Source organism: Mycobacterium sp. D16Q16 (genome assembly GCF_002013745.1).
Lineage (GTDB): Bacteria > Actinomycetota > Actinomycetes > Mycobacteriales > Mycobacteriaceae > Mycobacterium.
On the sequence record NZ_MAEY01000012.1, the window covers coordinates 114,227 to 171,897 of the forward strand.

Annotated in this window: 49 protein-coding genes and 1 pseudogene (2 of these 50 running past the window's edge); 28 read left to right on the forward strand and 22 right to left on the reverse strand. The window is 65.0% G+C overall.

Going from position 1 to position 57,671, the window contains the following annotated elements; all coding sequences use genetic code 11:
• A protein-coding gene (locus B4394_RS12875) for an isopenicillin N synthase family dioxygenase (RefSeq protein ID WP_078307421.1) crosses the window boundary here: on the reverse strand, nt 1-877 show its 5' portion. Its footprint begins 89 nt before the window's first position; 877 of the gene's 966 nt are visible here — the first part of the coding sequence; its start codon is at nt 875-877; its stop codon lies beyond the left edge, outside the window.
• Nucleotides 878-985: 108 nt separating this feature from the next.
• On the opposite strand from B4394_RS12875, the gene B4394_RS12880 reads away from it, so the two are divergent.
• Nucleotides 986-2,716 (forward strand): serine/threonine-protein kinase, encoded by a 1,731-nt coding sequence (locus tag B4394_RS12880; protein WP_078315240.1) that lies wholly within the window; start codon nt 986-988, stop codon nt 2,714-2,716.
• Here B4394_RS12880 and B4394_RS12885 read toward each other — a convergent pair.
• Nucleotides 2,713-3,282 (reverse strand): DinB family protein, encoded by a 570-nt coding sequence (locus B4394_RS12885; RefSeq protein WP_078315241.1) that lies wholly within the window; start codon nt 3,280-3,282, stop codon nt 2,713-2,715. The genes B4394_RS12880 and B4394_RS12885 overlap by 4 nt on opposite strands.
• Nucleotides 3,283-3,551: 269 nt before the next feature.
• On the opposite strand from B4394_RS12885, the gene B4394_RS12890 reads away from it, so the two are divergent.
• The 3 genes from B4394_RS12890 (at nt 3,552) to B4394_RS12900 (ending at nt 7,161) form a co-directional block, all read left to right on the forward strand.
• A complete protein-coding gene (locus B4394_RS12890) occupies nt 3,552-5,387 on the forward strand; it encodes an acyl-CoA dehydrogenase (RefSeq protein WP_078307179.1) in 1,836 nt (611 codons plus the stop codon).
• Between the two features lie 97 nt (nt 5,388-5,484).
• Nucleotides 5,485-6,438 (forward strand): alpha/beta fold hydrolase, encoded by a 954-nt coding sequence (locus tag B4394_RS12895; RefSeq protein ID WP_078307177.1) that lies wholly within the window; start codon nt 5,485-5,487, stop codon nt 6,436-6,438.
• 33 nt (nt 6,439-6,471) lie between these two features.
• Nucleotides 6,472-7,161, forward strand: coding sequence for a DUF1361 domain-containing protein (locus B4394_RS12900; protein ID WP_078315242.1), 690 nt, complete (start codon nt 6,472-6,474; stop codon nt 7,159-7,161).
• A gap of 18 nt (nt 7,162-7,179) precedes the next feature.
• Here B4394_RS12900 and B4394_RS12905 read toward each other — a convergent pair whose 3' ends face one another.
• Nucleotides 7,180-7,620, reverse strand: coding sequence for an ATP-binding protein (locus B4394_RS12905; RefSeq protein WP_078315243.1), 441 nt, complete (start codon nt 7,618-7,620; stop codon nt 7,180-7,182).
• A gap of 66 nt (nt 7,621-7,686) precedes the next feature.
• Here B4394_RS12905 and B4394_RS12910 point away from each other — a divergent pair, with 66 nt between their 5' ends.
• Entirely contained in the window at nt 7,687-9,180 is a 1,494-nt protein-coding gene (locus tag B4394_RS12910) for a molybdopterin-dependent oxidoreductase (RefSeq protein ID WP_078315244.1), read from the forward strand.
• Here B4394_RS12910 and B4394_RS12915 read toward each other — a convergent pair whose 3' ends face one another.
• Together B4394_RS12915 and B4394_RS12920 are read right to left on the reverse strand one after the other, a co-directional pair.
• A complete protein-coding gene (locus B4394_RS12915; protein ID WP_139360157.1) occupies nt 9,181-10,308 on the reverse strand; it encodes an NDMA-dependent alcohol dehydrogenase in 1,128 nt (375 codons plus the stop codon). It abuts the gene before it with no gap.
• Between the two features lie 2 nt (nt 10,309-10,310).
• Nucleotides 10,311-11,336 carry an oxygenase MpaB family protein gene (locus B4394_RS12920; protein WP_286142053.1) on the reverse strand — a complete coding sequence of 342 codons (1,026 nt, stop codon included), beginning with the start codon at nt 11,334-11,336 and terminating at the stop codon, nt 10,311-10,313.
• Between the two features lie 78 nt (nt 11,337-11,414).
• On the opposite strand from B4394_RS12920, the gene B4394_RS12925 reads away from it, so the two are divergent.
• The gene (locus B4394_RS12925) at nt 11,415-12,038 is read left to right on the forward strand and encodes a TetR/AcrR family transcriptional regulator (protein ID WP_078315247.1); all 624 of its coding nucleotides are present in this window, start codon (nt 11,415-11,417) and stop codon (nt 12,036-12,038) included.
• Nucleotides 12,039-12,265: 227 nt separating this feature from the next.
• Here B4394_RS12925 and B4394_RS12930 read toward each other — a convergent pair whose 3' ends face one another.
• Nucleotides 12,266-13,597 carry an acetyl-CoA C-acetyltransferase gene (locus B4394_RS12930; protein ID WP_078307163.1) on the reverse strand — a complete coding sequence of 444 codons (1,332 nt, stop codon included), beginning with the start codon at nt 13,595-13,597 and terminating at the stop codon, nt 12,266-12,268.
• A gap of 99 nt (nt 13,598-13,696) precedes the next feature.
• Here B4394_RS12930 and B4394_RS12935 point away from each other — a divergent pair, with 99 nt between their 5' ends.
• The 5 genes from B4394_RS12935 (at nt 13,697) to B4394_RS12955 (ending at nt 19,735) form a co-directional block, all read left to right on the forward strand.
• Nucleotides 13,697-15,055, forward strand: a complete 1,359-nt coding sequence (locus B4394_RS12935) for a 3-oxoacyl-ACP reductase (protein WP_078307160.1) — start codon at nt 13,697-13,699, stop codon at nt 15,053-15,055.
• A 2-nt stretch (nt 15,056-15,057) separates the two neighbouring features.
• On the forward strand, nt 15,058-15,912 hold the full coding sequence (locus B4394_RS12940) for a MaoC/PaaZ C-terminal domain-containing protein (protein WP_078307157.1): 855 nt from the start codon (nt 15,058-15,060) through the stop codon (nt 15,910-15,912).
• 248 nt (nt 15,913-16,160) lie between these two features.
• Nucleotides 16,161-16,727, forward strand: a complete 567-nt coding sequence (locus B4394_RS12945; RefSeq protein ID WP_078315248.1) for a TIGR03086 family metal-binding protein — start codon at nt 16,161-16,163, stop codon at nt 16,725-16,727.
• Nucleotides 16,728-16,825: 98 nt separating this feature from the next.
• Complete coding sequence (locus tag B4394_RS12950; RefSeq protein WP_078315275.1) at nt 16,826-17,944, forward strand: sulfate ABC transporter substrate-binding protein; 1,119 nt, start codon at nt 16,826-16,828, stop codon at nt 17,942-17,944.
• Entirely contained in the window at nt 17,945-19,735 is a 1,791-nt protein-coding gene (locus B4394_RS12955; protein ID WP_078307154.1) for a SulP family inorganic anion transporter, read from the forward strand.
• A 4-nt stretch (nt 19,736-19,739) separates the two neighbouring features.
• Here the strand turns inward: B4394_RS12955 and B4394_RS12960 are convergent, their stop codons facing one another.
• The gene (locus B4394_RS12960; RefSeq protein ID WP_030097306.1) at nt 19,740-20,357 is read right to left on the reverse strand and encodes a TetR/AcrR family transcriptional regulator; all 618 of its coding nucleotides are present in this window, start codon (nt 20,355-20,357) and stop codon (nt 19,740-19,742) included.
• Nucleotides 20,358-20,543: 186 nt separating this feature from the next.
• Between B4394_RS12960 and B4394_RS12965 the strand changes: the two genes are divergently transcribed.
• Entirely contained in the window at nt 20,544-21,431 is an 888-nt protein-coding gene (locus tag B4394_RS12965) for a TerC family protein (RefSeq protein WP_078315276.1), read from the forward strand.
• Here B4394_RS12965 and B4394_RS12970 read toward each other — a convergent pair.
• Both B4394_RS12970 and B4394_RS12975 read right to left on the reverse strand, forming a co-directional pair.
• A complete protein-coding gene (locus tag B4394_RS12970; protein WP_286142054.1) occupies nt 21,428-22,756 on the reverse strand; it encodes a cytochrome P450 in 1,329 nt (442 codons plus the stop codon). The genes B4394_RS12965 and B4394_RS12970 overlap by 4 nt on opposite strands.
• Nucleotides 22,753-23,643 carry a metal-dependent hydrolase gene (locus B4394_RS12975; protein ID WP_078307152.1) on the reverse strand — a complete coding sequence of 297 codons (891 nt, stop codon included), beginning with the start codon at nt 23,641-23,643 and terminating at the stop codon, nt 22,753-22,755. The genes B4394_RS12970 and B4394_RS12975 overlap by 4 nt, the downstream gene beginning before the upstream one ends.
• A gap of 89 nt (nt 23,644-23,732) precedes the next feature.
• Between B4394_RS12975 and B4394_RS12980 the strand changes: the two genes are divergently transcribed.
• Nucleotides 23,733-24,473 carry a MerR family transcriptional regulator gene (locus tag B4394_RS12980; RefSeq protein ID WP_078307150.1) on the forward strand — a complete coding sequence of 247 codons (741 nt, stop codon included), beginning with the start codon at nt 23,733-23,735 and terminating at the stop codon, nt 24,471-24,473.
• A gap of 2 nt (nt 24,474-24,475) precedes the next feature.
• Here B4394_RS12980 and B4394_RS12985 read toward each other — a convergent pair whose 3' ends face one another.
• The 3 genes from B4394_RS12985 to B4394_RS12995 form a co-directional block, all read right to left on the reverse strand.
• A complete protein-coding gene (locus B4394_RS12985) occupies nt 24,476-24,838 on the reverse strand; it encodes a YciI family protein (RefSeq protein ID WP_078307148.1) in 363 nt (120 codons plus the stop codon).
• 1 nt (nt 24,839) lies between these two features.
• Nucleotides 24,840-25,196, reverse strand: a complete 357-nt coding sequence (locus B4394_RS12990; RefSeq protein WP_078307146.1) for a YciI family protein — start codon at nt 25,194-25,196, stop codon at nt 24,840-24,842.
• 142 nt (nt 25,197-25,338) lie between these two features.
• Entirely contained in the window at nt 25,339-27,189 is a 1,851-nt protein-coding gene (locus B4394_RS12995; protein ID WP_078315249.1) for a fatty acyl-AMP ligase, read from the reverse strand.
• 349 nt (nt 27,190-27,538) lie between these two features.
• Here B4394_RS12995 and B4394_RS13000 point away from each other — a divergent pair, with 349 nt between their 5' ends.
• Together B4394_RS13000 and B4394_RS13005 are read left to right on the forward strand one after the other, a co-directional pair.
• Nucleotides 27,539-28,879, forward strand: coding sequence for a cytochrome P450 (locus B4394_RS13000; RefSeq protein ID WP_078307142.1), 1,341 nt, complete (start codon nt 27,539-27,541; stop codon nt 28,877-28,879).
• A 58-nt stretch (nt 28,880-28,937) separates the two neighbouring features.
• Entirely contained in the window at nt 28,938-30,227 is a 1,290-nt protein-coding gene (locus B4394_RS13005; RefSeq protein WP_078307140.1) for a cytochrome P450, read from the forward strand.
• Here the strand turns inward: B4394_RS13005 and B4394_RS13010 are convergent.
• Both B4394_RS13010 and B4394_RS13015 read right to left on the reverse strand, forming a co-directional pair.
• Entirely contained in the window at nt 30,224-31,348 is a 1,125-nt protein-coding gene (locus B4394_RS13010) for a glycoside hydrolase family 3 N-terminal domain-containing protein (protein WP_078307138.1), read from the reverse strand. The genes B4394_RS13005 and B4394_RS13010 overlap by 4 nt on opposite strands.
• 18 nt (nt 31,349-31,366) lie before the next feature.
• Complete coding sequence (locus tag B4394_RS13015; protein ID WP_078315250.1) at nt 31,367-32,593, reverse strand: RNA polymerase sigma factor; 1,227 nt, start codon at nt 32,591-32,593, stop codon at nt 31,367-31,369.
• Between the two features lie 88 nt (nt 32,594-32,681).
• On the opposite strand from B4394_RS13015, the gene B4394_RS13020 reads away from it, so the two are divergent.
• Nucleotides 32,682-33,014 (forward strand): TfoX/Sxy family protein, encoded by a 333-nt coding sequence (locus B4394_RS13020; protein ID WP_078307134.1) that lies wholly within the window; start codon nt 32,682-32,684, stop codon nt 33,012-33,014.
• A gap of 14 nt (nt 33,015-33,028) precedes the next feature.
• Here B4394_RS13020 and B4394_RS13025 read toward each other — a convergent pair whose 3' ends face one another.
• Both B4394_RS13025 and B4394_RS13030 read right to left on the reverse strand, forming a co-directional pair.
• Nucleotides 33,029-34,705 (reverse strand): sulfatase-like hydrolase/transferase, encoded by a 1,677-nt coding sequence (locus B4394_RS13025; RefSeq protein WP_078315251.1) that lies wholly within the window; start codon nt 34,703-34,705, stop codon nt 33,029-33,031.
• 68 nt (nt 34,706-34,773) lie between these two features.
• Complete coding sequence (locus B4394_RS13030) at nt 34,774-35,811, reverse strand: discoidin domain-containing protein (RefSeq protein ID WP_078315252.1); 1,038 nt, start codon at nt 35,809-35,811, stop codon at nt 34,774-34,776.
• 276 nt (nt 35,812-36,087) lie between these two features.
• Between B4394_RS13030 and B4394_RS13035 the strand changes: the two genes are divergently transcribed.
• Both B4394_RS13035 and B4394_RS13040 read left to right on the forward strand, forming a co-directional pair.
• Entirely contained in the window at nt 36,088-36,261 is a 174-nt protein-coding gene (locus B4394_RS13035; protein ID WP_078293036.1) for a DUF2613 domain-containing protein, read from the forward strand.
• Between the two features lie 43 nt (nt 36,262-36,304).
• Nucleotides 36,305-40,537 (forward strand): alpha-(1->3)-arabinofuranosyltransferase, encoded by a 4,233-nt coding sequence (locus tag B4394_RS13040; protein ID WP_078315253.1) that lies wholly within the window; start codon nt 36,305-36,307, stop codon nt 40,535-40,537.
• Here B4394_RS13040 and B4394_RS13045 read toward each other — a convergent pair.
• The gene (locus B4394_RS13045; protein ID WP_286142059.1) at nt 40,420-41,589 is read right to left on the reverse strand and encodes an acyltransferase family protein; all 1,170 of its coding nucleotides are present in this window, start codon (nt 41,587-41,589) and stop codon (nt 40,420-40,422) included. The genes B4394_RS13040 and B4394_RS13045 overlap by 118 nt on opposite strands.
• A gap of 191 nt (nt 41,590-41,780) precedes the next feature.
• On the opposite strand from B4394_RS13045, the gene pgfA reads away from it, so the two are divergent.
• The 3 genes and pseudogenes from pgfA to B4394_RS25200 form a co-directional block, all read left to right on the forward strand.
• Nucleotides 41,781-42,962 carry a cell envelope lipid trafficking protein PgfA gene (gene pgfA, locus B4394_RS13050; protein ID WP_078307125.1) on the forward strand — a complete coding sequence of 394 codons (1,182 nt, stop codon included), beginning with the start codon at nt 41,781-41,783 and terminating at the stop codon, nt 42,960-42,962.
• Nucleotides 42,963-42,972: 10 nt separating this feature from the next.
• Complete coding sequence (locus B4394_RS13055) at nt 42,973-44,655, forward strand: MmpA family trehalose lipid delivery protein (protein ID WP_139360158.1); 1,683 nt, start codon at nt 42,973-42,975, stop codon at nt 44,653-44,655.
• 194 nt (nt 44,656-44,849) lie between these two features.
• A pseudogene (locus tag B4394_RS25200) lies at nt 44,850-44,933 on the forward strand (TetR/AcrR family transcriptional regulator); the annotation flags it as partial.
• A 9-nt stretch (nt 44,934-44,942) separates the two neighbouring features.
• Here B4394_RS25200 and B4394_RS13065 read toward each other — a convergent pair.
• Complete coding sequence (locus B4394_RS13065) at nt 44,943-46,127, reverse strand: glycosyltransferase family 4 protein (RefSeq protein ID WP_078307122.1); 1,185 nt, start codon at nt 46,125-46,127, stop codon at nt 44,943-44,945.
• Between the two features lie 128 nt (nt 46,128-46,255).
• Here B4394_RS13065 and B4394_RS13070 point away from each other — a divergent pair, with 128 nt between their 5' ends.
• The 6 genes from B4394_RS13070 to mmsB all read left to right on the forward strand — a co-directional run bounded on the left by B4394_RS13070 (nt 46,256) and on the right by mmsB (nt 53,236).
• Nucleotides 46,256-47,035 (forward strand): class I SAM-dependent methyltransferase, encoded by a 780-nt coding sequence (locus tag B4394_RS13070; RefSeq protein WP_078315254.1) that lies wholly within the window; start codon nt 46,256-46,258, stop codon nt 47,033-47,035.
• 43 nt (nt 47,036-47,078) lie between these two features.
• Nucleotides 47,079-48,290, forward strand: a complete 1,212-nt coding sequence (locus tag B4394_RS13075; protein WP_078307118.1) for a phosphotransferase family protein — start codon at nt 47,079-47,081, stop codon at nt 48,288-48,290.
• Nucleotides 48,287-49,414 carry an Rv3169 family protein gene (locus B4394_RS13080; protein ID WP_078315255.1) on the forward strand — a complete coding sequence of 376 codons (1,128 nt, stop codon included), beginning with the start codon at nt 48,287-48,289 and terminating at the stop codon, nt 49,412-49,414. The genes B4394_RS13075 and B4394_RS13080 overlap by 4 nt, the downstream gene beginning before the upstream one ends.
• Nucleotides 49,411-50,886: an aldehyde dehydrogenase gene (locus B4394_RS13085; protein ID WP_078315256.1), complete on the forward strand. Its 1,476-nt coding sequence runs from the start codon at nt 49,411-49,413 to the stop codon at nt 50,884-50,886. Before B4394_RS13080 ends, B4394_RS13085 begins: the two co-directional genes overlap by 4 nt.
• Before the next feature lie 76 nt (nt 50,887-50,962).
• On the forward strand, nt 50,963-52,309 hold the full coding sequence (locus B4394_RS13090) for an MFS transporter (RefSeq protein WP_078307112.1): 1,347 nt from the start codon (nt 50,963-50,965) through the stop codon (nt 52,307-52,309).
• A gap of 15 nt (nt 52,310-52,324) precedes the next feature.
• Nucleotides 52,325-53,236, forward strand: coding sequence for a 3-hydroxyisobutyrate dehydrogenase (mmsB, locus tag B4394_RS13095; protein ID WP_078315257.1), 912 nt, complete (start codon nt 52,325-52,327; stop codon nt 53,234-53,236).
• On the opposite strand, the gene B4394_RS13100 is transcribed toward mmsB, so the two are convergent.
• Nucleotides 53,224-54,195, reverse strand: a complete 972-nt coding sequence (locus B4394_RS13100) for a cytochrome c oxidase assembly protein (RefSeq protein ID WP_078315258.1) — start codon at nt 54,193-54,195, stop codon at nt 53,224-53,226. The genes mmsB and B4394_RS13100 overlap by 13 nt on opposite strands.
• A gap of 164 nt (nt 54,196-54,359) precedes the next feature.
• Here B4394_RS13100 and B4394_RS13105 point away from each other — a divergent pair, with 164 nt between their 5' ends.
• On the forward strand, nt 54,360-54,584 hold the full coding sequence (locus B4394_RS13105; RefSeq protein ID WP_078307106.1) for a hypothetical protein: 225 nt from the start codon (nt 54,360-54,362) through the stop codon (nt 54,582-54,584).
• Between the two features lie 57 nt (nt 54,585-54,641).
• Here the strand turns inward: B4394_RS13105 and B4394_RS13110 are convergent, their stop codons facing one another.
• The 3 genes from B4394_RS13110 to B4394_RS13120 form a co-directional block, all read right to left on the reverse strand.
• Complete coding sequence (locus B4394_RS13110) at nt 54,642-55,475, reverse strand: LLM class F420-dependent oxidoreductase (RefSeq protein WP_078307104.1); 834 nt, start codon at nt 55,473-55,475, stop codon at nt 54,642-54,644.
• A gap of 47 nt (nt 55,476-55,522) precedes the next feature.
• Nucleotides 55,523-57,343: a phosphoenolpyruvate carboxykinase (GTP) gene (locus tag B4394_RS13115; RefSeq protein ID WP_078307409.1), complete on the reverse strand. Its 1,821-nt coding sequence runs from the start codon at nt 57,341-57,343 to the stop codon at nt 55,523-55,525.
• 208 nt (nt 57,344-57,551) lie between these two features.
• Nucleotides 57,552-57,671 carry the 3' end of a DUF6802 family protein gene (locus B4394_RS13120; protein ID WP_078307102.1) on the reverse strand. Its footprint extends 246 nt past the window's final position, so 120 of the gene's 366 nt are visible here — the last part of the coding sequence; its start codon lies off the right edge, out of view; the stop codon is at nt 57,552-57,554.

Below are 57,671 nucleotides of genomic sequence, written 5' to 3' on the forward strand. Positions count from 1 at the left end.
TCGGGTCGTCCGGGTCCGCCGTGACACCTCGCGCCCGATCCCGGAGTTCCGGCGGCAGCTCCAGCGTGGGGATGTGCGCGTCAAGCCTGGGGTTGAAGAAATAGGCGACAGAAACGCGGGGCTTGCCCGTCAGCGTCACCCGGTGACGGGTGGCACGTAGATATCCGCCACTGGCCCGTTCGAGCAGTTCGCCGATGTTCACGATGAATGCGCCCGCGCGCCCGGGCGCGTCCAGCCAGACCCCGTCCACTTCGACCTGCAGGCCGCCGGCATCCGGTTCGGCCAACAACAAGGTCAGCACGCCAGAGTCGCGATGCGCGCCCACACCCTGCGCGGTTGTCCCGCTGGCGGGATATCGGATGACCTTGATCAGGGTCGCGGGTTCGACACCGAATGCCTCGTCGAAAACTCCGCCCGCCGATCCAAGGGCAATAGCCCACTCCCGCAGCAGCTTTCGCCCCACTGCCGCCAGGGCGGCATCCCAGCTCGCGAGGCTTGCCCGCAACTCGGGAACCGCCTGCGGCCACTGATTGGGCCCCTGCAACCGCAGGTAATCAGGGCCTTCACCGCGCGCAGCCGCCCGACGTTCTGGCCCGACGTCGATCTGCTCACGCCAATCGGTTAACCCGCCGGTCAGCTCTCCACCCAGCCGGGTGAATCCACGGAAATGGGGGCTCCGCAGCATGGCGATGGCGTCCTTGTCCGGCGCCGGTAACGCGAAAAGCCTATGAGCGGCGGCCAGCACCTCATCGGCCAATCCGGGTGAAACTCCATGGCCGGTGAGATAGAAGAACCCCACCTCATGGGTGACTTCACGCAGCGTCGCGCGTAGCTGGTCCGGATCGCCAGCCAGGTCGACGACGGGAAGATCAGCCATGCCCCCATGGTCCTCGGCAAGCCGTGCACGGGCCACGGTCTTGACCGCCATGAGGAAATATCACAAGTACGATGGCCAAACCGTCGGGCGAGAGGGACGCACAGGGGAATGACGTCATCGGAGAGGCCCCCATCGGGTCCGGGTAGCCAGCAGCCCGGAGATCTTCCACCGGGGACGCTCATATCCGGATACGAGATAGAACGCGTCCTCGGCCGTGGCGGCATGGGGACCGTGTACCTGGCCGCGAATCCGAACCTGCAACGGCCCGAGGCTCTGAAGATTCTGAGCGCCCAAGCCTCACGCGATCCGGCCTTCCGGGCACGATTCATGCGCGAGGCCTCGCTTGCCGCTTCCCTGGACCATCCGAACATCGTCACGGTGCACAACCGCGGCGAGACGCCCAGCGGCGACCTGTGGATCGCCATGCAATACGTCCAGGGCAGCGATGCGCACTCGGAGTCCGTGAACGGTCGCATGTCGCTGACCCGCGCCGTTCACATCATCAGCGAGGTCGCCAAGGCGCTCGACTATCTGCATGCCCGGGGTCTGGTGCACCGCGATGTGAAACCGGCCAACATCCTGTTGTCCGAGGGAGACCGCCGAATCATGTTGGGCGACTTCGGCGTCACCCGCGCACTCGACGACGCCAATACCGTCACCTCGGCGGGGAATGTGACCGCGACGATCGGATATGCCGCACCGGAGGTCCTGTCCGGCGCGGCGATCGATGGCCGCGCCGACGTCTATGCGTTGGGCTGCACACTCTTTCGGATGCTGGCGGGCCAGCCACCGTTTGGCTCCGGCAGGTCGCTACCCGCGATCATCAACGCGCACCTTTCGGCACCTCCGCCCCGGATCTCCCAATTCGCCGCGGTGCCCGAGTCAATGGATGCATTGATCGCCAAGGCGATGGCTAAAAGCCCCATTGATCGTTATCAAAGCGCCGGGGAGTTCGCGCTGGCCGCGCAGCAGATCCTGGCAGACCCGCATCAGCACAGGCAGAGCGTGACCCAGCCGGTGCCAACCACGACACCCCGGCCAGGCGCGGCCCGAACGTTGGGTAAGCACAAACGCATTGCGGCGATTGCCGGCACCGTCGTCCTGCTCGTCGCATCGGCCGTGGTCGCCGTCGTCATCTGGCCCCGCCATGACAGCGAGAGAAAACCCAAGCCTGCGCCCGGGCCGAGCGCCGCCGCCGTCAAGCCGGGCGAATCGCTGGCCGGACAGCCCAACACCATCCTCGACACGTTGCTACCCGGCCAGTTCGACTATCCCGACGGGTGGGAGAAGAATCCGGCGCCCACCTTCAGGTCCGGGGAGTTCAACCCTGCGATGCCACCCGGCGCGGCCACCACCGTGGGCGGAACCCCCGCGGGCTGCAACACCATTGACCCCATCTGGGCGCTGCGCGCCAAGGACCGCGAGACGTCGACGTTGCATCTACGCGATCGCAAGAAGCCTGAGCGGGAGATCCTGATCCGGATCGTCCCGGCATCCGAAGCCCTCTCCACCGACGACACCTCCGACGCGCTGATCAAATGCGATGCCGTCGCGTACACCATCCCCGGTGCGAGCACCACGTGGCGATGCTCGTTCGAGTTCGACGAGCCGGCGCCGGTCCAGAATGGCCACAAGGAGCTCACCGCCACGGAATCGTGCTTCACGTTTCCGTCCGGAGCGAACAGCATGCGGCAGCATGTCTCGTTCAACGTCGTACGCGGCCTACTCGTGTACATCCTGGCCAGCGGTGCGTCCAACCGCAACGATGCGGCGGGTTCGCTCAGCGCGACCGCGTTGAATTTCGCGACTGCGATGAAGATCCTGCGCTACGGCCGCTAGTTCTTCGGCGACCAGGGCGTGAGCCAGTCGGTGGGCTCCCAACCCTCGACGGCCGCCAGCAGCTCATACATCGTTGCGCCATCAAGGGCCTCGCGAATGATGTCCGCATGACCCGCGTGCCGGGCCAGCTCCTCGATGATGTGCAACGCCACCCATCGCACATTCCACGCATCGATGTCCTTGGGGAACCACGGCGCCGCCGGGACCGGTACCGGAGTGTCCAGTCCCTTCTCTTTGATGGCCGCCAGTGTCGCCTCGCTTTGCGCGGAGAATGCGGCCACGGCTCCGGCGAGTGTTTCGTCCTCACACAAGGTGAATTCGTCCTCGGCCCGTTGCCTGTCGGGTCCGGGGTTGGGCGCGGCGACAATCTTGTCCGTCCAGCCCGCCAACATGTTGGTGACGTGCTTGATGAGCCCACCGATCGACAGGGTGCCCGCTGTCGGGGTCAAACGTGCCTGGTCGTCGGTCAGTCCAAAGGCCACGATCCGAAAGGCGTCTTGCTGCTGAGCGATGTACTCGATCAGGCCATCCAACTCGGTGGAAACGGGTGGGGGCATGGCAGGCATAACGAAGTTCCTCTCAGGGGCTGTGAGCTGGCATGCACAAGCCAACACCACGCCACCGACATCACTCCCCGGAGCTATGAAAAAATGCCCCCTGACCTGCAATGTCGAATTGTGATGACAACCACAAGGCCAGGACTTTTGTCACACGCTACTCAGCGGTATAGTTCAGTTGTTACCGGTGGGTAACTTAATCAGTAGTAAGAACCCAACCGAATATCAGAACAGCCCCACGAGACCACGGTCAGACCCAAGAGAAAGCAATGACGCACATGGGCCACTACAAGTCGAACGTCCGCGACCTGGAGTTCAACCTCTTCGAGCTCTTCAACATTCAGCAGGTATTCGGTGGTGAGGAATTCCCCGAGCTGGACGAAGAGACCGCTCGCACCTTCCTTTCCGAGATGCGCACCCTCGCCGAGGGTCCGCTCGCCGATTCCTTCGTCGAGGGCGACCGCAACCCGCCGGTTTTCGACCCGGAGACCCACTCGGTGGCCATCCCCCAGGCTTTCAAGAAGTCCGTCAAGGCAGTCACCGACGCCGGCTGGGATCGCCTCGGCCTGATCGAAGAACTCGGCGGCAGCCCGGTTCCGCGCTCGCTGATGTGGGCCATCCAGGAGATGATCCTGGGCGCCAACCCCGCGGTCTGGATGTACAGCGGCGGTGCCGGTTTCGCGCAGATCTTCTACAACGTGGCCACCGATGAGCAGAAGAAGTGGGCCGAGTTCGTCGCCGAGCGCGGCTGGGGCGCCACCATGGTGCTCACCGAGCCCGACGCCGGTTCGGACGTGGGCGCCGGACGCACCAAGGCCGTCAAGCAGGAGGACGGTTCCTGGCACATCGACGGTGTGAAGCGCTTCATCACCTCGGCCGATTCGGACGACATGTTCGAGAACATCATGCATCTGGTGCTGGCCCGCCCCGAAGGTGCCGGCCCCGGCACCAAGGGTCTGTCGCTGTTCTTCGTGCCCAAGTTCATCCCCAACTTCGAGACCGGCGAGCCGGGCGAGCGCAACGGCGTCTTCGTCACCAACGTCGAGCACAAGATGGGCCTGAAGGTTTCGGCCACCTGTGAGCTCAGCCTGGGACAGCACGGCGTCCCCGCCAAGGGCTGGCTCGTGGGCGAGGTGCACAACGGCATCGCGCAGATGTTCGACGTCATCGAGCAGGCCCGCATGATGGTGGGCACCAAGGCCATCGCCACCCTGTCGACCGGCTACCTCAACGCCCTCGAGTACGCCAAGACTCGCGTGCAGGGTGCGGACATGACGCAGCTGACCGACAAGACCGCCCCGCGCGTCACCATCACGCACCACCCGGACGTGCGCCGCTCGCTGATGACCCAGAAGGCATACGCCGAGGGCCTGCGCGCGCTGTACCTCTACGCCACCACCTTCCAGGACGCCGTGGCCGCCAAGGCCCTCAACGGTGTCGAGGCCGAGGAAGCGGTCCGGCTCAACGATCTGCTGCTGCCGATCATCAAGGGTGTCGGCTCCGAGCGCGCGTACGAGAAGCTCACCGAAAGCCTGCAGACCTTCGGCGGGTCCGGCTTCCTGCAGGACTACCCGATTGAGCAGTACATCCGCGACGCCAAGATCGACTCCCTCTACGAGGGCACTACCGCGATCCAGGCGCAGGACTTCTTCTTCCGCAAGATCGTCAAGGACCAGGGCAAGTCGCTGGCCTTCGTCTCCGGACAGATCGAGCAGTTCGTCAAGAGCGAGACCGGCAACGGCCGCCTCAAGGCCGAGCGTGCGCTGCTCGCAACGGCTCTGGAAGACGTGCAGGGCATGGCCGCGACCATGACCGCCAACCTGATGGCCGCCCAGCAGGAGATCACCCAGGTCTACAAGGTCGGCACGGCCTCCGTGCGCTTCCTGATGAGCGTGGGCGATCTACTGATCGGCTGGCTGCTGCAGCGTCAGGCCGCCGTAGCCATCGAGGCCCTCGACGCCGGCGCAACCGGTGCCGAGAAGTCCTTCTACGAGGGCAAGATCGCGGTCGCCTCGTTCTTCGCCAAGAACATGTTGCCGCAGCTCACCTCGACCCGGGCCATCCTGGACAACGTCGACAACGACATCATGGAGCTCGACGAAGCCGCCTTCTGATTCGTTAAACCACGAAGCCCCTGTCTCCCGCTAGGAGATGGGGGCTTCGTGCATTCCGGGGTACCGCCGTTATCAGACCCCGCATAGGGTTGCCCCTATGCCTCGTTACTACCGCGACCAGCAAGCGTGGAAAGACCTCCAGATGTTCCTTCCCGAGCGGCTGCGCCTCGATGAGTCGACGGTGCCGCAGGAGGAGTTCTGGGAGTGGCACGGTAACCAGGTGCACCTCGACCGGTACCCCAACCCGGCGGCACCGGTGAAGGTGGTTCTGCTGCACGGCGTCGGCACCAATGGCCGTCAGATGTCACTCATTCTCGGTGCGCCGTTGGCGCGCAGGGGCTTCGAGACCGTAGCGATCGATAACCTCGGCTACGGGCTTACCGATGTGGCGCCCGGAGCGGTGCCGGGATACGGCGACTGGGTGGACCTGGTGGTCGACTACCTGGAGTACGAGCGGCGCCGCGACGTACGTCCCATCGTGCTGTATGGACTCAGTGCCGGCGGCATGCTCGCCTACCACGTCGCGGCCAAGGCGCCGCGCGACACGGTACGCGGAATCATCGGCATGACGTTCCTGGATCAACGGGTGCGTGAGGTGGCCGACGGCACCGCACACGATCTGCTGACCGCACGCGTCGGGGTGCCGTTTCTGCGGCTCGCAGCCAAGACACCGGCCCGGCGAGTCCGGTATCCCATGTGGCTGGCGGCGAAGATGAGCACACTGGCGAACAGCCGGGCAGCGATGAAGGTCTTTATGAAGGACCGCACATCAGCGGCCAACTGGGTCAGCGTGAAATTCCTGGCCGACTACATGAGCTACGCGCCCGCCGTCGAACCCGCCGATTTCGATGTATGCCCCATCATCCTCACCCAGCCTGACGAGGACCGATGGACCCCGTATGAGTTCAGCCGGCCGGTCCTCGACCCCATCACCAAGGTGCCGGTCACGGTGGTACCGCTGGAGCGCACCGGGCACTATCCGCTGGAAGATCCGGGACTGAAGCAATTGGAAGACGCGGCGGTCGGATTCATTCGCGCCGTCGCAGGCTGACCGCTTCGGTCGGCCTTCGGGCAAACTTGACGCATGACCGAAGCCCGACGTGCCGTGCTGGTTCTCTCATTGGTCGCAACCAGCCTGCTGACCTTCCTGCTCGGAGTCACCGATCCCGCGGCACCGATGTTCTACCCCACCCGCTTCCTCATCTGGAATCTGTTTCTGGCCTGGCTGCCGGTCTTCGCGGCGCTGGCTTTTTCTGTTGTCCGGCACAAGATTTGGCTGATTCCGATCGGGCTGGTGTGGCTCGCCTTCTTGCCCAACGCCCCGTATCTCGTCACCGATCTGGTGCACCTGATCGACGGCATCGCGTTCTGGCGCCATGTTCTGCAGTACGGCGTCGCCGCCTGGACCGGAATCATCCTGGGCGTGGTGTCGCTGCGCTTGGTGCACCGGCGAATCCAGCGTGACTTCGGCACGGCCACCGGGTGGATCGTCGTGGTCGTTTCCGTTGGCCTGTGTGCCGTCGGCGTGGTGATCGGACGCTTCCAGCGCTGGAACTCCTGGGATCTGATTCACCGGCCGGGCGCCGTCGCCGCGAGCACCCTGGAGTGGGTGAGCTCGCCGTTCTCCTTTGTGGCCCATACCGGTGTGGCAGTAGCCGTCGCCGCATTCTTCGGGCTGGCGTACCTGACCGTGTGGTCGCTATCGGCTCCCGATGAAAAGCCGGCGCGCATAGGCGCAAAATGCCTGCAGGACAACACAATTCAGAGCACTTAGCGCCTGTTCGAGATATCGCTACCGTGCCAGAGCCCCGACGCGTTCGGCCAGCTCGGCCACCGGAAGCCGGCCATCCAACTCCACCGTGGCGCTCTGGCGCAGCAGCGGCTCCACTTCTTCGGTGTACCGCGCGATCTGGGCCCGCTCGGTTTCGGTCTGACCGTACGGGTTGTTGGTACGCGTGCTCACGCGGACGATTGCCACCTCCAGCGGCACGCTGAGCAGCACCACGTGGCCAAACTTGTCATAGAAGTCCACCTGGTTGTCCACCGTTCCGGACACGATGACGTCCGGGCACCGCTCCAGCAGTGCTGTCATGCGGGCGGCGTCCCAGCTGGCGTCCGCGAGCGTCCAGCCGTCGTCATCGGTGTCGACCGTGGAAAATCCGCGGCGCGCCAGCTCCTCGAGCAGCGTGGTCTTCCCTGTTCCCGACATGCCCGTCACCAACACCCGTGCCACATCTGAACCATATGCGGTGGCGCGTCGTTGAAAGCAGGAGAAGAGTGGAGCCCAACGGAGGTGACGATGGAGCAGGCAGCACGACGGATCATCGCGGGTCTTATCGCCGCGGCGGCCGCGCTGGCGGCCGGACAACTGACCGCCGCCGCTATCGTCCCGGATTCCGCGCCGTTCTTCGCGGTCGGGAACACAGTCGTCGATCACACCCCGGCAGCCGTGCGTGAATGGGTCATCGGGATCTTCGGCACTTCCGACAAAGCGGTGTTGTTCGCGTGTCTATCCGCAGTCATCGCCGTGCTGGCCGCGACGGCCGGCCTCGTCGAACGCGAGCGGAGATACGGCTCGGTGCTCATCGCGGCGCTCGGCGTCATCGGTGCGCTCGCCGCCGCAACCCGGCCCACGGCGGAATTCACCTGGATCTGGCCCTCGGTGCTGGCGGCCTTCGTCGGAGTCCTGGTGCTGCATGCGCTGATTGGCCGCGCCGGCAGCGAGGATTCCCCTGACCGGCGCAAATTCTTTGGAGCAGCAGCGGCTTTCGCGGCGGGATCGGCGGGTGCGTACTGGCTGGGCAGCCGCTGGAGCAAGGGCGCCGTCGTCGCCGAAGAACGCCGAGAAGCCACCCTGCCCGCACCCGTCGCACCCGCACCGCCGATACCCGCCGGGATCGACGTCAAGGGAGCGGTTCCCTACATCACGAGTAATGCGGATTTCTACCGCATCGACACGGCACTGCGGGTGCCCCAGCTGACCACTGCGGAATGGCAGCTCAATATTCACGGAATGGTCGACCGACCACGCACCGTGACGTGGGCGGAGCTCACCGCGATGGCCGCCACCGAACGTGCGGTGACCCTGACCTGTGTCTCCAACGAGATCGGCGGGGACTTGGTCGGCAACGCGATGTGGACCGGCTTTCCGATCAAACCAATACTGGAATCCGTTGGAGTCCATGGCGATGCGGACATGCTGTTGTCAAAGAGCGCCGACGGCTGGACGGCCGGCACACCGCTGGACGCGCTCACCGACGGCCGCGACTCGATTCTCGCCATCGCGATGAACGGGACACCACTTCCCGTCGAGCACGGCTATCCCGTCCGGCAGGTGGTGCCCGGGTTGTACGGCTATGTTTCCGCGACCAAGTGGGTTGTCGACTGGGAGATCACTCGATTCGATGCCGCCCGCGCCTACTGGACCGTCCGCGGCTGGTCGGCGCGCGGCCCCATCAAGACGGGCTGCCGCATCGACACCCCCCGAACGGGCGGTCGCCTTGGCACAGGCACTCAGATCGTGGCCGGGACAGCATGGGCCCAGCACCGCGGCATCACCAAGGTGGAAGTACAGATCGACGACGGCCCTTGGCAGCCCGCAACACTCGCACCCGAGTACTCGATCGACACCTGGCGGCAATGGTGGTTCGGCTGGCAGGCAACACCGGGTGAACACATCATCACGGCACGAGCCACCGACGGCACCGGAGCGGTACAAACCGATCAGATCGCGTCCCCGGTGCCCGATGGGGCGACGGGATACCCCAAACGACTCGTGACGGTCGGAACCTGACTAACCGAACTCCACAATGCTGCGAATATTTTTGCCCTGCTTCATGTCTCGATAGCCTTGAGCGATGTCGTCCAGCGCATAGGTGCGCGTCACCATCTCGTCGGTCTTGAGCTCACCGCTGGCATACAGCGCCAGCATGGTGGGTACCGCCTCAAACGGGCTCCAGTTCCCGTAGATGACGCCCTTGATGGTCTTCTGCATCAGTGTCACCATGCTCAGGTCCAGCGACACTTCCTCGGGACGAAACGCGCCCATGCTGGTCATGGCTACCGTGCCGCCCTTGCGGATGGAGGCCACGGCGTCCGTGAGATCGCCCGGCTCCATTCGTCCCACCGTGATCATGGTGGCGTCCGCGCCCTGACCGTTGGTGTAGGAGCGAGCCCGTTCGGCGGCCTCATCCATCGTCGCGAACACTTCGGTGGCCCCGAATGTCTTTGCAGCCTCGCGTTTGTATGCCACCGGGTCGACCAGCAGGACATTCGCCGCGCCGGAGTGTGCGGCCCCTTGAACCGCGGCGGCACCGACTCCTCCCAGACCCATGACGATCACCGTCTGCCCGGGCTTGACCGCGGCGGCGTTGATGGCGGTACCCCATCCGGTGCCCATCGCACACCCCAACAGGCACAACCGATTCAAGGGCAGCTCCTTGGGCACCTTGTACGCGGATTGCACCGAGACGGTGGTGTACTCGCTGAATGCCGAGAGCCCCAGCTGCTGCCCACAGGGCTGCCCGTCGAGGCGCAATCGATAGCTGGTGGGGTCGTCGAATCTGGATCCGGTGAGTGCATAGGCGCCGGCATCGCAGAGCTGCTGCATTCCGCGTGAACACCACAGGCAGCGTCCGCAGGCCGGCAGGAACGTCAGCACCACGTGGTCTCCGACGGCGAATTGTGTTGTGCCATCGCCGACTTTTTCCACCACCCCGGCGCCCTCGTGGCCTCCGCACATGGGCAGCATGTCCACCGGGAAATCTCCGGTGGCGATGTGATCATCGGAATGACAGAGACCAACGGCCGCCATCCGGACCATGATCTCGCCGGGTCGCGGGTCTTCCACCTCGACCACACAGGGCTCGAATTCCCCTGGCACGCTACGGATCACCGAGGCGTGCGAACGTCGATAGGCCACCGTCAATTGCCCCTGCGGCTGCGACGTACGGCGGACGGTTCGCCCTTGTCATGCGCCGCGAAGTTGGTCAGCTCACGGCCACGCATCCTGTTGATCACCCGCTGGTGCTCGCGGGCGTGGTACGCAAGGGGCGAATAGGTGACGCGCTCCGGTAGCACCCGATAGGCAGCGCGGTACGCCGCGAAGAATCTGCGCAGAAGACGCTCGTCGCGCTCGGACCATGCGACTCCGAGAATGTCGCGCACCCGCTGATCCATGGCGCCGAAGGTCAAGACGAAGAAGACACGGGAAATCGGCGCCAGCACAGGCTTCAATGCCGCGATCACAAGACCCGAGGGAACCCAGCGCGGAATCCGCTGGGCCAGCGGCGAATCCTCGATACCGCCCAAAGGATCGACCAGCTTGCCCAAATTCTCCGCAACCGCAGGATGGTTGATGAGCACCTGCCCGACCAGGCGGTCGTAGTACTCCCAGAACTCCGCGCGCGACGTGGGATATCCACGCTCGGGAACCTGCGTGATGCGGGCCAACAGGCGATTGTCCTGAAAGAGCCGCTCGTCTTCTTCGTCGGTCAAGTCCCGTCCCAGGAATCGCGGAGTCACGCGACGGCCTGCCACATACGCCGTCGCGATCACCCAGGCATACGCCTCCGGGTCGAGTGCGCTGATGTGCTTGCCCTGCCGACTGCCGGTCTCGCCCTGCATCTGCAACGGCCGATGCATCGTGCGTAGCCAATAACCCTGTTCGATCGCGGCCTTGCCCCCGAATATCCACTGCTGCACCGCATCGAAGGAGCGGATAGCGCGGCCCGCCGGATCCCGGTCTGCCACCGAGTAGCGGTCGGTGACATCCCCGATCACCGGATGCATGCCCTGCATGATGAATGCCGCGCCCACCGCGGGCAGGTACAGCCATTGACCCCCCAGCGTGGCCGTCAGCCCGAGCGGGTCAAACAGCTCTGGCACCGGCTGCGCCCAATCACTCGATACCGAATCCTGCGTTGCCGCGGACTCCACCAGTGCAGTCACAACGAAACCTCCTTGTGTCGTTACCCGAAAAGCTAACGTGAACACCAGGTCGCATATAAGTCTCATCTGGGGGACGCCATGGCATCGGATAATCGCAGTTCACGGCTGCGCAAAGCGCCACAGCAACACCGATCCCGGGAACTGGTCGCAAAAATCGTGACGGCGACAGGCAAGCTGCTGCTCACCGAGGGCCCCGAGGCGATCACCACCAACCGCATCGCTGCCATCACCGGAATCAGCAAGGGGTCGATCTATCAGTACTTCCATACCAAGGACGACATCATCATGGCGGCAATCCGGGATGCCGCCGAGCGACAGCTTCCGGGGGTTCGCTCAGCGCTGGCGGTCAACGCGCTAGCGCCGCCACATCAGATGATGGACTCCGCGATCGACATGTTGATCGCGTTCACCACCGACAACGCCCCTACCCTGCGCTATCTCAACGAGAATCCCGAGTTCGCCCGCGAGGTCGAGGCCAGCACGAACATGCCGGTCCTGATGCAGACGATGATGACGCTGCACGTTCAGCAGTACCGCGATCAGTACCACGCCGATCTCGAACCAGAGACCATCGCGTGGCTCTTCATCAACTCGGCGATCACCACCACGCTGATGTTCTTCCAAACCGACCGGAGCCCGATCGACCTCCAACAACTGCGGATGGGGCTGAAACGCATGGCGTACGGTCTGCTGACTTCGTAGCCGATCCCGATATGGCGGGACCCAGAAAAGTAGGTGGCCTCGCACCGCCGTCGGGTCGGGGGGTCGGACGGTGGCGCGAGGCTACCCATGTATCGACACCTACTCGGAGAGCGTTACAGCCTCCCGGAAAAAACTTGAAACTTTTTTTGACGATGCCCCGAGAATGTCAAAACCCCCGGTCATGGGCTTGCGCCCATGCCGGGGGTTTTGATGAGTGCTTAAGCCACTCAGGCTTCCAGGATGGCCGTCACGCCCTGGCCACCCGCCGCGCAGACCGAGATGAGTCCGCGGTACGTACCGGTCCCGCCGTTTTCCTTCTTCTTCTCGGCGAGCTGCTTGGCCAGCTGAGCCACGATGCGGCCACCGGTGGCCGCGAACGGGTGCCCGGCCGCCAGCGAGGAGCCGTTGACGTTGAGCTTGCTTCGATCGATGGCGCCCAGCGGCTTATCCAGGCCGAGGCGCTCCTTGCAGTAGTCCGCCGACTCCCACGCCTGCAGCGTCGCGAGCACCACCGAGGCGAAGGCCTCGTGGATTTCGTAGAAGTCGAAGTCCTGCAGGGTCAGACCGTTGCGGGCCAGCAGGCGCGGCACTGCGTAGGTCGGAGCCATCAGCAGACCGTCGGGGCCGTTGATGTAATCCACCGCGGCGGTCTCGCCGTCGACGAAGTAGGCCAGCACGGGGATACCGCGCTCGGCGGCCCACTCCTCGCTGGACAGCAGCGCCACGGAGGCACCGTCGGTCAACGGAGTGGAGTTACCGGCAGTCATGGTGGCGTCACCGTGCTTCACGCCGAACACGGGCTTCAACGTCGCCAACTTCTCCACGCTCGAGTTCGGGCGCAGGTTGTCGTCGCGATACAGCCCGAGGAACGGGCTGATCAGGTCGTCAAAGAAGCCACGGTCGTAGGCGGCGGCCATCTTCTGGTGGCTGGCCGCGGCCAGGGCATCCTGATCGGTGCGCTTGACACCTGCCTGCTTGGCGGTGATGGCGGCGTGCTCACCCATGGACAAGCCCGTGCGCGGCTCACCGTTCTGGGGGATGTCGACACCGAGGGCGGCCGGCAGCTTGCCCAGCAGCTTGAGCCGCGTGACGTTGTCCTTGGCCCGGCGGATCGCCAGCAGGGTGTGGCGAAGATCATCGCCGAAGTTGATCGGCGCATCGGAGGTGGTGTCCACGCCACCGGCCAGTACCGACTCGTAGCGGCCGAGCGCGATGCCGTCGGCACCGACGATCGCGGCCTGCAGACCCGTGCCACAGGCCTGCTGCAGATCGAAAGCCTGGGAGTACGGCGACAACGGGCTCCCCAACACGGACTCGCGGGTGAGATTGAAATCACGGCTGAGCTTCAGGACCGCGCCGGCGATCACAGCACCCAGACGCTCACCCTTGAGGTTGAAGCGATCGGAGGCGCCGGTAATGGCGGCGGTCAACATGTCCTGGTTGGAAGCGTTTGCATAGGCGCCGTCCGAACGTGCGAAGGGGATCCGGTTACCGCCGAGGACCGCGACGCGGCGGCGGCCTTGCGAGGCGGTTGACTTGCGTGTCGAGCTGGTTGCCACTTGTCTCTCCACTGTTAAGGGGGCAGGATTACCGAGCATTCTTACTCTGGAGTAAGTTCTTTGTCGAGTTCACCCTAGACCAATTACGAAGGACGGCACATGTCCCCCAAGCTCACTGACGACCTCTATGCGCTGCTGGTCAACTCCGGGCCCGGCAACCTGCTCGCCGGCCGACTGGGTATCCCGCAGCCCGAGAAGCTGCGCCGCTACAAGAAGGGCCAGCCCGCGCTGGCCGGGCCCGTGCTGATCGGCGGCGAAGGCCGCCTCGCCGAGCCGCTGCGTGCCGCCCTGGCCGACGACTATGACCTGGTCTCCAACAACCTCGGTGGTCGCTGGGCCGACAAGTTCGGCGCCCTGGTCTTCGACGCCACGGGAATCACCACACCGGTCGAGCTGAAGCAACTGCATGAGTTCTTCACACCGCTCCTGCGCAATGTCGGCAAGTCGGGCCGTCTGCTGGTCATCGGCACCACCCCGGACAAGGCAGCCACCACCGATGAGCGCATCGCCCAGCGCGCCCTGGAGGGCTTCACCCGCTCGCTGGCCAAGGAATTCGGCAACGGCGCCACCGTGCAGCTGGTCTACCTGCACCCCGATGCCAAGACCGGCGCCACCGGCCTGGAGTCGACCGTCCGCTTCATCCTGTCGGCCAAGTCCACCTACGTGGATGGCCAGGTGTTCTACGTGGGCGCCGACGACTCCGCCCCGCCCGCCGATTGGGACAAGCCGCTGGCCGGCAAGGTCGCCATCGTCACCGGTGCCGCCCGCGGTATCGGCGAGACCATCGCCGAGGTGTTCGCCCGTGACGGCGCGGCCGTTGTCGCCATCGACATGCCGTCCGATGACCTGACCGCTGTCGCACAGAAGGTCGGCGGAACGTCCTTGGCCCTGGATGTCACCGCCGCCGATGCCATCGACCAGATCACCGCGCACCTCACGGAGCACCACGGTGGCAAGGCCGACATCCTGGTCAACAACGCCGGTATCACCCGCGACAAGCTGCTGGCCAACATGGACGACGGCCGTTGGGACTCTGTCATCGCCGTGAACCTGCTGGCACCGCAGCGCCTCACCGAGGGGCTGATCGAGAACGGGACCATCGGTGACGGCGGACGCATCGTCGGCCTGGCCTCCATCGCCGGCATCGCCGGTAACCGCGGCCAGACCAACTACGGTGCCACCAAGGCCGGCATGATCGGTATCACCCAGGCGCTGGCTCCGTCGCTGGCCGAGAAGGGCATCACGATCAACGCCGTTGCGCCGGGCTTCATCGAGACCAAGATGACCGCGGCCATCCCGCTGGCCAACCGTGAGGTGGGCCGCCGCATCAACTCGCTGAACCAGGGTGGCGAGCCCGTGGATGTCGCCGAGACCATCGCCTACTTCGCCAGCCCGGCTTCGAATGCGGTAACCGGCAACGTGGTTCGGGTCTGCGGCCAGTCCTGGCTGGGGGCCTGATCATGGGTGCTGCCACGACACAGCCCTCGAGCCTTCGCAATATGGCCATGGCCGCGGTCGGTGCGCTGCCGTTCATCCCACGCCCGTCCACCCTGCCCAGCAGGGTTGTCCGGACCAACGGTGTGCGGATCGACCCGGCGCACGTCGCCGCCTACGCCAAGGTGACCGGCTTGAGCTTCACCGACAAGGTGCCGGTGACATACCCGTTCGCGCTGCAGTTCCCCTCGGTGATGGAGTTGGTGACGGGATTCGATTTCCCCTTCCCCGCCATCGGCACCGTGCACCTGGAGAACCACATCACCCAGCACCGCGCCATCACCGCGACCGACACCGTCGACATCGAGGTGCGCACGGAGAACCTTCGCGAGCACCGCAAGGGACTGCTGGTGGATGTCCTGACCGACATCACCATCGGCACCGACACCGTGTGGCAGCAGACCATGACGTTCCTGCGTCAGCAGCGCACCAGCCTGTCCGACGGGGTCAAGCCGGAACCGCCGAAGGCCGTCAAGCTGCCGCCGCCGAACTCCACGCTGCGCATCAGCGGCGGACAGATCCGTCGGTACGCGTCGGTGGGCGGGGACCACAACCCGATCCACACCTCGTCGATCGGCGCCAAGGCGCTGGGCTTCCCGAAGGCTATCGCCCACGGAATGTTCACCGCTGCAGCGGTTCTGGGGAACATTCAGGGCGAGATCCCCGATGCCGTGCGCTACGACGTCAAGTTCGGCAAGCCGATCCTGCTGCCCGCCTCGGTGGGCGTGTGGATCGAGAAGGATGGCAACGGCTGGGATATCGCCGTCCGCAATCCGAAGAAGGGTGACCCGCACCTGAACGGGACCATCACCCCGCTCTGATTCTGTTTTCGCCGAGTGTGCGTCCAGGTAGAGATTTCTCGTGAATCCGCTACCTGGATGCACACTCGCGTTGTTTCTGGTCCTCCTAAGACGACCCCCCATGGACAGGCAGACGGGTGGCGCTGGCCGATGTCACGGGCGAAGGCGTAGGCCAGCTGCCGGAGCAATAGGCATTCGATGAGTTGTCGGATGCCGCGAGGTCTCTTCGTCAGAGAGGTAGAGATCCCCTCTGGATATAGGAGCCCGTCATGACCGCAATACTCAGCCCACTGGAGACCGTCGCCAGCGCACGCGCCGCCCTGCATGAGGTCGTTGTGCGCCTCACCGCGGCGGACAACGACAAGCAGACACCCAATGCCAAGTTCACCGTCGCCCAACTCACCGAACATCTCCAGAACTCCATCAAGCTGCTCGGCAACGCGGCGGGTGTCGACATCGACATCGCCACCGAGGGTTCGGTGGCCGACCGCATCCTGCCGCCGTCGCAGGCAGCCGTCGATGCCTGGCAACAGCGCGGAACCGGCGGGACGGTGACCATGCCGATCGGCGAATTTCCCGCCGAGATCGCTGTGCGCATTCTGAGCTCGGAGTTCCTGGTCCATGCCTGGGATTACGCCGTCACCACCGGTCAAGAGTTCGACCCGATGGAAGAGCTCACCGAGAGCGTGCTGGAATCGGCACGCATGATCATCCAGCCAGAGCGGCGCGACGGCGACTTCTTCGCCGACGAGGTGTCCGTCTCCGACGACGCCCCAAACCTGGTGAAGCTCATCGCCTTCACCGGACGTAATCCCGGATGGTCACCGGCAAGCTAGCCGGAGTAATACTCACGCTGATCTCGACGGCTGTACTTCGGCGGATCGATCGTTACGATCGCACGTCACTTGCCTGCAGCAAATTCGAGGAGTACGTCGTGTCAGCGGACGAGTCCCACCAAGAAACACCACCGGTCGATTGGCGGGCGGTGCTGCGACAGCTCCCCTTGCTGAACATCCTCGGCGTGGTCGCCGTCCTCGTGGCGGCGACCCTGGTGGTGGTCAAAAATCTCCCAGACCACAGCACCGATCAGCTGCTCAACGTCTCCTACGACCCGACGCGTGAGCTCTACAACGTCCTCGACGGCACCTTCACCAAGCAGTACAAGGACAAGACCGGCAAGACAATTGAGATCAAGCGCACCAACGGCGGTTCGGGACGGCAGGCCCGCAGCGTGCTGGACGGCAGCCAGCGCGCCGATGTCGTGTCGCTGGCATCCGTCAGTGACGTGGACACGCTGAGCCTGCGCGGGCTGATCGCCCCCAACTGGCGTCAGCGGCTGCCCAACAACTCCATCCCGTACACCTCGACGATCGTGTTCGTCGTCCGCAAGGGCAACCCGCGCGGCATCCACGACTGGCCCGACCTCGCGCAGGAGAACGTCGCCGTCATCACACCGAACCCCCGCACCTCCGGGAACGGGCAGCTCTCCGTGCTCGCGGCATGGGGCTCGGTGGTGACGCGCGGCGGGACCGAGGCGGAGGCGCGCGCCTATCTCGCGGCGCTGTTCCGGAACGTCGCCGCACTCGACAACGGAGCACGCGGCGCCACCAACACGTTCTCGGTTCAACGACTCGGCGACGTGCATCTGACGTGGGAGAACGAGGCGATCAACGAGGTCGAGGCCAACAAGGGTGAGCTCGAGATCGTCTATCCACCGGTGAGCATCCGCGCCGAGCCCGCGGTCGCCTGGGTGGACGCCAACCTGAACGATCCCAAGCGCACCGCGATTGCCAAGGCGTATCTGGAATACCTCTTCACCGACGAGGCGCAGGAAGTCGCCGCACAGCGCGGTTACCGCCCCTTCAAGTCCGAAATCCTTGCCCGGCACAGCAATACACTGCCCGCGATCAATCTGTTTCCCATCACGGCGATCGCATCCAGTTGGGACGACGCACGGCAGAAGTTCTTCTCGGACAACGGAATCTACGAGACCATTCCGCGCACCACCAACCGGGGCACCACCACCTTCGCCTCCGACAGACAAGGACGCTAGATGCCGTCGGCACTGCGAGTATTCGACAACTACGACGCCATCAAGGCCCGTCGCGACATCATCGCCGGTCTGACGGTGGCGGCGATATCACTTCCCCAGGCCATGGCCTATGCGCTCATCGCCGGGGTCGATCCGAAATACGGTGTCTACTCAGCGATCGTGGTCGCGGCCATCGCGTCGATCTTCGGGTCCTCGTCGCATCTCATCAACGGACCCACCAGCGCCATCTCACTGCTGGTGTTCAGCTCGCTGGCGTTCCTGGATCCGGAAAACCGGACCGGACTGTTCGAGGCACTGTTCCTGCTGGGCGTACTGGTCGGCGCGATCCAGATCCTCATCGCGGTCTTCAAACTCGGCGACCTCACCCGGTACATCTCCGAATCCGTCGTCATCGGATTCATGGCAAGCGCCGCCCTGCTGCTGGCCATCGGCCAACTGGCCAACGTTATCGGCGTGCGCGACAAGGGAGATGGGCATATGCAGGTGCTACAACGCGCCTGGCTCACCCTGTTTCACGGCGATGCCGTGAACTACCGCGCAGTGATCTTGAGCGGCTCGGCGGTGGTGTTGGCAGTTCTCCTGCGCCGGTTGGTCCAGCGCTATGGCCTGCCACAGATCGACATGCTGTTGGTGCTCATCGTCACGGCCGTGATCGCCTACGCGTACGGCTGGTCGGTACCGGATGGCACCGGGCATACCGACGTGAAGATCTCGGGCAAGATCCCGGCCAGCCTTCCGGAGTTTCACATTCCCGAGGTCCAGGTGAGCACACTGGGCGAGCTGTCGCACGGCGCGTTGGCCATAGCATTCATCGGCCTGATCGAGGCGTTGTCGATCGCCAAGGCCATCGCGCACCACACCGGGCAGCAGATCGATTACAACCGTCAGATCCTCGCCGAGGGCCTGGCCAACCTGGCCGGCGGCTTCTTCCAGAGCCTGCCCGGCTCGGGCTCGTTATCCCGATCGGCGATCAACTACCAGTCCGGCGCGGCGACGAGGTTCTCCGGAATCGTCAGCGCCGCAACCGTAACCATCGCGCTATTGCTCTTCGCCCCGCTGCTCCGATACATCCCGCAGGCGGCGCTGGCAGGTCTGCTGCTGGTAACGGCGGTGCGGCTGGTGGACTTCCGGCGGCTCGCGTACGCGGTGAAAGCCTCGAGGTATGACGCCGGGCTGGTCATCATCACGGCGGTGGTCGGTGTCGCCGTGAACCTGGATACCGCGGTGCTCGTCGGCGTGGTGCTCTCGATTCTGCTGTTCGTTCCGCGCGCGGCCAAGCTCAAAGCCGCCGAGCTCATCGTCACCGATGAGGGTGTCATCCGCGAGCGGACCCCCCAGGACAACCCCGACGACACCGGCAGTTCGGTCCGCAGGTCTTCGCCGGTCATCTACGACCTCGAAGGGGAGCTGTTCTTCGGTGCGGCACCCGAACTCGACCGCTATCTCGACGCGCTGCACGCGCGGATCCGCGAGGAGAATCTGAAGGTCGTCATCCTGAGGCTCAAGCGGGTGCGCCACCCCGACGTGGTCTGCATCGAACGTCTCGAACACTTCATCAAGGAGCAGCAAGAACTCGGCGTGACCGTCCTGCTCGCCGGGGTGCGCCCGGATTCGCTTGCGCTGCTGCAGAACATCGGATTCACCCAATGGCTCCCGGCCGAGCAGGTGTTCCCCGAGGAGGACCGAGAATTCTCGGCGACACTACGGGCTGTTCGGTACGCGCAGAACCGATTGGATGAAACACCGTCCGACCCGGCACCTCACCAGGACAAGCTCTACTACCTGGTGTGAGGGCCTAGGCGCGTTTGGCCACAGGCTCATCGCGCGGACGGCCCCGCAGACCACGCCAACCGAGGTTGAGCAGCGTGTCTTTCGCGCTCTCGACCTTGATATCGCCGGTCGCCACCCGGGACGCTACGGCCTCGCCACCGCCGACGAGAGCGACAGCCATGGCGTCGTAGTCGGTGTCGGGGTCGATCTCCGGTGAAGCGGCCTTGATCAGACGCGCCACCAGTTCGATGATCCGGTCACGCCCCTCGCGTACCTGCTTGGCGAACAGCTGCGTACTGGTGGCCTGTCCGTAGATGACGATCCAGGACGCCCGGTGCGTGTCGACGTAGTTGAGAAACGATACGACCGTGGTGCTCAACACGTCTCGTGGCGATTTCGTCAGATCGATATCGCCACGCACCGCCTCGACGAACCGGCCGAGCTCACGGCGAAGGCACGCCACGAAGAGATCTTCCTTGGAGCCGTAATACAGATAGAGCATCGGCTTGGAAATCTTGGCCGCTGCGGCGATGGCATCCATCGAGGTGTCCCGGAAGCCGTTGAGCGCGAACTCCTGCACAGCGGCATCCAGCATCTGCTGCTCCCGAACAGCACGGGGCAGCCGCTTGGTACCACCGGCCATGGCTGCCTCCGAGGTTGGGACGTCAACGCGAACTTACTCCAGAGTAAGCTACTGGTTGGTTCGACTATTGCATACCGTCCCGCTACGGCGTGCTGGGACCGCTGAAATGGAGTGTTTTTGTCTCCGCCCCCAGCCTAGCGCGCAAACGCTACCTTCCGGATACCCCCGCCCCGTACCATGCGCGGCGTGGACTTCACCCTTGCGCTGACCCCCGACCTGGTGGCCGTCTTCCTCACTCTGTTCGTGCTGGAAGTGGTCCTGGGCATCGATAACGTCATCTTCATCTCAATCCTCGCCAGCAAGCTCCCCATCGCCCAGCAGGCCAGGGCACGCAACCTGGGGCTAACCCTCGCGATGGTCATGCGCGTCGGATTGGTGTTTGTGGCCGGCTGGATCATCACCCTCAAGGAAGACGTTCTCGAACTTCTGGGCCATGGCTTCTCGATCAAGGACTTCATTCTGATCGCCGGTGGGCTGTTCCTGGTCTACAAGGCGGTACACGAGATACACCTCAAACTGGAAGGCACCGGAGAGGAAAGCGAATCATCCTCGGGCGTCACAACATTTAAGTCCGTGCTGGTGCAGATCCTGCTACTGGATCTGGTGTTCTCGCTCGACTCGGTAATCACCGCCGTGGGCATGACGAGCAATATGCTCGTCATCGTCACCGTGGTGGTGCTTTCCTTCGCGATCATGCTCTTCGCATCTCGCTTCGTCTTCGCCTTCGTCAACCGGCATCCGACGGTCAAGATGCTCGCGCTGTCCTTCCTGCTGCTCATCGGAGTGTTCCTCATCGCCGACGGCTTCGGCATCAAGATCGACAAGGCGATGATCTATGGCCCGATGGCCTTCGCCATTCTGGTCGAGGCCCTCAACCTCTTGGCTGCTGCACGGAAAGCCAGGCAGGACAATACGACTCATCGGCCGGTCGCTCTGCGGCCCACCTATCCGGATGTCGACGAGTCCGTGGCGATCGCCGCGGCGACGTCAACGAGTCCGGACGCCGGCTCAGTGGGGTTGTCCCGAAAGCCGGTGGACGGCAAGGGCGGCGATTCCCGCGCCGGCCTTGGCTAGCGCGGCGCGAGCCGAACCCGAAGCTCCTCCAGGCCGCGCAGCGAGCTGTTGGTGGTCCAGCGGGGTGTCCCGTCGATCTCGATCCGATCCACGCGGGTGACCAGCTCGCGCAAGACCGCTTGCCCTTCCATGCGGGCCAGCCCCGCACCGAGGCACAGATGTATCCCCGACCCGAAGGCCACGTGCTGGCTGACCGGACGGGCTGCGAGGAACCGGTCTGGATCATCGAATTCGCGCGGATCGCGATTGGCCGCGCCCCATAACAGCGCTACCCGCGCACCCGCCGGGATCACCACGTCACCGACCGCGTAATCCTGTGTAGCCGTGCGATAGAAGTTCTGAATCGGTGAGGAGTACCGCAGCTGTTCCTCCACCGCTCCCGCGAGAAGCTTCGGGTCAGATCTAATGAGCTCATACTGATCCGGGTTCTCCGACATGGTGAGAAACATGGTGCTCAGCAGATTGGTGGTGGTCTCGTTCCCTGCCAGCAAGAGCAGCAGGGCGAAGTAGAACAGCTCGTCGTGACTGATCTCGCCCTCGCCGGCATCCGCGACGAGCTTGCCCAGCACGGTATCTGCTCCCAGCAGATTTCCCTTACCGAGCTGGGTCAGAAAGTAGTCATGCAGGTGCCGAAGCCCGTTGAGCGTCCCCGGAACCTGTCGCAGGCCCCTGGGACTGAACTCCACGTTCGCCACCCGCACGGTTTCGTTGGACCAGTGCCGGAAGAACGCCTCATCTTCGGGTGGAATGCCCAGGATGTGCGCGATCATCCGCATGGGCAGCGGAACCGCCAGGTGTTCGACGACATCGGCACCGGGGTGGTTGAGGAGTTCGGTCACCAGCTCGGTGGCCATCCGGTCCACTGTCGGCGCCCAGCCCTCCAGCGCGCCGCGGGTGAATCCCGGCAGCGCCTTGCGACGCAGCTCGGTGTGCCGCGGCCTGTCCATGTTCAGCAACACGGGTACGTCAAATCTGGCTCGCACCACGCCATCCCGGTTCGAGAGCAGCGCGTCGTTGCGCGCGGCCGCGCGCACGTCTTCATAGCGGCACAGAATGAAGATGTTGCGCTTCCGGTTGTAGTGCACCCGCTCACCGGAGAGCAGCGCACGATATCCGGGGTGCGGGCTGGCCGCGGTCGACGGATCCATGGGATCGAAGTCGGTTTCCGGCACACCCGGGAAAGAGCGACGTCGCACCCTGGCCCGCAACTCATCCGACGCGTTGGACATCAAGGACCGCACCACCGGCCTCGTCGTGGTGCGGACCAGCTGGGCGTCGTGTCTCATCGATGAGCCGCTGGCGCGAAGACCGCTCAGTATGGTCATTTCAAGTGCCCGACCAGCTCGCCCTCGGCACCGAACAACCTGTCCTGCCACTCATTCAGCAGCAGCGTGGTATCGACGTCATCCGGATGAAATCCCTTGCGCATGAACGGCTTCATATCCCGGTAGATGCCGCGGAACAGCGGGCCACGCACCATGCTGAAGGTTTCACGCAGCAGCCGCAACGGCTGGCGCCGGCCCACCGGATCGGTGGTGACGATCGAAATCCAGGAAGCCAGCGTGATCGTCGGCACGGCGATGGTCGAGAGAAACCGCATCATGCGGATGCGCAGTTCCTCCGATGCGCCGATCTCACGGTAGACGTCGAAGGCCACCGACTTGTGCTCCAGCTCTTCGAGCGCATGCCAATTGAGCATGTTCCGGATCTCCGGGTCCGAGAGCAGTCTCTGGATATCAGGACGCCCCAGGACATTCTCGGCGAATACCGCGGTGAAGTGCTCGGCGCCCACGGTGAAGGCCAGGAGCAGGTGCCGCAACCTGGTCAGTCGGTCCGGGTCGGGGTACTGCTTGTCGAGAAACTTCTCCATACGCTCGGTGCTCTGCAGGAAGTACTCGAACCATGCTGTGGGATAACCCATCTCAGCAAGCTGCTCGTTAAGCTCACGGTGCTGCAATCCGTGCGTCATTTCCTGACCGATAAACCCGGCCACTCTCTTTTTGAGATCGGGATCGGTGATCTTGTCCCGGTAGCGGCGCACCGATCGGACGAAGATGTCCTCGCCCGGGGGAAAGATCGCGGAAAGAAAGGCCACGGTGTGACTGAAGACGATGTCGTCCTGCGCGAAATGCTTCGGCCCCGCGGGCGTCTTTTCGAATCCGAACTGGATTCGTCGCGTCTTCGGATACGTGCCCTGGGCGGTCGCCACCATGGGTGAACCTCTCATCACTCGTCGTTGAGTTCCATCAATAACCGTAACGGAACTTTCCGTAACGGACAATGGGGTAATCTTTAACCCTGATGGAACTGACGATCGATCAGCTGGCACAGCGGGTGGCCATGACGGCGCGCAACATCCGTGAGTGGCAGACGCTCGGACTGGTTCCCCCGCCCGAAAAGCGGGGACGTATCGGCATCTACTCCGATGACCACGTGGCGATCATTAACCACGTGAAAAATCTTAAGTCCCAAGGCTTTCCGCTGGATGTCATCCGACGGGTCATTGACTCCGGCGGCGGCTCGGAGGACAGCGTGCGCAAGATGGTCACCGAGGCCCTCAGTCCCTTCGCCACCGGCGAGCCGGTGATCCTCCCCCGCGCCGAGCTGGTACAGCGCCTCGGCGAGGATGCCGACACCGCACTGGCCGAGGCGGGACTGCTCTCCGACATCGACATCCAGACGGTGTCGGTGCGGGATACCGAAACACTTGACGCCATCCAGCTGCTGGTGACCGCCGGTATGTCCCTGTCTCGCATATCCGAGACGCTCCGCGAAGTCGATCGGCTTCAGCACCAGATAGCCCAACTACTTCTCGGTGCCTACGTCGCCGACGTGTGGCAGCCCTTCACCGAATCCGGATACACCTCCACCGACTGGGAAACCATCGCCGATAATGCCTCGCGGGCAAAGCAGTTGACGGTCACGCTGGCCTCCCGGCTGTTGGCCCGTGCCCTGGACGACACCGTCGATCCGATTCTCTTGCAGCAGGCCGACGAGGCCGAGACGATGCTCAAGAGCACCCGCCCGGCCTCGTCGGCCTGAGCTCAGTCCACCTCGCCGCAGCCCCGGTCCAGGCCACGTACCTCGATGGGGCACCAGACCGCGCGGGACACCTCGGCGGCCCACTGCTGGGCTTCGGCCAGGGTGGGCACGTCGATGATGCTGAAGCCGCCGAGCTGCTCCTTGGTCTCGGTGTAGGGACCGTCGGTGGCGGTATGCCCAGAGGCGTTGGCGGTCACCATGGTCGCGGTGTCGGCAGGCTGCAATCCGGCCGCGAACAGCCACACACCCGCCTCCTGCATGCGCCGGGTGACTGCCTGCACATCGGCGCCGATGGTTTCCAGCGCGGCGGCGTCGGGCTGGACCGCCTCGGGCGGGTAGACGATCGAGAGTAGATAGCGGCTCATGTCAGGCCTCCTCGTCCTGGAAGGGGCGCACCTCGACGGGCTCCTCGCATGCCGCCGACCCCTCGGCAGCCCACTTCAGCGCCGCGTCCAGGTCGGGCGCGTTGATGATCCAGAAACCGCCGAGGTGCTCCTTGGTTTCCAGGTATGGGCCGTCGGTGGTGGTGATCTTGCCGTCCGCGCTGCGCACCACCGTCGCATCCGACGGTTCGGTCAGCCCGTTGGCGAAGACCCAGACACCGGCCTCCTTCATCCTCTCGTTGAGCACGCCAGTCTGTGCGTAGAGCCGCTGCACATCCTCGTCACTCCAATCGGCCGCGTTCTCCGCGTAACTGTGGACCGAGAGTAAGTACTGCTTCATGGTCGTCCTTTTCTATCCGTAGCCATCGATGGGCGCCCGTTCGGCTTCCCTTCAACCACACCACGAATAGACCTCCCCAGAATCGACACCTCATCGAAAATTCGGGAAGAGATCGCGAAAGATCGTGCTTGGAACCGCCTACTTAGGAGGCGCGCGTTCCGAGTTTGTTGTTCAGGTACTCCTGGCGGCAGGCTCGGCGTGCGATCTTTCCGCTGCTGGTACGCGGGATCGCGCCGGCCTGAACCAGCTGCACATCGGTGACCGGCAGTGTGTGCCGACGGGACACCGCGGCGCGGATCGCGTCGACGATGGGGCCGGGTTCGGCCCGCCCGGCTCCAGCGGCCCGCTCAGCGACGATGACCAATCTCTCCCCGGCGCCATCACCCGCATCGACGCCAACCGGCAACTCGTTGGCGGGCACCGAGAAGGCCGCCACGAAGCCGCGCCGCACCACCGGCGACGACTCTTCGACCGTGGCCTCGATGTCGTGCGGGTAGTGGTTACGGCCGTCCACAATCACCAGATCTTTAACCCGCCCGGTGATGTAGAGCTCGCCGTCGACATAGACACCAAGGTCTCCGGTGCGGAACCAGAGCGCGCCCGGTTCGGTACCCACGGCGTGACTGTCCTCGGCTACACGTTCCTGCAGCTTGTTATGGAAGGAGAGGTCTGTCTCTCTGGGCCGGCCCCAGTAACCGCGGCCAATGTTGTTGCCGTGCAGCCAGATCTCACCCACCTGCCCGTCGGGCAGCTCCGCCTCGGTGCCGGGATTGACGATGACAGCCCACTGGCTGCGGGCGATCTGCCCACACGACACTTGCGGCACCGCATTCTCGTGAGTGGCTTCCACGCGGACCGCATACCCTGCGCCTAGCTGTTCACGATCCACATAGATGACAGACGGCTCTGCCTCGGGGGCGATGGAGGAGACGAACAGCGTCGCCTCGGCCATGCCGTAGGAGGGCTTAATGGCGTTGGGCGGCAGACCATGTGGGCCGAAGGCTGCGTTGAACTTCCGGATCGAGGCAATGCTGACCGGCTCGGAACCATTGATCAGCCCCGCCACATTGCTCAGGTCTAGGGCTTCGCCGTCCTTCGGTAGGCCGCGCTCGGCGGCGAGCTCGAAGGCGAAGTTGGGGGCTGCTCCAAAGGTGCGGCCCAGGTGAGACGCGGCCGCGAGCTCCTTGATCCAGCGTCCGGGCCGGCGCACGAACGACATCGGGGACATCAGCGTCATCCGGCCTCCGCAGAGCGGGAACATGAGCATGAGCAGACCCATGTCGTGATAGAGCGGCAGCCAACTCGCTCCTCGGACATCGACATCCAGGCCCACCGAGATGACCATTTGCAGGACGTTGGTCATCACCGCACGGTGGGTGATCTCCACACCGGCGGGCACTCGCGTCGAACCCGATGTGTACTGCAAGTAGGCGATGTCATCGGTACTCGGCGTCACTCTGGCATAGGTGGCGCCCACCGAATTCGGCACGCCGTCGACGGCAAGTACCCGGGGGCGACGCTCGCGCGGCAGTCTTCGGACGAAGCTGCTGACGGATTCGGCGGCCGCTTCGTTGGTAAGCACGACCGTCGGTTGGGCGTCGGTAAGCACCGCGTCGAGCCGTTCGGCGTGCCCGGGAAGTTCCGGGGCGAAGAGGGGGACCGCGATGTTTCCGGCCTCGATGGCGGCGAAGAAGCCGATGACGTAATCAAGGCCTTGGGGCGCCAGGATCGCGACCCGGTCTCCCGGCTTGGTCACCTGCTGAAGCCGTGCCGCGACGGCACGGGAACGCGCACGAAGCTGTGGCCAGTTCAGATCGGACGGTTCGCCGTCCGGGTCGCTACTGAAGTCCACATAGCGATAGGCAAAAGTGTCATGCTCGCCGTCGACAGCGCTCTCAAGATAATGGTTGACGGTGTAGCCGTCCGGTAAGGAGATGGCGCCCGTCTCGTCCAGGTACTCCTCGACACGTAACCCTGTCACCAGCGCACTCATCCCAACCTCCGCGTAGCCGTAACTACGACAGCCGGACGACGAGTAGCCATGAATAGGCCATCACGCTTTGCTACGGTCCCGACCGAACGTAGATGGTACGTGACGTACCAGTAGCAAACGGTACTCGAAGTCCCATTAGGACGCCGTGTCTAAAAAGGCCCGAGAGCACATTGTTCACTGTGTGCTTTGACACCCCGGAGTAGTGATGTGATCGGTACGACCGATCGACGCCGGGCGTGGCCCATCTCCTGCCTGCAGCCTGGAAAATCCCTCAAGATTTTTCGGCATTCCCTTCCCGCCGGGCCGCTATTAGACTCGTGACAAATAGCATCCAGCGTCGGAGGCAGATATGCGCCCCAGGAATCGGGTCAAGTACTGGTCGCGGTGGGTGGCCATGCACGGCATCAGCCGCATCGGACTACTCACGCAGGTCCGCACGATGCCGTTGGCGGCGTTGTTCCTCAGCCCGGACCGAGCCGACAATCACTACCGGTACATCGAACAGATCCGGTCAGTCGGTCCGATCGCTCCGGCTCGCGCCACCGGCCTGGTCTTCACCGGCCTGGCGCAGACACGCGAGATCTTGCGGGACCACCGATTCATCACGATGGCGCCCAACAACATTCCCTCCCCCGTTCTGCCCCAGGCGCTCAGCCGGTGGATCTTCGAGAAAACCGAGCCCGGTCTGCCCAATCCGGTGGAGCCGCCCGCCATGCTGGCCGTCGATCCGCCCGAACACACCCGGTTCCGCAAGCTGGTATCCAAGGCGTTCACGCCGCGCGCGGTGAGCAAGTTGGAAGACCGCGTCCGCGAGGTGACACTCGAACTGCTCGAGAACCTGGAACGGCAAGAGCGCGCCGATCTGCTCGACGACTACGCGTCCCAACTACCGGTGGCGATCATCGCCGAGATGCTCGGCGTGCCGCGCGCCGACGCCCCCTTCCTTCTCCAATGGGGCAACCACGGAGCGGCGCTCTTGGATATCGGCATGACCTGGTCGGCGTATCGAGACGCCACCCAGGCGCTCGTGGAGATCGACCGCTACTTCGACGCGCACCTGATCCAGTTGCGCAGCGAGCTGGCGCAGGATCCCACCCTCGACGGCATCCTCGCGAGCATCGTGCGCGACGGCGATCTGAACGACCGCGAACTCAAGGCAACCATGGCACTGCTGCTCGGCGCCGGATTCGAGACGACGGTCAATCTCATCGGGAATGGCATCGTGGCTCTGCTGCGTCACTCAGAACAGCTGGACTATCTGCGGGAGAATCCGGAGGGGTGGCCGAACGCCGTCGAGGAGATTCTGCGCTACGACTCCCCCGTGCAGGTCACCGGCCGGGTAGCCACCGAAACAGTCGAATTCGAAGGGCACACACTGCCTGCCGGCTCTATGGCGGTGCTGCTGCTCGGTGGCGCCAACCGCGACCCGGCTGTTTTCGACGAGCCCGATGTCTTCGACGTCAGCCGCGCCAACGCACGCGAGCACGTGGCGTTCGGCAGCGGAGTACATGTCTGCCTGGGGGCGAGCCTGGCCCGGATGGAAGGAGTGGTGGCGTTGCAGTCGCTCTTCGAACGCTTCCCCGAACTCTCCCTGGCCGCCGATCCGACCCCCGGTAAGCATGTCAATCTGCATGGCTTCGGAAGCCTGCCGGTGAACCTCGGCCGTGCCCGGGTGCGGGCCAGCAGTTAATCTCGAGGCTGCTTGGTGTCCGCTTGGCATCGAGCGGGCCGACACGGGGATCGGACAGATGCACGACCGGATCAAACAGCGCACCCATTGGGCCGTGACGCATGGGATAGCCCGTGCGTACCTGAAAGTGCTTGCCCGCCGAGGTGAACCCGTCGCGCAGCTCGGAATCGACACCGCCCAGGCCGCGGGCATCTACGGCATCATCGACAAAATCCGCGGCCGCGGAAGGATGTCACAGTCCGGCGGTGGCTGGATCACCGCGGATGCGCAGATCGTCCGAACAATCTTCCGCGACAACCGGTTCGTCACCTTCAAGCCCGAGCACCGGTCCGCGTCGCCCATCATCAAGCGCCTGGCCGCGTGGAGCGACCCGCGGCTGCTCAATCCCGCCGAGCCGCCATCCATTCTGATCACCGACCCACCCGATCACGGTCGGCTGCGACGTCTTGTCGCCGCGCCATTCACTCCGCGCGCCATCGAGTCTCTCCGCGGACGCATCCAGGAGGTGACGAACGGCCACCTGGACGCGCTGGAACAGCGTCCTCACCCGGATCTGATCACCGATTTCACCGCGAAAATCCCCATCGCCGTGATCGGCGAGATGATCGCCGTACCTCCGCAGGACTACTCGCTCCTGTACACGGCCATGAATCGCGCGATCCAGCTGATCGCTACCACCGCACCGTCTTGGCGCCAATACCAGGATGGCACAGCGGCTTTACGGGAAATAGATGAGTACCTCGAGAAGCACGTCGCCCGGCTTCGCCGGGACGGAACCACGAGCGAACTGGCCGCAGGGCTTCTCGACAGTGATCTGAGCCATTTCGAGCTCAAGATGTTCTTCGCGGTGTTCCTGGGCGCGGGATTCGTGACCACCACGCACCTGATGGGCAAGGCGATAGTCACACTGCTGCGCCACCCGGAGCAGCTGGCGGCGCTACACGCCGATCCGAGTCTGTGGCCCAACGCCGTCGAGGAGCTCATGCGCTACGACACCTCGAATCAATGGTCCGCCCGCGTCGCCACCGAGACGGTCGAGATCGAGGGACACACCATCGAGGCCGGTCAGTCGGCGCTGCTGTTGCTCGGCGGGGCCAACCGCGACCCCGCCGCATTCGAGAACCCGGACGTCTTCGACATCACCCGCGCCAATGCGCGCGAGAACATCACGCTGGGCACCGGAATTCACGTGTGCCTCGGCCAGGTGCTGGCACGCGTCGAGCTGCACATCGCCCTGCAGTCGCTCTTCGAACGCTTCCCGCGCTTAGCGCTGGCAGGCGAGCCACAGTACTTCGACGGGATGGGTATTCACGGGCTGCGCAGTCTGCCCGTAACGCTGGGGCATTAACCGCAGGCGGGAACACCCTTGAACGCCAGCACCCGGCGCACCGACGCATTGATCGCGTCGCCGTTCAATTCACCTGCGTTGTAGGCCGATTCGAGACGGTCCAGAACAGAGCCGACCTTCTCGGTACTCACCCAGAGCGCCCAGTCGATGCCCGCCTTGATCGACTTGAGCACGGCCTCCTCGATCGGGAAGCGGTCGGTGATGGCAGCCATCGAGGACAAGTCATCGGTGAAGATCACGCCGTCGTAAGTCGGCGCTCCGTAGCCGGTTCCCTTGCGCAGCAAGTCGACTGCGGCAGCGCTCAGGCTGGCCGGGTCGTCGCCGGTCAGTCCGGGCACCTGCATGTGGCCGATCATCACGGCGGCACCGCTGGTCACCAGCGAGCGGTACGGCACCAAATCGGTGTCCCGCAGCTGCTCCAGCGGCGGGGTCACCACACCGTTGGTGTGCGAATCGCCCGAAGCGTGACCATGGCCCGGGAAATGCTTGACCACGGCGCCTACGCCGCCGGCCTGATATCCCCGCACGGCGGCCTCGGCGTACTCGGCGACCTTCTGCGGATCGCCGCTGTAGGAACGGTCGCCGATCGCGCCATCAGGGTCGCCATCGGTCACATCGGCATCGGGGGCGAAGTCGATGGTGATGCCGAGGTCCTTCATCTTCTGACCACGTTCCTGGCTGAGCGCTTGCACCTGTTCGGGGGTCTGGGTGGCGGCCAGCTCCCGGGCGGACGGCGACGGACCAATGAGGTCCTTCAGACGAGACACCCGGCCGCCCTCCTCGTCGACGCTCACCGCGGCCGGGATCGGCCCGGCGGTGACGACGTCGTGCAGGGAGCCGTCGGTCAGCATCTCCTTCTTGGTCCAGCTGCCGACGAAGATGCCGCCGACGTGGTGATCACGCACCAGTGCGCGGGCGTCGTCGGCGTCCTTGACGCCCACCATGAGTAGCTGCGCCAACCTGTCGCGGGTGCTCAGGCAGGCTAGATCGCCTGCGGGCGCGGCAGTGACGGGCGTCTTTGGTGCGGACGTAGCGGACTCCTTCGCCGGCTCCGGCGCGTTGCCGCCACAGGCGGACAGCGCCACCGCAACGAGACCGGTCAGTACTAGCCCTGCACGCATTCTCATGAGGCCATCGTGTCATGCGCCGGTGTCGAGCCGGGCCAGCCGGTCACCGAGGTACCCGCGGAATACCTCGTTATCCGTGAGTACCAATGCTTTTCGGTAGGCGTCCGCTGCCTCCCGATTCCGGCCGAGTCTGGTGAGCAGATCGGCGCGCGCGGCATGCAGTGGGTAGTAGGCGTCGAGATGCTGCCGCAGCGAGTCGATGGCATCCAGTCCGGCCTGCGCGCCGTCGCGTTCACCAATGGCCACCGCACGATTGAGGGCGACGACAGTGGTGGGAGTGAACACCGTCAGCTGGTCATACAGCGCGACGATCTGACCCCAGTCGGTAAGCGCTGCCGAGGGAGCGTCGTCATGGACGGCATTGATGGCGGCCTGGATCTGATACGGGCCCGGGGCGTTGCGCCTCAGGCAGCGTCGTACCAGTTGGTGCCCCTCCTCGATCATCGCGTGGTTCCACCGCGTGCGGTCCTGATCGGCGAGCAGCACGAGCGCTCCGGCGCCATCGGTCCGGGCGGGACGGCGGGCCTCGGTGAGCAGCACCAATGCGAGCAGTCCCACGGCCTCGGGTTCGTCGGGCATCAGATCAGCGAGCACCCTCGCCAGCCTGATCGCCTCGGCGGACAGATCCGTGCGGGTGAGCGTGGTGCCTGAAGAGGCGGCATAGCCCTCGTTGTAGACGAGGTAGAGCGCGGCCAGCACCGATGACAGCCGGTCCGGCAGATCGTGATCCCCGGGCACTCGGTACGGAATACCCGCCGACGCGATCTTCTTCTTGGCTCGTGTGATGCGCGCGGCCATGGTCGATTCGGAGACCAGATACGCATGGGCGATCTCGGGCGTGGTGAGTCCGCCGAGTAAGCGCAGTGTCAGGGCGACCTGCGCCTCGGGGGACAGCGCCGGGTGACAGCAGGTGAAGATGAGCCGCAGGCGATCATCCTGCACCGGACCCACCTCCTGGGGTTCCGGTTGCTCCTCGTCGAGAGCCGTTGTCTCCCTGGACAGTTCGTCGCGCCGCCGGTCGCGCCGCAGTTTGTCGATGCCGCGGTTGCGGGCCGTCGTGGTGATCCACGCGCCGGGATTCGGCGGTATGCCGTCCTGCGGCCATTTCGCGATGGCTACCTCGAACGCTTCTTGTACGGCGTCCTCGGCGAGGTCGATGCTGCCGAAGTAGCGGATCAAGGTCGCCACGGTGCGGCCGTACTCCTCGCGGAAGATCCGGCCTATCTCGTCGTGCGCCACGGGTCAATGGTGCCTCTCAGGTGTCGTGTGTCCTATCAGGACCACGAACAGCAGGTATCTCAATCGACAGCGCGCGACAATTGACCCCATGGCCTATGACGAGGACCTCGTGGAGCGCATCCGTGAAGTGATCGCGGCAACGAAGGGTGTCACCGAGAAACGGATGTTTGGCGGCCTCGCGTTTCTGGTGGACGGGCACATGACGGTCGCCGCGAAACGCGAAGGCGGACTACTGGCCCGCTGCGATCCCCACGACACCGAGGCCCTGACGGCCAAGAAGCATGTGAGCCGGATGGTGATGGGTGGGCGCGAGATGGATGGCTGGTTGAGCATCGACGCCGAGGGTGTGCGCACCAAGCGACAGCTGGAGCCGTGGGTGAAACGGGCACTGGCCTTCGCCGGGTCGCTTCCACCCAAGTAGACCGCGCCGATCGACTATCCGCCGCGCAGCACCATCAGTTTCTGCATATCGGCCAGGCCCTGCTCCTGCGCCTCACCCAGGAACGTCGGCAACGGCGCCTGCACCTCAGGCAGCACCTCGTTGTCGATGAGGGCTTGCAGCCCGGCCTCCTTGCCCCCGCGCCCTGTCTGGTTCTCGATCTCTTGCTGACCGGAAGGCGTTGAATAGTCATAGAATTCGCGATCCGACGGCCGCGCACTGTCGATCTGCATGCCGCCGGATTTCCAGTACGAGTAGGTGGCCAGCTTCGCCTCGGCGGTACGGACCGCGACGATATGACTGGGCGCCGAGGTGGGGATCTCGGTGGGCGCGTTCTCACCCATCACCGCACGGATCTGGGGATCCTTGAGGAAGGTGGCCATCTCTTCCACCGACATGTCATCGGTGACGTGCGCGATCCACTTGCGCCCTGCCGCATTGTTTTTAGCGATGCCGGCGATGTCGGCGCGCGCGGCCAGATACGAAAAACGCGGATCAGAACGCCAGCCATTGCCGCCGGAACCGATCGTCAGCAGCAGGGGTGCGAGGTCAACGCTGGAGGTCAGCTGGGTGCGCGTGTCCCCCGGCTTCGGGGTGAGCACACCGTGCGGATCGCGGATGTACAGCGGAACCCGGATGGCCTCCTCGTACGCAGTGGCCCCCTTGCCGCGCAGTCCATGCGAGCCCGCGTATTCGCCATGATCGGAGGTGAAGACGACGACGGTGTTGCGATCCACCTCTGGGCGCGATGCCAGCTTGTCCAGCACCCGGCCGACCTGGGCATCCACCTGCTGTTGTAGCCACAGGTACATATCAAGGCAGCGGGCCCATTGACGGGCCATATCCGGTCCCGAGTAGGTCACCGCGCCCGTCATGATCGGCGACATGAAATTGGCGTAGTCGATCTGCAGCTGCGGCTTGCCGTGCTGGCGCAGCTCATCGGGCGTCTGGAAGTTGACCGGCACAGCATCAAACCAGTGCGGAACATCTTCCGGGAGAGGATTCTTGGGCCACCAGCAGATGTCATGCGGATTCACCAGAGAGACCGTCGTGCACCACGGCCCCTTGCCTGCCTCGGCGTCGAACCACCCCGCGAACTGGTCGACGATCCCCGGGTCCTTCTGCAGTCCCTGGTTCGGCATGCCGTTCGGCGACGGGAAGGTGCCGCCCGAGAAACCATGTGCATCAAGACCTTCGGGTGTGTTGTCACTCCAGTGACCGAGATGCCACTTGCCCCACCACCAGGTCTGATATCCCTGCTGTCGCAGCATGGTGCCCCAGGTGGGGAACTGCGGTGCCAGGCTCGATTCGGTTGGCCCCTCCCCGGTGAACAGACATCCGGTCTGATGTGAGTACAGCCCGGTCGTCATGGCTCCCCGTGACGGGGTGCACATGTTCGATGCGGTGTAGTGCGACGCGAAGGTGATGCTGTCCCTTTGCAATCGACTAAGACTGGGTAAGAGGTTGGTGAGTTTCTGAACATCGGGGAACCACTGCGGGGCCCGCATCTGATCCACGACGATCACCAAGATGTTCGGCTTGTTCCCGCCGGCTGACGGTGAATCAGTGCGACTCGGCTTGCGGAGCAGCTCATATCCCCCGAAACCGACCGCGGCGGCACCCGCCGCAACAGCCCCAGTGGTCAGCACGGTCCTGCGGTTGAGCTCGGCCATGCATCCAACGTAACCGCAATTCCTGGCAATGAACGCCGAAGAACCCGGCCGGTTTTGGGTACGACGCGCTACGGCTGTGCGGGAGCCGTGGTCGCGGCGCCGGGTGCGGGCGCCGCGCCGCGCGGCGGAGCGACAGGCGCCGGCATCGGAGGCGGAGCACCTACCGGAGGCGCCGGCGACGGCGCCGGCCCTTCGGCCGCCGGGGGCTGCGTGCCCATGATCTCAATCTCGCTCACCGACACAAGACCGTTGAACGCGTCCTGCCGCTGGCCACTCTTGTTCACGATCGACACACCGGGTTCGGTGGCCTCGATGACCATGGTCACCGAATCGGTCACCACATTGACCTTGACACTTGCCAACGCTCGGCTCACCGGGACCTGCTGTTTGACCGAACTACCGTCGCTGAATTCCCAACGCACCCTGGTGATCTTGCGGTTCTGGGCGAAGCGGTCGGATCCGTCGATATCGGTCTTGGCATATCCGGGCACCAAACCGACCGAGGTAACGAGTGTCGGGTGGTCGAACTTCGCCGTGATCGACTGGCCGTCTTGTTCCTTCCACTGGCATCGCCAGGCGGTGAGCGGGTCGTTGTCGAATGCCTTAGCGGGGTCGTAGACGTACTTCACCCCATTGCTGTCGGTGCCGTCCTCGGCCTGAACGCAATTGGTGCTCAAGTCCACCGGCTTGACGGGACTCGACGGCACGGGAGGTGGCGCGGTGGTGGTCGTCGCCGCACTGCTCGTCGTCTTCGGATCATTCGGCGGCAGCATCCCGTGCGTCTGCTGCTGGGTGGAACCGTCGCCGTGCACCGCCATGTATCCGACGTAGCCGAGCCCCACGACCACGAGCAGACCAGCGAGCATCGCGAAGGCCATGATGATCCCGCGATGCGATCGCGCATTCGGATCGCGCCACGGATCGGAGAACTTCACCTGCGCGGCGAGGTTAGGCGGGCACGCAGGCAGCTGCGCCAGAGCTTCACGCAGATCCGGACGCGTGTGCCACAGTCGCAGCAGTTGATCCTGCGGTAGCGCCGGGTTGTGCGCGGCGGCAAGCTCCGCGTCGTAATCCGGCGCCGGTCCGTAGTTATATGGACCGGTCATGGGCGGCCATTATTCCGCACGAACGGGCGCCAGCGGCCACATGAGGCCACCCGCCATGCCGGTCTATTCACGGTTCAACATGTTCCTTGCTCACTCGAGGCTCGCCCGAACCGAGTATCCGCAGGCCCGCAGAGTGCTCGTCTGCCCACCCCCGACCTCGCCAGTGATACCCAGCTAATCGTCGCAGTATCACAGTGGGTTGTCCGTCCAGAACTGTCACCCGTGACGGACGTGCTAGTTTGGCCGCTGGTATCTGCATGACCCAGAGGAGCTCCGATGACCAGATTTGTGGTGCCGGCCGCCGCAAGCGTGCTGATCGGCCTGCTGCTGGGCGCCGCCGCCGTCTTCGGCGTCACGCTGTCGGTCGAGCAGGACAAGAAGCCGGTCGTGACGGGAATCGATCCGTCGACCGCCATCCTCAACCGCCCCGATTACGGCAACCGGAGCTGACATCTCGCGGCCCCCGGCAGCGCCGCGCAGCATTTCCTGAGCCGTGACGCACCGCCTTGACTGTTCGCCGCTGAGTCGGCGGTGGCTCGCGGTCGCCGCGGCGTTCGCATTACTGCTGACCTTTGCCCAATCACCCGGGCAGATCTCCCCGGACACCAAGCTGGATCTGGCGATCAATCCGCTGCGGTTCGCCGCCCGGGCCCTCAACCTGTGGAGCAGTGATCTGCCGTTCGGGCAGGCGCAGAACCAGGCATACGGCTATCTCTTTCCGCACGGCGCCTTCTTCTCACTGGGGCATCTACTCGGGGTGCCGGCCTGGGTGACGCAACGACTGTGGTGGGCACTGCTGGTGGTGGCCGGGTTCTGGGGCGTCATCCGGGTTGCCGAGGCGCTGGGTATCGGTACCCGCGGCTCCCGGATCATCGCGGCAGTCGCGTTCGCCCTGTCCCCCCGGGTGCTGACGACCCTGGGAGCCATCTCATCCGAAACACTGCCGATGATGCTGGCTCCGTGGGTGCTGTTGCCGGTCATCCTGACGTTCCAGGGCCGAATGTCCCCGCGCCGGGCGGCGGCATTGTCGGCTGTCGCGGTCGCATTGATGGGTGCGGTCAATGCTGTCGCCACCGCCCTCGCCTGCGGTGTGGCCGCCATCTGGTGGCTGGCCCACACACCGAACCGGACATGGTGGCGATTCACGGCGTGGTGGATTCCCTGCCTGGCGCTGGCCACCTCATGGTGGATCACCGCCCTGTTGATCTTCGGCAAGATCAGCCCGCGGTTCCTCGACTTCATCGAATCTTCCGGCGTCACCACGCAATGGACCTCTCTCACCGAGGTGCTGCGCGGGACCGACAGTTGGACGCCGTTCGTGGCCCCGACCGCGACGGCGGGTTCCTCGCTGGTCACCCAGTCGGCCATGGTCATCGCCACCGCCATGATCGCCGCTGCCGGCATGGCGGGGCTGGCAATGCGGGGCATGCCGGCACGCGGGCGCCTGGTCGCGATACTTCTTGTTGGCCTCGTGCTGCTGACGGCCGGATACACCGGTGCACTCGGATCGCCTGTGGGCCAGCAGATCCAATTCTTCCTTGACGACGGCGGCACACCGCTGCGCAATGTGCACAAGCTCGAACCATTGATCCGCCTGCCACTGATTCTTGGCCTGGCACATGCCTTGTCGCGGATACCACTTCCCGCCAGTGTGACCGTCCGGGAGTGGCTCGCGGCGCTGGCGCGCCCGGAACGTAATCGGGCGGTTGCCCTTGGGATCGCGGTGTTGGTGGCGCTCGCCGCGAGCACATCGCTGGCCTGGACGGGCCGGCTGGTGCCCCGCGGCGGTTTCGACGAGATCCCCGGATACTGGAACGAGACGGCACACTGGCTGGCCGATCACGATGATGGCGGGCGCGCGCTCGTGGTACCGGGAGCTCCGTTCGCAATCCAGACTTGGGGCCTCACCCGCGACGAACCCCTGCAGGCGCTGGGCCAAACACCTTGGGGAGTACGGGATTCCATCCCACTGACACCTCCGGAAACCATCCGCGCCATCGACTCGGTACAGCAGTTGTTCGCCGCCGGCCGCCCCTCGGACGGGCTGGCCGACACCCTGGAGCAACAGGGCATCTCCTATCTGGTGGTGCGCAACGACCTCGACCCCGATACGTCCCGTTCCGCGCGACCGATCCTGGTGCACCACACCATCGACGGGTCTCCCGGGCTCACCAAGGTTGCCCAGTTCGGCGACTCCGTCGGGGCCGGGACCGTGGAAGGCTTTGTCGCCGATAGTGACCTACGCCCAAAGTATCCAGCGGTCGAGATTTACTCGGTGGGGCACGGAAAGGGTTATGGGGAACCATATTTCGCGGACATCGACAGCATGCCCCGGGTCGCGGGTGGACCCGAAGCTCTGCTGCGCTTGGGTGAACGGCGCCGCCAGCTGAACCAGCCACCGCTGGGCCCATCTCTCTTGGCTACCGACGCCGCACAGGCAGGTCTGCGTCCCGGACCCGCGATGGTCACCGACAGTCCGTTGGCTCGTGAGACCGACTACGGGCGCGTCGACGATCATTCCTCGGCCATTCGCGCACCCAGCGATAAACGCCGAACCTTCAACCGAGTGCCCGACTACCCCGCCACCGGCGTCCCCGCCGTGAACGGAAGCTGGACAGGCGGGACCATCACCGCATCCAGCTCCGCTTCCGATTCCACGGCGCTGCCCAATGTGGCCCCGGGCACCAGCACAGCCGCCGTCATCGATCGCGACAACGCGACGAGCTGGGTCAGCAGTTCACTGGAAGCCGCTCTTGGGCAATGGATTCGGGTGGACCTGGATCGGCCGATCACCAACGCGATCCTCACCGTGACACCGAGTGCCACCGCATTGGGAGCTCAGGTGCGGCGACTGGAGGTCGAGACCGATAACGGCACCACATCGGTGCGGTTCGATGAGCCGGGCAAGCCTTTGGATGTGGCGCTGCGGCCGGGGGAAACCAACTGGGTCAAGGTCACGGCCACCGGCACCGAGGACGGCACCTCCGGCGTGCAGTTCGGCATCACTGAGCTATCCCTCACCCAGTACGACGCCGCGGGATACGCCCATTCCGTCGATCTCCGCCACAGCGCAACCCTGCCCTCGCCTCCCGCGGAAGCCGCGGTGTTTGGCTGGGACTTGGGATCTCCGCTGGAGGGTCGACCCGGCTGCATGCCGTCCCCCGAGAGGCTGCGCTGCGCGGGAACACTCTCACTTGCCCCCGAGGAACCCGGCACCTTCATCCGGACACTGACTGTGCCCCGGCCTCTTTCGCTCACACCACGGCTCTGGGTGCGGGCCCGCTCCGGCCCGCAACTGCGTGATCTGATCACGCAGCCCGGAACCACCGCGGCCTCCGGGAGCGCCGACCTGATTGACCTGCGAGGCTCCTCCTATGCCGCCACCGACGGCGATCCCGGTACCGCCTGGACGGCGCCACAGGAGTCGGTACTGCGACAGCACCTGCCCTCTCTGGTGATAAAACTCCCCAAACCCGTGGCCGTCGGCGGTATTCGGCTCCAGCCCAGCAAGACGGAGGTGCCTACACACCCCAAGCAGGTAGCCATCAACCTCGGCGACGGACCCCAGATAAGGAACATCGACCCGAAGTCTCCCGAGACGACACTGGCATTGCATCCGGCTGTCACCGACACCATCACGGTCACGGTGACTGACTGGACCGACATCATTGACCGCACCGCGCTAGGAACCGATCAGAACAAACCGCCCGGAATCGCCGAGCTCGTCGCGCTGGACACCCGCGGTCGGCCGGTCGCCCCGGCCGATGCGCGGGCCAATGGCAACCGCGTGATCAACATCGGATGCGCCGACGGCCCGGTGCTAGCGCTCGCCGGACGCTTCATCCCGATGTCCATCACCACCACGGTGCGGGATCTGCTGGACGGCAACGCCATCCAGGCGACTCCGTGCGATACCGCACCCATCGCGACGGGCGCAGGGCCTCAGGACGTCACCGTCAATCCACGCCAGCAGTTCATCGTCGATGGCGTCCAGCTCACCGCGCCGGACGCGGCACCGGCCTCCGCGACCGCGACCGTGGCACCCACGGGCAGATGGGATGCGGCCCGGCGTGAGGTGACCGCGGATCCCGCGTCGCACGACCGGGTGCTGGTGGTGCCCGAAAGCATCAACCCCGGGTGGGTGGCTCGTGATGCACAAGGACACATCCTCGCCCCGGTACGGGTGAACGGATGGCAGCAGGGATGGGTGCTTCCGGCCGGCACCGGCGGGCCGATCACACTCACCTTCGGCCTCGACACCTGGTACCGGGCGGGACTGTTCGGCGGACTTGCGCTGCTTCCCGTCCTCGCACTGTTGGCCTTCATCCCCGTGCGCCGAAAAACCACCCTCACCCAGGTGATCCCATGGCGCTCTGGCCGCGCGGCGGGTGTCGCGGTGCTGGCGGCTCTCACCGCCATCAGTGGCATCGCCGGGGCCGTGGTGGGCCTGGCCGCATTGGCGTTCAAGGTGTGGGCGCGCTGGCCCCTGCGCACGCTCACGGCAGCGGGGGCCTATGTCTCCGGCGGTTCTCTGCTGCTGGCCGGAGCGGCCCTCTCCCGGCATCCGTGGCGATCGATGGGTGGATACACCGGTCACTCGTGGTGGATTCAGCTGCTGGCGCTGACCTCTGTGACCGCCGTGGCGTTGGCTGCGGTGCGGCTCCCATCGCGCCGCTTCTGGAAGCGCCGCAATGCCTCCCGTGACGGAGATTCCACCAGCGCGTAACTGACAGCGGCCATCGCGAAGCCGAAGATCAGCGTCAGAATCAGCACCAGCGGGAAGTGACCGCTGAACGGGAAGCGCCCGATGACGGTAAAGACCATGTTCAGGGCCGCCAGATGCCAGATGAACAGGCCGTAGGACCAACGCCCCAGCGTCACCATCAGCGGGCTGCTCAATATTCGGTGCGGCGTGCCCGGGGCATCCAATGTCAACGGCATCAGCAGCGCCCACGCCAGCGTGGCACCCATCGCGATCTTGACGGCGTACTGATGCGGCGGTGCCTGAGTCAGCCCCTGCGGTCCGGCCAGCGGGGAGGCTGCCACCCCGAAGGCGATAAGGGCCACCACGGCGAGCAGCACGCGGCGACGCGCCAGGTGCAGTGTCCAAGCGGGTGGCGCCGAGCTCCATTCGGCCAGCAGCATGCCCGCGACGAACCACGAGAAGAAGGCGGGCGGCCACGTCAGCGGATTGACGCCCACGGCCGCGTGAAAGGGGATGAACGACCAGCCGAGACTGATGGCACCGAGGGACATGAGCACCGGAGCACGCCATCGCCCCGGCACCCGCCGCATGGCGACCGCGATAACCGGCAGCGCCACATAGAACGCCACCTCGACCGCCAGGCTCCACATCTGTGTCAGACCTGCCGTCAGAGTTAGCGGGATATACAACTGTGTGAGCGTCAGGTTGGCCGCCCAGACCACCCAGCTGGCCCCCATCGCATCCGGCAACAGCAACAGGATGACAACGACGGCGGCCAGGTAGGCCGGGACGATGCGGACGAACCGCGACGCGAAGTAGCGCCCAGTGGACGCGGCCGCGGGCCCGCCGTGTGCTGCCGCGGCATGTGGCCGCCACAGCAGAAATCCAGATAGCGCGAAAAAGACGGCCACCGCCAGGTCAAAGCGGCCCAGGATGCGTCCGTCGACGCCATCGTTGTGACCCGTCTGAAACGCGGTGTGGGTGACCACGACGCCCATCGCCGCGCAGGCGCGCATGCCCTCCAATGCTGGGACAAAGCCCCGCGCATGGACGGCCGGAGCCGATGGCCGCACTGTCGTCACCCCGCCGAGGGTACGGTTCTAAGTCGATCCGGCGGCATTTGACCAGAACCAGGACCTGGGAATCCGTACGATCGCCAAATGACCACCTGGCGGCCACGGCTGTTAGGGTCAGACAGATTTGCCCTGGGCATGCCATCTCGTCACGCACAGGGTTACCGCACGTTAAGGAGGGTTCGGCCACAGTGAACCGCGGGGTCATGATGCGTATCGCAGCGTGCGGGCTGCTGGGGCTGGGTTCGGCGCTCATCATCGCCGCACTGTTGCTCAGCACGTACACGAGCAACCGGCTTGCGAAGATTCCGCTCGACTGGGACGCCACATTGGTGAGCGAGGGCAAGGGCCGTGCCCTGGACCCGGCGTCGCTGTCCGGACCGAAGTTCATCGCCGATCCGGATAAGCCGCTGGCGCTGCAGGAGCAGATCACCACCGTCAGCCCCACCGACGCCACCAAGGTCGGCCTGCAGGCGGGCATCACCCTTCGGCGCACCGATAAGCAGGGCGACGCCGGTTTGGTTCTCGCCACTGTCGACACCGTCACCGTGGACCGCCACTCCGCCGAGGCGATCTCCAGCGATGACAACCCCGGCGGCAGTGTCCAGAAGCCACGCGCTATCGAGGACGAGACACCACCGACGACGATTGCGCTCAAGCACGAAGGGTTGAGCTACCGGTTCCCCTTCGACACCGAGAAGAAGACGTACCAGTACTTCGACGTAGTCGCCCAGCGAGCATTCGACGCCAACTACACCGGCGAAGAAGATGTCAACGGGCTCACCGCCTACCACTTCACCCAGAACGTGGGCTACGACGCCAACGGCAAGCTGGTCGAACCGGTCTCGTACCCCTCGTTGTACGACAAGGACGAGGACTCGAAGGTCACGGCCCGCGCCCAGCAGTGGGGTGTGGAAGCAGAGCGCGAGGACGAAGAGATCACCATGACCCGCTACTACGCGGCACAGCGTGAGTTCTGGGTGGATCCGGTCAGCGGCATCATCGTCAAGAGCAAACAGCATGCGCTGCAGTACTACTCGCGTGACGCGCTCAAGCCCGAGGTCCCGATGGTGGACTACACCGTGCAGTCGAACGACGAGACCGTCGAGAAGCAGGTGAAAGCGGCACGCGATACCCGCGACAGCCTGTCCATCTGGTCGAACATCCTGCCGATCACCTTCGCCGCTCTCGGCGTCGTGGCGCTGGTCGGTGGTGGGCTGCTGGGCTCGTTCAGCCTGCGCGCCGAGTCGGCGTTGATCGACCCCGGCCTCGACACGGTCGATCATGGCTTCTTCGGCCGTCGCGGTCCGGAGAAGCCGCCCGCCAGCGAGGCCGACACCGACAAGTTCCCGTCGCCCCGAAACCACCTCTAGCCGGGACGTCTTGCGCCGCACGCGCGTCATCGCGGCGCCGCTCTACGCATTGGGCTTGGCGGCTGCCATTACCGCGCCTCTTGCCGCACCCGGTTATCTGCTGATCCGTGACGCCGTCTCAACCCCGCGGTCTTACCTGACCGATGCGGCGCTGGGGGTAGGCGAGGCAGCCCCCCGCGCCGTCCCGCAGGACTTCTTCATCGCCATCGCGACGTCACTTGTTGACGGCGGAATCCTCGTCAAGGCCCTTCTCGCGGTGAGTTTGTGGCTCGCCGGGTGGGGAGCGGCGCGCCTGGCCGCTCAACTGGTCCCAGACGCCGGGATTCCCGGCGAGCTGGTGGCCGCCACCATTGCGATCTGGAATCCCTATGTGGCTGAACGGCTTTTGCAGGGCCATTGGAGTCTGCTGGTCGGTTACGGCTGCCTACCGTGGGTCGCGCTGACGGTAATTCGGCTGCACACGGCGACCAGTATCGGCGCATGGTGCACGCTCGCGTTCTGGATCGCCGTGGCCGGATTGACGCCCACCGGAACGGTGCTCGCACTGATCGTCGGGCTGGCCGTGTCGTCAGATCTGCGGTCAAGGCTTGGTGTACTGGCGATTTCGCTGCTGGCCGCGATGCCGTGGCTGGTGGCCTCGGGGTTGGGCACGGACATACCGGCCGGAGACCAGGCCGGGGTCCACGCTTTCGCGGCCCGGGCCGAGCCTGGGCTGGGCACGCTCGGCAGCCTGGCCTCACTCGGCGGTATGTGGAATGCCTCTGCGGTGCCGGCCTCGCGAACCACATTGTTCGCGTTGGCCTTCTCGGCGGTGCTGCTCGTGGTGCTGGCGGTGGGCGTGGTGGTGCTGTGGCGCACCCGAACAGCGCTCGGATTGCTCGGTATTGCCGGTGCGGCCGTGATTCTTCCGGCGCTGCTGGCGACGGGCCCGGGGCTGTCGCTGACCACCTGGCTCATCACCGAGGTGCCCGGCCTGGGCATTTTGCGTGACGGCCAGAAGTGGGTGGCGCTGGCGGTACCGGGGTACGCGGTGGCCGGTGCCGCCGCCGTGACCGCGGTACGCGAACGTTCCGCACAACTAGTGGGAGCCGGAGTGGCATGCGCAGCACTGATATTGACGCTGCCTGATCTGGCTTGGGGAGTGGGAGGCCGAGTCGAGTCGGTGGTCTACCCGGCCGGATGGCACACGGTCGCCGCCTACATCAACGCCGAACCTCATCCGGTGGCTGTATTGCCGCCGGAGACCATGCGGCAATACCCGTGGGGACCTCCTTCGATCCCGGTGCTGGATCCGTTCCCGCGCTGGATCCGCGGAGACGCGGTGAGTAGCGGCGACCTTCGTGTCGACGGGCAGGACGTGCGCGGCGACGGCACCCGGGGACGTGTCGTCGAACAGCTGCTACGCACCGGCGCCACACCGCGCGAGCTCGCGGCGCAGGGCATCGGCTGGGTGGTCCTGCAGGCTAAAACTCCTGGTGAACAAGAGTTTTCGTCAACAACACTGGCGCAGCTCGAGCCGGTCTACCGCGACGGCGACATCGCGCTCTACCGGGTACCCGGGCCGTGGGAATCCATCGGAGCATCACCGAGCCGTCGCACGGTCGTCATCGCGGCACACCTGATCTGGGTGGCGCTCCTCGCGGCGGGCGTGCTGGCCGGCGGCCTGCGCCTCACCCACCGCCGGCGAGCGTAACCACGCCAAGAGTCATGGGCCGAGGGAACCACCGCACTGGCCGTGAAGCTGTAGTCGTCGAGCTCTACCTCCAGCCGCTGCTGGATATCGTCGTTGAACCTGTCCTGCCGGTCCTTGCGCACATCGAGGGTCAGGAGCCCGCGGCTGCGGATAATGCCGATCGCCCGCACGATGTAGTCGATCTGCGCCTCCATGTAGACGTGAGCACCGATGAGGTCATCGAGCACAGCACCCGCATCGGGGCCACCCTCGCGGCCCGGTATCTCACCGCGGGCTGATCCGTCAGATCAGGCGGGAATTTCGACCTGCGGAGCCGCGACCGGTTCGTCACCGACGATCCCCGACACCGGGATGCCGAGCATCGCCGCCTTGAGCACGGTCCACACACCGGCCGCGCTGCGCTCCCACGACAGGTCGGCACAGCGAGCACGCGCCGCCTCGCCCATCCGGTAACGAAGGTTGTTGTCCGCCAACAGGGTCGCGGTATGCCGGACGAACTCATCCTGGTCGCGGGCCAGCAGACCGGTGATGCCGTCGGTGACCGAATCGGTAAGGCCACCGGAAGAGCGGTAGCCGACCGTGGGCACGCCATGCTGCGCGGCCTCGGTGACCGCCAGGCCCCAGCCTTCCTTGCGTGACGGCATCAGGTGCACCCAGGCACGTTGCAGCACCCGGTGCTTGGCTTCCTCACCGAGGTATCCGTGGAATGTCACCGACTCGGAAATACCCAGCCGGGCAGCGTGGCCCACCAGCGGATCCATCCACCAGCCATCGCCGACAACATCGAGATGCACGTCGGGTACATGGTCACGCAGTAGCGCAAGCGTGGTCAGCGCGTGCTCAATCTGCTTATGCGGCACCAAGCGCGAGAGCACCACGACTCGCGGCGTCTCGCTGCGGGCACCGTCCAGCGCCTCGGCCACCGACAGCGCCGGTATCTGATCGATACCGTTGCGCACCACAGCAATCCGTCCGGGCTCCACACCGAGCGCCACCAAGTCGGATGCGGACGGCTGCGAGACCGTCAAGTACTGGTTGCGCCGGTGCATTCGCGGAGACAACCGCGATTCCAACCACCAGCCCAGCCTGCCGATGAGCTGCCCCGCCACCGGCCACTGCTCTCGGTGGCAGTGGTGCACCAGCATCACCACGGGCGCCGTCACCACGGTGCTGGCAAAAAAGGGGATGCCGTTCTGGGTATCGATGACGACATCGGGGCGCACCTCACGCAGTGCGCCCAGACCGACGCGACCGGCCAGCAGCGACAACAGTGCGCGCGGGTACACCGTGAACCGCCCACCGCCACGTGAGATGCGCACTCCGTTGACCACCTCATGGCGAGGCGCGCCGGGGTAGGCGGCACATCGCAGTGTCACCCTGACACCGGACGCGGCCAGCTCGGCGCCGATGCGCTGCAGGTATGTCTCGCTACCGCCGCCCTGCGGATGGTCGGTATCACGCCAGCACAACATGAGGACCTCCCGCGGGAGGCCCGGCTGATCTGACGCTTCGCTTAACACCGCTAAGCACCCTAGGCCGTTAGGGTGGGCCTCCAGAAATTCCGTGTTCCGTAAAAGAAGACCGAGCAGAACGAGAACCCGTGCCGGATATCACCGATCTGTTTGCGCAGCGAGCCACTCTGCGGCGTTCTACCAGCTTGTTGTCATCTTTTCGCTTCGAGCAGAGTGCGCCCGAGCGGTTCTACGGAACGGTGGCGCAGGACACAGTTCACCTGGTCGCCGACTTGTGGCTACAGGCCACCGGCACCGGGTTGCAGGGCCGCACGGTGCTGGATGTCGGGGGCGGGCCGGGCTACTTCGCCTCGGCCTTCGCCGACGCCGGCGCACAGTACGTCGGTGTCGAACCCGACCCTCGGGAGATGCATGCGGCTCCTGACGGAACCCAGGGCATCCACGATCCACGAGCGGCATATCTGCGCGCATCCGGAATGGCCTTGCCGTTCGCCGACGACAGCGTCGACATCTGCCTGTCCTCCAACGTGGCCGAGCATGTACCCGAGCCCTGGCGCCTCGGCGCGGAAATGTTGCGGGTCACCCGCCCGGGCGGGCTGGCGGTCTTGTCGTACACCGTCTGGCTCGGCCCTTTCGGTGGCCACGAAATGGGTCTGACGCATTACTTCGGCGGCGCCCGCGCCGCCCGCTGGTACACCCGCAAGCACGGCCATCCGCCCAAGAACAACTACGGGTCGTCACTTTTCCCGGTCTCCGTGCGCGACGGGCTCCAGTGGGCACACAGCACGGGCGCGCTGGTTGCCGCATTTCCCCGCTACCACCCCAAATGGGCATGGTGGATCACCAAAGTTCCCGCTGTGCGGGAGGTTCTGGTGAGCAATTTGGTGCTTGTCCTGCGCCCCCACTGAATCCAGAATTGCAACAGGTTCCACTTCCCCTGACTGCCCGGTAGTGTTGCGTACGTCACGCAACGAGGCGGACATGAAACGGAAGTCACGACACTTGACTGAGCAGACAGCGACGCATGAGGACGTTGCACGCCCCGCGGAATCACAACGGGACCCGGAGACCTTGCGCGGCGCACTCGCCGAGTGGATCTCCGCCCAGCTGCCGGCCGATGCCGCCCTCAGCGTGGACCACGCGGAGCTGCCCAGCGCCAACGGCATGTCCAGCGAGACGATCCTGGCCGATGCGCAGTGGACCGAGAACGGTGTGCGCGCTGCCCACCGGCTGGTGATCAGGACGGCACCTCAGCCCGACTCGAGCCCGGTGTTTTCGACTTATGACATGCGCCGCCAGTTCGACGTGATGGACAAGCTCGGCCAGCACACCAGCGCGGTGGTTCCGCCGGTGCTCTGGTACTGCGATGACCCCTCGGTGCTCGGCGGCGAGTTCTTCGTCATGAAGCGCGTCGACGGGGAGGTGCCGCCCGACCGGATGCCCTACACCTTCGGATCCTGGGTGACCGAGGCCTCCGCTGCCGACCGCCGCAAGATGCAGCGACTCACCGTCGACCAGATCGCCCGGGTTCACTCGGCGCCCGTCGAAGAGTTCGCGTTCCTCGACGACGCCCGCGAGGGGGAGACGGGTCTGGACGCCCATGTGCGCCGCACCCACGAGTTCTATGAGTGGGTACGCGGCGACGGCCCCACCATCCCGTTGATCGACCGCGGCTTCGCGTGGTTACGCGAGAACTGGCCGACCGAATCGCTAGGCACGAAAGATGCTGTCAGTTGGGGTGATTCGCGCCCGGGAAACGTCATCTACCAGAATTTCGAGCCGGTAGCACTGCTCGACTGGGAGATGGCTACCGTGGGGCCCCGCGAGCTCGACCTTGGATGGATCATCTTCCTGCACAGATTCTTCCAGGATCTGGCCGAAGTGGCGACGCTCCCGGGCCTCCCGGATTTCTGTCGGCGCGAGGACATCGCCGCCGAGTACGCCGCACTCACCGGGCACCACGCGGGCGATCTGGACTTCTACACCGCCTATGCCGCGCTGCAGCACGCCGTGATCATGGTGCGCATTCAGATGCGTGCCATGGCTTTTGGTATGGCAGAGATGCCGAATGACCCCGATGATTTGATCCTGCACAGGGCCACGCTGGAGAAGATGCTGGACGGAAAGTACTGGTCGCAGCTCGCAGAGGAGACCAGCGCGTGAGCCTGTCCCCCTTCGACGATTACCCGATCCACCAGATCGCCGATGTAGTCCGCCATGTCGGCACCTCGGATCGAAACTTCTATGACCGCTACTACTTTGGCTGCCACGGTGGGCACGCCGACCTGCCATATCTGATCACCGGACTGGGCGTCTACCCGAATCTGGGTGTCACCGATGCATTCGCTTCGGTGCGCGACGGCGACGACATCGTCGTGTTCCGGGCCTCGCGCGCATTGGGCGACGACCGAGCCGATCTCAAGGTCGGGCCGTACCGCATTGAGGTCCTTGAGGGTCTCAAGAGGGTGCGGCTGATCCTGGAACCCGGCTCCGAATACGACCTCGCCTTCGATATCACCTACACCGGTGAGATCCCGGCCTCCCTGGAACCCGGCCATTACCAGCGTCAACTGGGCCGCGTGATGTTCGATACCTCACGGTTTGCCCAAACTGGCACCTGGACAGGCCAATTGACGGTTGGTGGTACCACCCATGAGCTGGATGGAGTCAACTGGTCGGGCAACCGCGATCGATCCTGGGGCATCCGCCCCGTCGGTGAGGGCGAACCCGCCGGACGGCGCGCCTCCCTGGCTGGGGGCTTCTTCTGGCTCTACAACGTGATCTCGTTCCCCGAGTATTCGATCGTGTTCATCAATCAGGAAGACGAGCACGGCAACAAGGTCGTCAGCGGGGCGCGCCGGGTATGGCGTGATCCGGCGAAGGGGATCGACGAACTCGGACCCGTTACACACGACATCACCTTGGTTCCCGGTACCCGCGAAGCGAGTTCGGCGGTCATTACGTTGGGTGACATCACCATCAAGGCCGATATCGTGCTGCCGCACTACTTCGGCTTCGGCACCGGGTACGGCCTGGATCCGGATTGGCGCCACGGCATGTGGCAGGGCGACCTCGTCGTGCAGGGCAAGCGGTACAAGACCGCGGAGCTGGACGCCACACTCAAGTTGTTGTGCCCTGTCGACAATCTCGCCACCTTCACCGCCATCGAGAACGGCGTCGAGACCCACGGCAGTGGACTGTTCGAATTCGGCCCCATCGGCCCCCACAAACCCTCCGGCTTTACCGGGTTCGTTGATACACTTCAGGAAAGAGACGGCGATTCATGACCAACGGGAACAACTTTGACAAGCTCTTCATCGGTGGCGTCTGGACTGAGCCGGCCACCGACCAGGTGATCGAGGTCATCTCGCCCGCCACCGGCCAGAAGGTGGGCCAGTGTCCGCTGGCCTCCCCCGCTGACGTCGAGGCCGCGGTCAGCGCCGCTCGCCGCGCCTTCGACGACGGCCCCTGGCCCAAGCTGACCCCGCACGAGCGGCAGGCGGTACTGCAGAAGGCAGTCGCCGGGCTAGAGGCCCGCAAGGACGAGATCTGCAAGGCCATCGCCGACGAGACCGGCGCTCCCCCCATGGTGATCGAAACGCTGCAATGGATGGGCGGCTTTGGCGCCATCCAGTACTACGCCAACGCGGCGGACGCAGTGAAGTGGAAGGAACTGCGCAACGGCGCGTACGGCCAGACCGTGGTGACCCGGGAGCCCGCCGGTGTGGTGGCCGCCATCGCGGCCTGGAACGTGCCGCTGTTCCTGGCGCTCAACAAGATCGGCCCGGCGTTCCTCGCAGGCTGCACGGTGGTACTCAAGCCCGCCGCCGAGACTCCCCTGTCGAGCTTCATCCTGGCCGAGGTGTTCGCCGAGGCGGGCGTACCCGAGGGCGTGCTGTCCGTGGTGCCCGGTGGAGCCGAAACCGGCCGGGCGCTGACCAATAGCCCCGGCGTCGACGTATTCAGCTTCACCGGCAGCACCGTCGTCGGCAAGGAGATCGCCGAGATCGCCGCCAGGAATCTGAAGAAGGTCACCCTCGAGCTGGGCGGCAAGTCGGCGGCCATCGTGCTCGAGGACGCCGACCTAGCGGCCACCCTGCCGATGCTGGTGTTCGCGGGCCTGATGAACGCGGGCCAGGGCTGCGTCAACCAGACCCGGGTGCTGGCACCGCGGTCTCGGTACGACGAGGTAGTCGACGGCATCGTCGGCATGGTCTCGCTGATGGGAGTGGGACTGCCCGATGATCCGGCCACCCAGGTGGGGCCGCTGATCACCGAGAAGCAGCGCGCCCGGGTCGAGGGCTACATCGCCAAGGGCATCGAGGAGGGCGCGCGACTGGCCTTCGGCGGCACCAGGCCCGAAGGGCGAGAAGAACTGGACAGCGGATACTTCGTACAGCCAACGATTTTCGCGGATGTCGACAACTCGATGACCATCGCGCAGGAGGAGATCTTCGGCCCGGTGCTCTCGATCATCGCCTACGACTCCGTGGATGAGGCCATCAAGATCGCCAACGACTCTCGTTACGGCCTGGCGGGCAGTGTGTGGACCACCGATGTGCCCAAGGGCCTGGAGGTCGCGGCGCAGATCCGCACCGGCACCTATGGCATCAACTGGTACGCCTTCGACCCCAGCTGCCCATTCGGCGGCTACAAGCAGTCCGGTATCGGCCGCGAGAACGGGCCCGAGGGCATCGAGGAGTACTGCGAGCTCAAGAGCGTGCTGCTGCCGATGGGCTACACCCTCGACTCCATCTAGCCATCGAGTGCGAGCCTCACGCGGAAATCTTGCCCGAAATCCGCGTGAGGCTCGCGCTCGACGTTAGGGTTCGGCTGTGTCCACCACCGCAGAGGCCGACGCTGCTCCAACAGGTCTCCGCAAAGTCGTCGCGGCGTCGATGGCGGGCACCGTCGTCGAGTGGTATGAATTCTTCCTCTACGCCACCGCCGCCACCCTCGTCTTCAACAAGATCTTCTTCCCCGCTGTACAGGCCGGGGGGAACGATCTCGACAACATCATCAAGGCCTTCCTCACCTATGCGGTCGGGTTTGTCGCGCGGCCCATCGGCGGGATCGTGTTCGGGCACTTCGGGGATCGATACGGACGCAAGCACCTTCTGCAGATCGCGATCGTGCTGGTCGGTGTGGCCACCTTCCTCATGGGTTGCCTGCCGACCTTCGCGCAGATTGGCTACGGCGCCCCGATTCTGCTGGTGGTGCTGCGGTTCCTGCAGGGTTTCGCGGTGGGCGGCGAATGGGGCGGCGCCGTGCTGCTGGTGGCCGAGCACTCCCCCGACGCCCAACGGGGGTTCTGGTCGAGCTGGCCACAGGCGGCCGTGCCGCTCGGCAACCTCCTGGCCACCCTGGTGCTGCTCACGTTGTCGTGGACGCTCTCCGATGCCGCGTTCCTGGCCTGGGGCTGGCGCGTCGGCTTCTGGTTGTCGGTCGTCATCGTGGCGATCGGGTACTACATCCGCACCCGGATATCCGACGCGCCGATCTTCCATGAGGCCCGCCGAGAACTGGAAGAGAACAAGGCCAGCTCCTACGGCGTCGTCGAGGTATTCCGCCGGTATCCGCGCGGGGTGTTCACCGCCATGGGGCTGCGGGTGGCCGAGAACATCCTCTACTACATGGTGGTCACCTTCTCGATCACCTACCTCAAGATCGAGCTCCACATGGACACCAAGCGGATTCTGTTGCTGCTCTTGATCGCTCACGCGGTCCAGGCGATTGCCCTGCCCATCGTGGGGCGGTATACGGATATCGTCGGGCGGCGTGCGCCCTATGCGCTGGGAGCCCTGCTGGCCGCGGGCTGGGGTTTCATCGCGTTCCCGATGTTCAACACCCGAGACGAATGGGTGATCTTGGCGGCCATCGTGATCGGCCTGCTGGTGCACTCGCTGATGTTCGCGGGGCAGCCGGCGATCATGGCAGAGATGTTCCCCACCCGGATGCGCTACTCCGGGGTGTCGGTGGGTTACCAGGTGACCTCGATCTTCGCCGGGTCGCTGGCTCCGGTCATCGGTACCGCGCTGCTGAGTAAGTACCACAGCTGGGTGCCGGTGGCGATCTATCTGGCGGCCGTTGCTCCCATCACGCTGATCGCTGTGTGGGCACTGCCGGAGACCAAGGGCAGCTCGCTGCATGAGCTGGATGCCGCCGACAGGGCGCGCGCCTAGCGCTAGGTTGGTCCCATGGCGACCTACGGCTGGATCGGTTTGGGGAACATGGGCGGCCCAATGGCTGCCAATCTGGTGGCGGCCGGGCACACGGTGCGCGGCTTCGACCTCTCGGGTGACGCGCTGGCCGCTGCCGAAGCGCGAGGCGTCACCGCGGTAGAGGAGATCGCCGAGGTGCTGGCGGGCGCCGAGGTCGTGTTCACCATGCTGCCCAAGGGCGAGCATGTCCGCTCGGTGTTCGAGGGTCCCTACGGGATCTGGGAAAACGCCTCGCCATCAACGCTTCTGGTCGATAGCTCGACCGTCGACATCGAAACCTCGCGGTACTGTCACGCCGAGTCGGCACGCCGGGGGTTCCGGTTCGTCGACGCCCCGGTCTCCGGCGGGATCAGCGGCGCGCAGGCCGGCACGCTGTGCTTCATGCTCGGCGGCGACTTGGAAAACTCCGGTGCGGCAACTGATTACATCAAGCCGATGGCCGGACGTGTCATCCACGCCGGTGAGGGTGGAGCGGGCGTGGCCGCGAAGATCTGCAACAACATGATGCTGTTCATCGACATGATGGCCAACTCGGAAGGCTCGCAGCTGGCCGAGCGACTCGGCCTGGACCCCAAGGTGTTCTGGGAGATCTGCTCGGTATCCTCGGCGCGGTCCTGGGCACAGCAGACGTGGTACCCCGTACCGGACATCATCGAATCCGCTGCCGCCAATCGCAATTTCGATGCCACCTTCACCGTTGACCTGGCGCACAAGGACGCCCGCCTGGCCTTGGCAGCCGGGGAAGCCACCGGCGTGAAGCTGCCCGCCGCCACCATGGTCACCGAGCAGTTCCAGCAGCTCATCGACGAAGGACTGGGCGGCAAGGACTGCTCACTGATCGTCAAGTACGCAACGCCCGACGGGTCGGCGCGCGGCTACCGGGCCTGACCGGGCCCGCCGTCGTGCAACTGCTGCAAAAACCGGTTGTACGAAGCTAATTCGTCGTCCTGGCCGGCCTCGTCGGCCTCCCGCGCCTCGGTCTCGGTCTGTTCCTCGCGCCGCCACCGGATGGCGAATATCAGGGTGGTCGCCAGCGCGATCGGCTCACCGTAGGACCAGGCCAGCGCACCGGCCAACGCCTGGTCCTTGACCGGGTCAACAGCCCACCCGGCGGGCGGGTTGGCGAAGATACCGATCAGCGGCCTCGGCGCCATCATGAGGATCACACCGATGAACACGTGCAGCGGCATCTCCACGAAGATGTCGAACATCCGGCCCAGGTTGGTCTGCCGGATCGGCAACGGGTCGGTGGACAGGATGGGGATGACGAAGAGTAGACCGCTGACCAAGAAGAAGATCTCTAACCCGGTGTGCCCCAACCAGGTAGCAGCGATGGTGTCGAACAACTGCGACAAATACAGGCCGTAGTAGCTGAACAGGAACAGCGGAATGGTGACCGCGGGGTACAGCAGGAAGGCACCCGCGCGACTGCGCAACCCTGCCAGCGCGGCGACCAGCACCCACCTGCCGGGCCCGTGGTGCGGCGTCGAGCGCAAGAGCAGCCGTCCCGGCACGCCCAGCACCAACAAGGGCGGAACCAGGATCGACAGCGTCAACTGCTGAAACATGAACGCACTGAACAACCGAAATCCGTAGCGCTCGATCGACAGTCCCATCACCGCGCCCAGGATCAGGCATCCGGACAGGAAACTGACCGTCGACCACCATGGCCAACTGCGGCCCAATCGGCGCAGCCGGACCACACTCACCACGTACCACCCCGCCAGCAGGACCGCGACGACGGGAAGCACCGGGATGGTCGGCGGATCCCACTCGAGCAACGACCAGGCCGTCGGAGGATCGGCCGGGATGGTGGTCAGCCCAGTAGCCCACCTCGCCTCGTTCATTGATTACATTATGCGCATATTTGAATGACCTGGCCATCCGGGGCGCATATCCGGGCGTTCACCTGCAATTCGGATCGCCGCTAGCCAAACAGCGTTGGTTCACAGCTTCGGTAACTAGGGTGCGCGACGGGGCCGGGGAAACACAGCAAGAAAGGTACGAACTGATGGCTGTATCCGTGAATCTCGAGAAGGCACTCGACAAGGCCTACGAGAACAAGGACCTCAAGGATGTCCTCGACGCACCCCCGTCGGCTCTCGCCGGTCTGACCGAGAAGCATGACGCGGTATTGAAGGAAGCCCTCAACATCTCGACCGTGCGCGAGCTGGGCACCAACAAGTACCTGGCGGTCGCCGCGGCGCTGGCCGCGCTGGAGAGCAAGACCGGCTAAACCGTTGCCCGAGAATGCTTCTGCGCAGACAACCGCTGCGCAGAAGCATTCTTGTGGTCAGCCGCGAAGCGCCTCCGCCAGCGGCTCCAGCACGGCCGGGTCATAGGGCGGGGGCAGGTAGATGATCGCCAGATCGAGACCCTCCGCGCCCAGTGCGGCGGACTCGTCGACAACCTTCGCGTAATCGCGATCCTCGCCGAGCCGAATGTGGGCCGAGAGCGTGATCTCGGCCGGATCTCGTCCGATATCGGCGCAGTGCGCGGCCAGCACATCGCGTTTGCGCGCGAACTCCTCGGGTGGTCCACCCACGAAGTTCCAGTGCTGGGCGTACTTGGCGGTGATCCGCAGCGTCCGCTTCTCGCCACTGCCGCCTATGCAGATGGGCGGGTGCGGTTTCTGCGGTCCCTTGGGCTCGTTGCGAGCATCTTTGAGCTGGTAGAACGTGCCGTCAAAGCTCGTCGTCTCCTGGCTCAGCAGGCCGGTGAGAACCTCGCAGGCCTCCTCGAACCGGTCGAACCGCTCCTTGATGCTGCCCAGCTCGATGCCATAGGCGCCGGATTCTTCCTCGTTCCAGCCGGCACCGATACCGAGTTCCAGGCGACCGCCGGACACGATGTCCAGCGCTGAGGCCATATTGGCCAGCACGGCCGGATGCCGATAGTGGATACCGGTCACCAGCACCCCGACACGCAGCCGCCGGGTGGCCTGCGCCAGCGCGGTGAGGGTTACCCAGCCCTCCAGGCACGGCCCAGAGGAGTCCGAGAAGATCGGATAGAAGTGGTCAAAGGTCCAGCCGGACTCGAAGACCTCGATCTCGTCGGCCACCTTCCAGATGGCCAGCATGTCGTCCCAGGTGGTGTTCTGCGGAGATGTCTTGAACGCGAAGCGCATTCCATAACCCTATGCAGGACTCACCTGGAGTGTCGACCAGATACGAACTATCCCAGCCGTTGTTTGAGGGCGTCGAACTCGTCCTTGACGCCCGTGGGCAGCTTCTCGCCGATGAACTCGAACCACTCCTCGATGAGCGGCAGTTCGGCCTGCCACTCCTCGTTGTGGACCGCCAGCGCCTCGGCCACATCGGCCTCGTCGACGTCCAGACCCGACAGGTCCAGGTCCTCGACACCCGGAACGGTGCCGATCGGGGTGGATACGCCGTTGGCGCGGTGCTCGATCCGGTCGACGATCCACTTGAGCACGCGGCTGTTCTCGCCGAAGCCGGGCCACAGGAAGCGACCGTCGCCGCCGCGACGGAACCAGTTGACGAAGAACACCTTCGGGAGCTTGGACTCGTCGGCCTGCTTGCCGACGTTGATCCAGTGGTTCAGGTAGTCACCGACGTGGTAGCCCATGAACGGCAGCATCGCCATCGGGTCGCGGCGCACGGTGCCAACCTTGCCCTCGGCGGCCGCGGTCTGCTCCGAACCCAGTGTGCCGCCAATGAACACACCGTGCTGCCAGTCCCGGGCCTCGGTCACCAACGGCACAGTCGTCTTGCGACGGCCACCGAACAGGATCGCCGAGATCGGCACACCCTGCGGGTCATCCCATTCGGGGGCCAAGATGGGGCACTGCGACATCGGGGTGCAGTAGCGCGAATTCGGGTGCGCGGCTTTGGTCTCGGTCTCCCGCAGGACCCAGTCCTGACCCTTCCAGTCGATCAGGTGCTCCGGCTCGCCCTCCAGGCCTTCCCACCAGACGTCGTTGTCGTCGGTGCGCGCGACGTTGGTGAAGACGGTGTTGCCGGCTTCGATGGTCTTCATGGCGTTGGGGTTGGAGCTCCAGTTGGTGCCCGGTGCCACACCGAAGAAGCCGAACTCCGGATTGACGGCGTACAGGCGACCGTCCTTGCCGAAGCGCATCCAGGCGATGTCATCACCCAACGTCTCTGCGCGCCATCCGGGAATGGTCGGCTGAATCATCGCGAGGTTGGTCTTGCCGCAGGCCGACGGGAACGCCGCGGCCACGTAGTAGGCCTTGTTCTCCGGCGAGATGAGCTTGAGGATCAGCATGTGCTCGGCAAGCCAGCCCTCGTCGTGGGCCATCGCCGAGGCGATGCGCAACGAGTAGCACTTCTTGCCCAGCAGCGCGTTGCCACCGTAACCCGAACCGTAGGACCAGATTTCACGAGATTCGGGGAAGTGGGTGATGTACTTGGTGTCATTGCACGGCCATGGCACATCTTCCTGGCCGGGCTCCAGGGGCGCACCGATCGAGTGCAGCGCCTTCACAAAGAATCCGTCATCGCCCAGCTTCTCCAGGGCGGCGGCACCCATCCGGGTCATCACGCGCATCGAGGCGACGACATACTCCGAGTCGGTGAGCTCCACACCCAGCTTCGGATCGTCAGCACCGAGCGGGCCCATGCAGAACGGCACCACCCACATGGTGCGTCCGCGCATGCTGCCACGGAAGAGCTCGGTCATGGTGGTGCGCATCTCGGCGGGGTCCACCCAGTTGTTGGTGGGACCGGCGTCCTCTTTGCGCTCCGAGCAGATGTACGTCCGCGATTCCACCCGCGCGACATCCGACGGGTCCGACAGCGCCAGGAATGAGTTGGGGTGCTTCTCGGAATTGAGCCGCTGGAACGTGCCTGCGTCGACCAGCTGCTGAGAAACGCGCTCGAATTCCTCATCGGAACCATCAGCAAACACAACTCGATCAGGTTGCGTCAGCTCAGCGACCTCGCGAACCCAGGCGAGCAATCCCGCATGCTTCGTCGGAGCGTTGTCAAGACCGGGAATGGTCGCTGCTGTCATCGAGAGCATCTCCTCGTTGATGCCGGGTGGGGTACGCAGTTGCCGCACCGGCGCTGGTCGGAAGCTAGATACAAACCTAGATATATGAGGTTAGCGCTGGCCCTGTTCAGCGTGAAACGGGGCCACTGACAGTCCGTCATAGGACCGGTAACAGCGGCCGAGGTCTCTACTCTTCGCGCCGGGCCAACACCGCCCAGATAGCGAAAAATCACTGACCGCCGACGCGGCCGTGCTCGATCAGCTCCCAGTGCGCGCCCGCACCCCGGGCCCACGTCTCGTAGGTGCCGTCGGCCCCGAACGTGGTCACCTTGTCGGCGACGCCGTCCTC

What these genes read in the sequence shown, in the direction of transcription:
- B4394_RS12880 (WP_078315240.1), top strand. Translation starts at nt 986, where the DNA reads ATGACGTCATCGGAGAGGCCCCCATCGGGTCCGGGTAGCCAGCAGCCC.
- B4394_RS12885 (WP_078315241.1), bottom strand. Translation starts at nt 3,282, where the DNA reads ATGCCTGCCATGCCCCCACCCGTTTCCACCGAGTTGGATGGCCTGATC.
- B4394_RS12890 (WP_078307179.1), top strand. Translation starts at nt 3,552, where the DNA reads ATGGGCCACTACAAGTCGAACGTCCGCGACCTGGAGTTCAACCTCTTC.
- B4394_RS12895 (WP_078307177.1), top strand. Translation starts at nt 5,485, where the DNA reads ATGCCTCGTTACTACCGCGACCAGCAAGCGTGGAAAGACCTCCAGATG.
- B4394_RS12900 (WP_078315242.1), top strand. Translation starts at nt 6,472, where the DNA reads ATGACCGAAGCCCGACGTGCCGTGCTGGTTCTCTCATTGGTCGCAACC.
- B4394_RS12910 (WP_078315244.1), top strand. Translation starts at nt 7,687, where the DNA reads ATGGAGCAGGCAGCACGACGGATCATCGCGGGTCTTATCGCCGCGGCG.
- B4394_RS12925 (WP_078315247.1), top strand. Translation starts at nt 11,415, where the DNA reads ATGGCATCGGATAATCGCAGTTCACGGCTGCGCAAAGCGCCACAGCAA.
- B4394_RS12935 (WP_078307160.1), top strand. Translation starts at nt 13,697, where the DNA reads ATGTCCCCCAAGCTCACTGACGACCTCTATGCGCTGCTGGTCAACTCC.
- B4394_RS12940 (WP_078307157.1), top strand. Translation starts at nt 15,058, where the DNA reads ATGGGTGCTGCCACGACACAGCCCTCGAGCCTTCGCAATATGGCCATG.
- B4394_RS12945 (WP_078315248.1), top strand. Translation starts at nt 16,161, where the DNA reads ATGACCGCAATACTCAGCCCACTGGAGACCGTCGCCAGCGCACGCGCC.
- B4394_RS12955 (WP_078307154.1), top strand. Translation starts at nt 17,945, where the DNA reads ATGCCGTCGGCACTGCGAGTATTCGACAACTACGACGCCATCAAGGCC.
- B4394_RS12960 (WP_030097306.1), bottom strand. Translation starts at nt 20,357, where the DNA reads ATGGCCGGTGGTACCAAGCGGCTGCCCCGTGCTGTTCGGGAGCAGCAG.
- B4394_RS12970 (WP_286142054.1), bottom strand. Translation starts at nt 22,756, where the DNA reads ATGACCATACTGAGCGGTCTTCGCGCCAGCGGCTCATCGATGAGACAC.
- B4394_RS12975 (WP_078307152.1), bottom strand. Translation starts at nt 23,643, where the DNA reads ATGGTGGCGACCGCCCAGGGCACGTATCCGAAGACGCGACGAATCCAG.
- B4394_RS12980 (WP_078307150.1), top strand. Translation starts at nt 23,733, where the DNA reads ATGGAACTGACGATCGATCAGCTGGCACAGCGGGTGGCCATGACGGCG.
- B4394_RS12985 (WP_078307148.1), bottom strand. Translation starts at nt 24,838, where the DNA reads ATGAGCCGCTATCTACTCTCGATCGTCTACCCGCCCGAGGCGGTCCAG.
- B4394_RS12990 (WP_078307146.1), bottom strand. Translation starts at nt 25,196, where the DNA reads ATGAAGCAGTACTTACTCTCGGTCCACAGTTACGCGGAGAACGCGGCC.
- B4394_RS12995 (WP_078315249.1), bottom strand. Translation starts at nt 27,189, where the DNA reads ATGAGTGCGCTGGTGACAGGGTTACGTGTCGAGGAGTACCTGGACGAG.
- B4394_RS13000 (WP_078307142.1), top strand. Translation starts at nt 27,539, where the DNA reads ATGCGCCCCAGGAATCGGGTCAAGTACTGGTCGCGGTGGGTGGCCATG.
- B4394_RS13005 (WP_078307140.1), top strand. Translation starts at nt 28,938, where the DNA reads ATGCACGACCGGATCAAACAGCGCACCCATTGGGCCGTGACGCATGGG.
- B4394_RS13010 (WP_078307138.1), bottom strand. Translation starts at nt 31,348, where the DNA reads ATGCGTGCAGGGCTAGTACTGACCGGTCTCGTTGCGGTGGCGCTGTCC.
- B4394_RS13020 (WP_078307134.1), top strand. Translation starts at nt 32,682, where the DNA reads ATGGCCTATGACGAGGACCTCGTGGAGCGCATCCGTGAAGTGATCGCG.
- B4394_RS13025 (WP_078315251.1), bottom strand. Translation starts at nt 34,705, where the DNA reads ATGGCCGAGCTCAACCGCAGGACCGTGCTGACCACTGGGGCTGTTGCG.
- B4394_RS13030 (WP_078315252.1), bottom strand. Translation starts at nt 35,811, where the DNA reads ATGACCGGTCCATATAACTACGGACCGGCGCCGGATTACGACGCGGAG.
- B4394_RS13035 (WP_078293036.1), top strand. Translation starts at nt 36,088, where the DNA reads ATGACCAGATTTGTGGTGCCGGCCGCCGCAAGCGTGCTGATCGGCCTG.
- B4394_RS13065 (WP_078307122.1), bottom strand. Translation starts at nt 46,127, where the DNA reads ATGTTGTGCTGGCGTGATACCGACCATCCGCAGGGCGGCGGTAGCGAG.
- B4394_RS13085 (WP_078315256.1), top strand. Translation starts at nt 49,411, where the DNA reads ATGACCAACGGGAACAACTTTGACAAGCTCTTCATCGGTGGCGTCTGG.
- mmsB (WP_078315257.1), top strand. Translation starts at nt 52,325, where the DNA reads ATGGCGACCTACGGCTGGATCGGTTTGGGGAACATGGGCGGCCCAATG.
- B4394_RS13100 (WP_078315258.1), bottom strand. Translation starts at nt 54,195, where the DNA reads ATGAACGAGGCGAGGTGGGCTACTGGGCTGACCACCATCCCGGCCGAT.
- B4394_RS13105 (WP_078307106.1), top strand. Translation starts at nt 54,360, where the DNA reads ATGGCTGTATCCGTGAATCTCGAGAAGGCACTCGACAAGGCCTACGAG.
- B4394_RS13110 (WP_078307104.1), bottom strand. Translation starts at nt 55,475, where the DNA reads ATGCGCTTCGCGTTCAAGACATCTCCGCAGAACACCACCTGGGACGAC.
- B4394_RS13115 (WP_078307409.1), bottom strand. Translation starts at nt 57,343, where the DNA reads ATGACAGCAGCGACCATTCCCGGTCTTGACAACGCTCCGACGAAGCAT.